The 56446-nt window shown below is 62.2% G+C and carries 52 protein-coding genes and 1 pseudogene (1 of these 53 only partly in view); 35 read left to right on the top strand and 18 right to left on the bottom strand.

The window, feature by feature from the left end:
* On the top strand, positions 1–1956 hold the 3' portion of the coding sequence (locus JANGC3_RS0119660) for a 2OG-Fe(II) oxygenase (protein WP_026133219.1). It extends 309 nt beyond the left edge of the window; only the last 1956 of its 2265 coding nucleotides appear in the window; the start codon falls outside the window, past its left edge; the stop codon is at positions 1954–1956.
* Complete coding sequence (locus JANGC3_RS0119655; RefSeq protein WP_017878203.1) at positions 1953–4859, top strand: ankyrin repeat domain-containing protein; 2907 nt, start codon at positions 1953–1955, stop codon at positions 4857–4859. Before JANGC3_RS0119660 ends, JANGC3_RS0119655 begins: the two co-directional genes overlap by 4 nt.
* Positions 4860–4945: 86 nt before the next feature.
* Here JANGC3_RS0119655 and JANGC3_RS0119650 read toward each other — a convergent pair whose 3' ends face one another.
* Positions 4946–5548, bottom strand: coding sequence for a DJ-1/PfpI family protein (locus JANGC3_RS0119650; protein WP_017878202.1), 603 nt, complete (start codon positions 5546–5548; stop codon positions 4946–4948).
* 85 nt (positions 5549–5633) lie between these two features.
* Here JANGC3_RS0119650 and JANGC3_RS0119645 point away from each other — a divergent pair, with 85 nt between their 5' ends.
* Positions 5634–6968 (top strand): aminotransferase-like domain-containing protein, encoded by a 1335-nt coding sequence (locus JANGC3_RS0119645; protein ID WP_017878201.1) that lies wholly within the window; start codon positions 5634–5636, stop codon positions 6966–6968.
* A 50-nt stretch (positions 6969–7018) separates the two neighbouring features.
* Here JANGC3_RS0119645 and JANGC3_RS29625 read toward each other — a convergent pair whose 3' ends face one another.
* From JANGC3_RS29625 to JANGC3_RS0119630, 3 genes are all read right to left on the bottom strand, one after another.
* A complete protein-coding gene (locus tag JANGC3_RS29625) occupies positions 7019–7267 on the bottom strand; it encodes a hypothetical protein (RefSeq protein WP_017878200.1) in 249 nt (82 codons plus the stop codon).
* Complete coding sequence (locus JANGC3_RS0119635; RefSeq protein ID WP_017878199.1) at positions 7258–7452, bottom strand: hypothetical protein; 195 nt, start codon at positions 7450–7452, stop codon at positions 7258–7260. The genes JANGC3_RS29625 and JANGC3_RS0119635 overlap by 10 nt, the downstream gene beginning before the upstream one ends.
* 243 nt (positions 7453–7695) lie before the next feature.
* Positions 7696–8352, bottom strand: coding sequence for a Crp/Fnr family transcriptional regulator (locus JANGC3_RS0119630; protein WP_017878198.1), 657 nt, complete (start codon positions 8350–8352; stop codon positions 7696–7698).
* A gap of 117 nt (positions 8353–8469) precedes the next feature.
* Between JANGC3_RS0119630 and JANGC3_RS32860 the strand changes: the two genes are divergently transcribed.
* Positions 8470–9072 carry a hypothetical protein gene (locus JANGC3_RS32860; protein ID WP_157406765.1) on the top strand — a complete coding sequence of 201 codons (603 nt, stop codon included), beginning with the start codon at positions 8470–8472 and terminating at the stop codon, positions 9070–9072.
* A gap of 344 nt (positions 9073–9416) precedes the next feature.
* On the opposite strand, the gene JANGC3_RS32855 is transcribed toward JANGC3_RS32860, so the two are convergent.
* Both JANGC3_RS32855 and glmS read right to left on the bottom strand, forming a co-directional pair.
* The gene (locus tag JANGC3_RS32855) at positions 9417–9632 is read right to left on the bottom strand and encodes a hypothetical protein (RefSeq protein ID WP_157406762.1); all 216 of its coding nucleotides are present in this window, start codon (positions 9630–9632) and stop codon (positions 9417–9419) included.
* Between the two features lie 300 nt (positions 9633–9932).
* Positions 9933–11762 (bottom strand): glutamine--fructose-6-phosphate transaminase (isomerizing), encoded by a 1830-nt coding sequence (glmS, locus tag JANGC3_RS0119620; protein ID WP_017878196.1) that lies wholly within the window; start codon positions 11760–11762, stop codon positions 9933–9935.
* A gap of 166 nt (positions 11763–11928) precedes the next feature.
* On the opposite strand from glmS, the gene JANGC3_RS0119615 reads away from it, so the two are divergent.
* Entirely contained in the window at positions 11929–12402 is a 474-nt protein-coding gene (locus JANGC3_RS0119615) for an Lrp/AsnC family transcriptional regulator (RefSeq protein WP_026133217.1), read from the top strand.
* Between the two features lie 824 nt (positions 12403–13226).
* Here JANGC3_RS0119615 and glmU read toward each other — a convergent pair.
* Positions 13227–14603 (bottom strand): bifunctional UDP-N-acetylglucosamine diphosphorylase/glucosamine-1-phosphate N-acetyltransferase GlmU, encoded by a 1377-nt coding sequence (gene glmU, locus JANGC3_RS0119610; RefSeq protein WP_026133216.1) that lies wholly within the window; start codon positions 14601–14603, stop codon positions 13227–13229.
* A 26-nt stretch (positions 14604–14629) separates the two neighbouring features.
* On the opposite strand from glmU, the gene JANGC3_RS0119605 reads away from it, so the two are divergent.
* The 5 genes from JANGC3_RS0119605 to JANGC3_RS0119585 all read left to right on the top strand — a co-directional run bounded on the left by JANGC3_RS0119605 (position 14630) and on the right by JANGC3_RS0119585 (position 18060).
* Positions 14630–15523: a DUF6279 family lipoprotein gene (locus tag JANGC3_RS0119605; RefSeq protein WP_017878193.1), complete on the top strand. Its 894-nt coding sequence runs from the start codon at positions 14630–14632 to the stop codon at positions 15521–15523.
* A 187-nt stretch (positions 15524–15710) separates the two neighbouring features.
* Positions 15711–16382 carry a 16S rRNA (guanine(966)-N(2))-methyltransferase RsmD gene (gene rsmD / locus JANGC3_RS0119600; RefSeq protein WP_017878192.1) on the top strand — a complete coding sequence of 224 codons (672 nt, stop codon included), beginning with the start codon at positions 15711–15713 and terminating at the stop codon, positions 16380–16382.
* 85 nt (positions 16383–16467) lie between these two features.
* Positions 16468–16965, top strand: coding sequence for a pantetheine-phosphate adenylyltransferase (gene coaD / locus JANGC3_RS0119595; protein WP_026133215.1), 498 nt, complete (start codon positions 16468–16470; stop codon positions 16963–16965).
* Between the two features lie 12 nt (positions 16966–16977).
* Positions 16978–17229 carry a YfhL family 4Fe-4S dicluster ferredoxin gene (locus JANGC3_RS0119590; protein ID WP_026133214.1) on the top strand — a complete coding sequence of 84 codons (252 nt, stop codon included), beginning with the start codon at positions 16978–16980 and terminating at the stop codon, positions 17227–17229.
* Positions 17230–17460: 231 nt separating this feature from the next.
* On the top strand, positions 17461–18060 hold the full coding sequence (locus tag JANGC3_RS0119585) for a chalcone isomerase family protein (protein WP_017878189.1): 600 nt from the start codon (positions 17461–17463) through the stop codon (positions 18058–18060).
* A 26-nt stretch (positions 18061–18086) separates the two neighbouring features.
* On the opposite strand, the gene JANGC3_RS0119580 is transcribed toward JANGC3_RS0119585, so the two are convergent.
* Complete coding sequence (locus JANGC3_RS0119580) at positions 18087–18392, bottom strand: hypothetical protein (RefSeq protein ID WP_026133213.1); 306 nt, start codon at positions 18390–18392, stop codon at positions 18087–18089.
* A gap of 188 nt (positions 18393–18580) precedes the next feature.
* Here JANGC3_RS0119580 and JANGC3_RS0119575 point away from each other — a divergent pair, with 188 nt between their 5' ends.
* Entirely contained in the window at positions 18581–19561 is a 981-nt protein-coding gene (locus JANGC3_RS0119575) for a LysR family transcriptional regulator (RefSeq protein ID WP_017878187.1), read from the top strand.
* A gap of 117 nt (positions 19562–19678) precedes the next feature.
* Here the strand turns inward: JANGC3_RS0119575 and JANGC3_RS0119570 are convergent, their stop codons facing one another.
* Positions 19679–20134 (bottom strand): Lrp/AsnC ligand binding domain-containing protein, encoded by a 456-nt coding sequence (locus JANGC3_RS0119570; RefSeq protein ID WP_010393827.1) that lies wholly within the window; start codon positions 20132–20134, stop codon positions 19679–19681.
* A 209-nt stretch (positions 20135–20343) separates the two neighbouring features.
* Between JANGC3_RS0119570 and putA the strand changes: the two genes are divergently transcribed.
* Positions 20344–24003, top strand: a complete 3660-nt coding sequence (putA, locus tag JANGC3_RS0119565; RefSeq protein WP_017878186.1) for a trifunctional transcriptional regulator/proline dehydrogenase/L-glutamate gamma-semialdehyde dehydrogenase — start codon at positions 20344–20346, stop codon at positions 24001–24003.
* A gap of 48 nt (positions 24004–24051) precedes the next feature.
* On the opposite strand, the gene JANGC3_RS0119560 is transcribed toward putA, so the two are convergent.
* Positions 24052–24834 (bottom strand): 5'-methylthioadenosine/adenosylhomocysteine nucleosidase, encoded by a 783-nt coding sequence (locus JANGC3_RS0119560; protein ID WP_026133212.1) that lies wholly within the window; start codon positions 24832–24834, stop codon positions 24052–24054.
* Between the two features lie 1285 nt (positions 24835–26119).
* Here JANGC3_RS0119560 and JANGC3_RS33330 point away from each other — a divergent pair.
* From JANGC3_RS33330 to JANGC3_RS0119520, 9 genes are all read left to right on the top strand, one after another.
* A complete protein-coding gene (locus JANGC3_RS33330) occupies positions 26120–26299 on the top strand; it encodes a hypothetical protein (RefSeq protein ID WP_198292045.1) in 180 nt (59 codons plus the stop codon).
* A 2-nt stretch (positions 26300–26301) separates the two neighbouring features.
* Positions 26302–27342 carry an NAD(P)H-dependent flavin oxidoreductase gene (locus tag JANGC3_RS0119555; RefSeq protein WP_017878184.1) on the top strand — a complete coding sequence of 347 codons (1041 nt, stop codon included), beginning with the start codon at positions 26302–26304 and terminating at the stop codon, positions 27340–27342.
* A 45-nt stretch (positions 27343–27387) separates the two neighbouring features.
* Positions 27388–29013, top strand: a complete 1626-nt coding sequence (locus tag JANGC3_RS0119550; protein ID WP_026133211.1) for a GMC family oxidoreductase — start codon at positions 27388–27390, stop codon at positions 29011–29013.
* Positions 29014–29168: 155 nt separating this feature from the next.
* On the top strand, positions 29169–29939 hold the full coding sequence (locus tag JANGC3_RS0119545; protein ID WP_026133210.1) for an ABC transporter ATP-binding protein: 771 nt from the start codon (positions 29169–29171) through the stop codon (positions 29937–29939).
* Positions 29939–30646, top strand: coding sequence for an ABC transporter ATP-binding protein (locus JANGC3_RS0119540; protein WP_026133209.1), 708 nt, complete (start codon positions 29939–29941; stop codon positions 30644–30646). Before JANGC3_RS0119545 ends, JANGC3_RS0119540 begins: the two co-directional genes overlap by 1 nt.
* Before the next feature lie 95 nt (positions 30647–30741).
* Positions 30742–31950, top strand: a complete 1209-nt coding sequence (locus JANGC3_RS0119535) for an ABC transporter substrate-binding protein (protein WP_017878180.1) — start codon at positions 30742–30744, stop codon at positions 31948–31950.
* A 161-nt stretch (positions 31951–32111) separates the two neighbouring features.
* Positions 32112–32996 (top strand): branched-chain amino acid ABC transporter permease, encoded by an 885-nt coding sequence (locus JANGC3_RS0119530; RefSeq protein WP_017878179.1) that lies wholly within the window; start codon positions 32112–32114, stop codon positions 32994–32996.
* Between the two features lie 34 nt (positions 32997–33030).
* On the top strand, positions 33031–34011 hold the full coding sequence (locus JANGC3_RS0119525; RefSeq protein WP_017878178.1) for a branched-chain amino acid ABC transporter permease: 981 nt from the start codon (positions 33031–33033) through the stop codon (positions 34009–34011).
* A 68-nt stretch (positions 34012–34079) separates the two neighbouring features.
* A complete protein-coding gene (locus JANGC3_RS0119520; RefSeq protein ID WP_017878177.1) occupies positions 34080–36137 on the top strand; it encodes a D-(-)-3-hydroxybutyrate oligomer hydrolase in 2058 nt (685 codons plus the stop codon).
* A 195-nt stretch (positions 36138–36332) separates the two neighbouring features.
* On the opposite strand, the gene JANGC3_RS0119515 is transcribed toward JANGC3_RS0119520, so the two are convergent.
* The gene (locus JANGC3_RS0119515; protein ID WP_232429737.1) at positions 36333–37688 is read right to left on the bottom strand and encodes an aminotransferase-like domain-containing protein; all 1356 of its coding nucleotides are present in this window, start codon (positions 37686–37688) and stop codon (positions 36333–36335) included.
* Positions 37689–37876: 188 nt separating this feature from the next.
* Between JANGC3_RS0119515 and JANGC3_RS0119510 the strand changes: the two genes are divergently transcribed.
* A complete protein-coding gene (locus JANGC3_RS0119510) occupies positions 37877–38869 on the top strand; it encodes a DMT family transporter (RefSeq protein WP_017878175.1) in 993 nt (330 codons plus the stop codon).
* A 300-nt stretch (positions 38870–39169) separates the two neighbouring features.
* Here the strand turns inward: JANGC3_RS0119510 and JANGC3_RS0119505 are convergent, their stop codons facing one another.
* Positions 39170–40336 carry an iron-containing alcohol dehydrogenase gene (locus JANGC3_RS0119505; RefSeq protein WP_017878174.1) on the bottom strand — a complete coding sequence of 389 codons (1167 nt, stop codon included), beginning with the start codon at positions 40334–40336 and terminating at the stop codon, positions 39170–39172.
* 244 nt (positions 40337–40580) lie between these two features.
* On the opposite strand from JANGC3_RS0119505, the gene mnmG reads away from it, so the two are divergent.
* From mnmG to JANGC3_RS0119440, 13 genes are all read left to right on the top strand, one after another.
* Positions 40581–42512 (top strand): tRNA uridine-5-carboxymethylaminomethyl(34) synthesis enzyme MnmG, encoded by a 1932-nt coding sequence (gene mnmG, locus JANGC3_RS0119500; protein WP_017878173.1) that lies wholly within the window; start codon positions 40581–40583, stop codon positions 42510–42512.
* The gene (gene rsmG, locus JANGC3_RS0119495) at positions 42509–43156 is read left to right on the top strand and encodes a 16S rRNA (guanine(527)-N(7))-methyltransferase RsmG (protein WP_017878172.1); all 648 of its coding nucleotides are present in this window, start codon (positions 42509–42511) and stop codon (positions 43154–43156) included. Before mnmG ends, rsmG begins: the two co-directional genes overlap by 4 nt.
* 110 nt (positions 43157–43266) lie before the next feature.
* On the top strand, positions 43267–44037 hold the full coding sequence (locus tag JANGC3_RS0119490; RefSeq protein WP_026133207.1) for a ParA family protein: 771 nt from the start codon (positions 43267–43269) through the stop codon (positions 44035–44037).
* 60 nt (positions 44038–44097) lie between these two features.
* The gene (locus JANGC3_RS0119485; protein ID WP_017878170.1) at positions 44098–44982 is read left to right on the top strand and encodes a ParB/RepB/Spo0J family partition protein; all 885 of its coding nucleotides are present in this window, start codon (positions 44098–44100) and stop codon (positions 44980–44982) included.
* Positions 44983–45306: 324 nt separating this feature from the next.
* Positions 45307–45675 (top strand): ATP synthase subunit I, encoded by a 369-nt coding sequence (locus JANGC3_RS0119480; protein ID WP_017878169.1) that lies wholly within the window; start codon positions 45307–45309, stop codon positions 45673–45675.
* A gap of 50 nt (positions 45676–45725) precedes the next feature.
* On the top strand, positions 45726–46532 hold the full coding sequence (gene atpB, locus JANGC3_RS0119475; protein WP_017878168.1) for a F0F1 ATP synthase subunit A: 807 nt from the start codon (positions 45726–45728) through the stop codon (positions 46530–46532).
* A 60-nt stretch (positions 46533–46592) separates the two neighbouring features.
* The gene (gene atpE, locus JANGC3_RS0119470; protein WP_017878167.1) at positions 46593–46874 is read left to right on the top strand and encodes a F0F1 ATP synthase subunit C; all 282 of its coding nucleotides are present in this window, start codon (positions 46593–46595) and stop codon (positions 46872–46874) included.
* A 43-nt stretch (positions 46875–46917) separates the two neighbouring features.
* A complete protein-coding gene (locus JANGC3_RS0119465; protein WP_017878166.1) occupies positions 46918–47388 on the top strand; it encodes a F0F1 ATP synthase subunit B in 471 nt (156 codons plus the stop codon).
* 2 nt (positions 47389–47390) lie between these two features.
* The gene (locus JANGC3_RS0119460) at positions 47391–47936 is read left to right on the top strand and encodes a F0F1 ATP synthase subunit delta (protein ID WP_026133205.1); all 546 of its coding nucleotides are present in this window, start codon (positions 47391–47393) and stop codon (positions 47934–47936) included.
* Between the two features lie 78 nt (positions 47937–48014).
* Positions 48015–49556 carry a F0F1 ATP synthase subunit alpha gene (gene atpA, locus JANGC3_RS0119455; RefSeq protein WP_017878164.1) on the top strand — a complete coding sequence of 514 codons (1542 nt, stop codon included), beginning with the start codon at positions 48015–48017 and terminating at the stop codon, positions 49554–49556.
* 62 nt (positions 49557–49618) lie between these two features.
* Positions 49619–50494, top strand: a complete 876-nt coding sequence (gene atpG, locus JANGC3_RS0119450; protein WP_017878163.1) for a F0F1 ATP synthase subunit gamma — start codon at positions 49619–49621, stop codon at positions 50492–50494.
* 30 nt (positions 50495–50524) lie between these two features.
* Positions 50525–51925, top strand: a complete 1401-nt coding sequence (gene atpD, locus JANGC3_RS0119445) for a F0F1 ATP synthase subunit beta (protein WP_026133204.1) — start codon at positions 50525–50527, stop codon at positions 51923–51925.
* 59 nt (positions 51926–51984) lie between these two features.
* Entirely contained in the window at positions 51985–52407 is a 423-nt protein-coding gene (locus tag JANGC3_RS0119440) for a F0F1 ATP synthase subunit epsilon (RefSeq protein ID WP_026133203.1), read from the top strand.
* Between the two features lie 267 nt (positions 52408–52674).
* On the opposite strand, the gene JANGC3_RS0119435 is transcribed toward JANGC3_RS0119440, so the two are convergent.
* The 6 genes and pseudogenes from JANGC3_RS0119435 to JANGC3_RS33905 form a co-directional block, all read right to left on the bottom strand.
* Positions 52675–53070 (bottom strand): type II toxin-antitoxin system death-on-curing family toxin, encoded by a 396-nt coding sequence (locus JANGC3_RS0119435; RefSeq protein WP_026133202.1) that lies wholly within the window; start codon positions 53068–53070, stop codon positions 52675–52677.
* On the bottom strand, positions 53067–53294 hold the full coding sequence (locus JANGC3_RS0119430) for a transcriptional regulator (RefSeq protein WP_026133201.1): 228 nt from the start codon (positions 53292–53294) through the stop codon (positions 53067–53069). The genes JANGC3_RS0119435 and JANGC3_RS0119430 overlap by 4 nt, the downstream gene beginning before the upstream one ends.
* A gap of 103 nt (positions 53295–53397) precedes the next feature.
* Positions 53398–53658 carry a hypothetical protein gene (locus tag JANGC3_RS0119425; RefSeq protein WP_017878158.1) on the bottom strand — a complete coding sequence of 87 codons (261 nt, stop codon included), beginning with the start codon at positions 53656–53658 and terminating at the stop codon, positions 53398–53400.
* Positions 53659–53661: 3 nt separating this feature from the next.
* Complete coding sequence (locus JANGC3_RS0119420; RefSeq protein ID WP_157406759.1) at positions 53662–54258, bottom strand: hypothetical protein; 597 nt, start codon at positions 54256–54258, stop codon at positions 53662–53664.
* A gap of 152 nt (positions 54259–54410) precedes the next feature.
* Positions 54411–56135, bottom strand: coding sequence for a gamma-glutamyltransferase (gene ggt, locus JANGC3_RS0119415; RefSeq protein ID WP_017878156.1), 1725 nt, complete (start codon positions 56133–56135; stop codon positions 54411–54413).
* 34 nt (positions 56136–56169) lie between these two features.
* A pseudogene (locus JANGC3_RS33905) lies at positions 56170–56397 on the bottom strand (aminotransferase class I/II-fold pyridoxal phosphate-dependent enzyme); the annotation flags it as partial.
* Positions 56398–56446: the final 49 nt, after the last annotated feature.

Below are 56446 nucleotides of genomic sequence, written 5' to 3'. Positions count from 1 at the left end.
GCGAGCGCCGGGCTGGGCGTAACAGAGCCCGTGGTGGCGCAGTTGTACAAACTGCTGGTGTACGACACGGGCAGCTTTTTCGTGCCGCACCGCGACACGGAAAAGGCGGACGGCATGTTCGCCACGCTGGTCGTGGTTTTGCCGTCGGTGTATACGGGCGGCGAGTTATCGATACGCCACCGCGAGCGCGCGGTGAACCTTGAACTGGCTCGCGCCGATCCGTCGGACGCCGCCTTCGTCGCCTTTTACGCCGATTGCCTGCACGAAGTGCGTCCGGTCAACTCCGGCACCCGCCTCACGCTGATCTATAACCTGGTCCGTAGCGGCCCGGCCGGCGCCGCCGCGCCGCCGCAATACTTGTCCGAGCAGGCGCAGGCGACCAGCCTGTTGAAACGCTGGCTGGCGCAGCGCGAGGCGAACGACGAGGACGCGCCGGAAAAGCTGGTGTATCCGCTCGAACACGCGTACTCGGCGGCGGAACTGGGGTTTTCTACCTTGAAGAGCGCCGACGCCGCCGTGGCGAAAGTGCTGCTGGCCGCGGCCGCGGCCAGCGCTTGCGATATCCACGTGGCGCAACTGGTGATCGAGGAAAGCGGCAGCGCCGAGTATGACGGCGGCGACGATTACTATTCGCGCCGGCGCGGCCGCTACCGGGACGACGACGACCCGGACAACTACAGCGTCGCCGAGATCATCGAGCGCAGCGCCAGCGTGTCGGGATGGCGCGACGTCGACGGCAACGCGCCGTCGTTCGGCGACTTGCCGCTGCAAGACATGGAATTATGCCCGCCGGACGTGCTCGACGAGGCCGATCCCGACGAGCAGCATTTTCGCGAAGCCACCGGCAACGAGGGCGCGAGCTTCGAGCGCAGCTATCGGCGCGCGGCGCTGGTACTGTGGCCGCGCGCGCGCCGGCTCGCCGTGCTTGCCCAGGGCGGGCTGGCCGGCACGCTGCCCTACCTCGACAAGCTGGTGCTGGCCGGCCATGCGGACGGCGCCGACGCCGCGGCCCTGGACGACGCCAAGTCGCTGGCCGGCATGATCGTGCGCGACTGGCCGAGCCGCGTTAGCCATCGGGGCGACGCGGCGGCGCGCTGCCTGGCCAGCCTGGCCCGGCTGGGCGAAACGGCGCTGATCGACCGCTTCCTCGCCGAGATACCGGCCAGCGGCCGCTACGACGGCGGCGAAAACGCCAGCCTGGCCGCCGCCGCTTTGCTGTTGCCGCCGGCGCGCGCGGCCGAGCTGATCGACCAGATCGTCGGCGCCAACGCCAACTACGCCCTGGGCGCGTGCGCCGATCTGCTCGCCAAGAGTTGCGCCGAACGGCCGGACGCGCCATCCCTGCTGGCGCCCGCGGCGCGCACGTTGGTCGACGCGCTGCTGGGCGTCCACGTCGGCGCGCCCGCTGCGCAGTCGTGGCGCTCCGCGGCGTGCGCGGACGCCGCGCTCGTCGTCAATATGCTCGGCGCGCTGCGGCGCATGGAGGCCGGCGAACTGGCCGGCGCGGCAATCGAGCACATGCTCGCCCACTACGACGCCGACGCCGTGCTGGTGGCGGCCGCGCTGGCGCTGGGCGAAGAGTGCGACCAGTTCGCGCCGGCGCGGCGGCTGCGCGCATGGGCGCGGGCCCATCTGCGCGCGCGCATTGCGCTGGACTTGAGCGCGCCGCAAGATTTTCGGCGTCCCAGCGCGCTCGCCTGCGACTGCGAATACTGCCGCCGGCTGGCCGCCTTCCTGGCCGACCCGGCAAGCGCCAGCTGGACCTTGAAGGCGGCCGAGGCGCAGCGGCGCCACGTCGAGCGATCCATCGCCGAAAGCCGCTGCGACGTCAACTGCGCCACGGTCAGGCAAGGCAGCCCCCACGGCCTCGCATGCACCAAGAACCAGGCCAGTTACACCAGGCGGGTGGCGCAGCGCGCGCAAGACCTGGCCCACCTCGCGCGGTTGACGCCATGAAAATCCTCGAATACACGGCGCTCGACACCACCGGCGTCAAGGCCGCCTACCGCAAGGTGGTCGAGGCCATCGCGCGCGGCGACTTCCGCGCCGCGCAAGTGAAAAAACTCAGCAATATCAGCCACGGAAAGTTTTACCGCGCCAAACTCGACGGCGCCGACAGGCTGTTGTTTTCCCTGGTCCGCCACGGCGACGAAGTGTGCGCGCTGATGCTGGAAGTCATCGCCAACCACGCCTACGAAAAGTCGCGGTTTTTGCGCGGCACCCCCGTCGACGAGGAAAAAATCGTCGACGTCGACGTCGACGAGGCCGCCAGGGAGGCGCAGCCGCTGCGCTATCTCCACCCCGACTCCGGCCGCATCCACATGCTCGACAAGCCCATCTCCTTCGACGACGCGCAGCAAGCCGTCTATCTGGAGCCGCCGCCGCTGATCGTGGTCGGCAGCGCCGGCAGCGGCAAGACCGCGCTGACGCTGGAAAAGCTCAAACTGGCCGACGGCGCGGTGCTGTACGTGACCCATTCCGCGTTTTTGGCCAAGAACGCGCGCGAACTCTACTATGCGAACGGCTTCGAGCGCGAGGGCCAGGAGGCGGCGTTCCTGTCTTACCGCGAGTTCGTCGAATCGCTGCGCGTGCCGGCCGGGCGCGAGGCGGGCTGGCGCGATTTTTCGGCCTGGTTCGAGCGCATGCGGCAAAGCCACAAGGGCTTCGACGGCCACCAGGTGTTTGAAGAAATCCGCGGCGTGATCGCCGCCAACGCCGGCGGGGTGCTGTCGCGCGACGCCTATCGGACGCTGGGCGTGCGGCAGTCGATCTTTGCGGCGCAGCTGCGCGATGAACTCTACGACCTGTTTGAAAAATACCGGGACTGGCTGGACGCGAGCGCGCTCTACGACCTGAACCTGGTGGCCCAGGCGTGGTTGCCGCTGGCGGCGCCGCGCTACGATTTCGTCGTCGTCGACGAGGTCCAAGACATCACCGGCGTCGAGCTGGCGCTGATACTGCGCACGCTCAAGCATCCGGGCAACTTCCTGCTCTGCGGCGACTCCAACCAGATCGTCCACCCGAATTTCTTTTCCTGGAGCCAGGTCAAGAGCTTGTTTTGGCGCGATCCGACAATGGCGGAGCGACAAGAGCTGCGCGTGCTCAGCGCCAATTTCCGCAACGGCGTGCAGGCGACCCGCGTCGCCAACGACCTGCTCAAGATCAAACACCGGCGCTTCGGCTCCATCGATCGCGAAAGCAACTTCCTGGTGCAAGCGGTCGGCGGCGAAAACGGCCAGGTGGCGCTGATCGCCGACAAGGACGCCACCAAGCGCGAACTCGACCAGAAAATCCGCCTATCCACCCAGTTCGCCGTACTGGTCATGCGCGACGAAGACAAGGCCGAGGCGCGCAAGCATTTCGCCACCCCGCTGCTGTTTTCGATCCACGAAGCGAAGGGATTGGAGTACGAGAATATCGTGCTCTACCGCTTCGTTTCCGACCACCGCGCCGAGTTCGCGGAAATCGTCGACGGCGTCGGCAAGACCGACCTCGCGGCCGACACGCTCGACTACCGGCGCGCCAAGGACAAGGGCGACAAGTCGCTGGAGGTATACAAGTTTTATGTCAACGCGCTCTACGTCGCGCTGACGCGCGCCGTCAAGAACCTGTATCTGATCGAATCGGACGTCGGCCATCCCCTGTTCGGGCTGCTCGAGCTGAACGCCGGCGACGTCAAGGTGGCGGTCGAGAAATCCTCGGCGGAGGAGTGGCAAAAGGAGGCGCGCAAGCTTGAGCTGCAAGGCAAGCAGGAGCAGGCCGACGCGATCCGCCGCGGCATCTTGAAACAGACGCCGGTGCCTTGGCCCATCCTCGACGCCGCCAAGGTCAACGGTTTGCTCGTCAAGGTGTTCCGCGAGCGGGCGCCGGGCAACAAACTCAAGCAGCAACTCTACGACTACGCCTGCTGCTTCGACGAGCCGATGCTGGGGCACACCTTGGCGCTGGAAGCCAAATTCGAACCTGCGCAACATTTCCCCCAACAGCGCGACGCGCTGCGGCGCAAAACCTTCGCCCCCTATTTCGCCAGCCGCTTCAAGGATATCCTGCGCCAGTGCGAGCAATTCGGCGTCGAGCACCGGCTGCCGATGAACCAGACGCCGCTGATGGCGGCGGCGGCGGCGGGCAATGTCGCGCTGGTGGAAGCGCTGCTGGAACGCGGCGCCGACCGCGAAGCGGCCGACCACTACGGCAGCAACGCCTTGCACTGGGCCATGCGCGAGGCCTTCCGCGACCCGGCCTTCGCCCAGGGCCCGTTTACCACCCTCTACGAATTGCTGGCGCCGCCCTGCGTCGACGTCCAGTCCGGCGAGCGCCTGGTGCGCATAGACCGCCACCTGTCCGAGTATTTCCTGTTCCAGACGCTGTGGGCGCTGTTCAAATCGCGCTTTACGCACACGCAACGGCGCGCCAATGGCGCCTTCGACGCGCAAACGATCTTGCAGGCGTGGCAGCACATGCCGGCCAACGCGCTGCGCCCCGAGCGCAACAAACGCACGCACCTGTCCAGCGTACTGTCGCGCAACGAAATCGAGCGCGACTACGCCTACAACCGGGCGCTGTTCATGCGCGTTGCGCAGGGCTGGTACCAATTCAATCCGCAATTGTCGGTGCGCATGCGCGTCAAAGTTGGCGAAGAGCAGCGCTGGACCCCGGTTTTCGAGGCGCTCAACCTGCCGCTGATCAATGAGTTTGCCTGGGACAACGACTGGACCAATACCCGCGAGCCCATCGCGCGCTACCTGAACCTTGGCGGTCTGCCCGAACGCACCGACGCCATTCTCGCCGAAGGCTTGATCGCGCGCGAAAAGGCCAGGGAGGCGGCGCGCCTGGCGCGGGCGGGGAATGTCCGTGGCTGAAGAAACGCAGGCCGGCCGTTATCGGCCGGCGGCGGTCGCGCGCGCGTCCGTCCACGCCGGGACGGTTGCAGGCAAACGACCGCCGGCTACGCTGGCAGGAACGGTGTGATATTGCGCATCGCGCGCGCAACGTAGTCTTCCTTTTCCCCCACCGGCGCGACGTAGTGAATGGCTTCGCGCGCCGACTCGACGCCGTCCAGACGGGCAATGAGCCAGGCGGCAAGATACTGCGAGGCCAGGCAGCCGCCCGCCGTGGCGACGTTGCCCTTGGCGACGAATGGCTGGTTCAGCACGGCGACGCCGGCTTCCTCGACCCAGGGCTTCGTCGTCAGGTCGGTACACGCCGGGACACCGTCGAGCAAACCGAGCTTGGCCAGCACCAGCGTGCCGGAACATTGCGCCCCCAACAACTGCCTTGACGGATCGAGTTGCAGCTGCGCCATCAAGGCCTCGTCGCGCACGACTTCCCGGGTCAGCATGCCGCTGCCCACGAGCACCGCATCGGCCGCGCATGCCTCGCGCAACGAGACCTGCGCTTCCATCAGCAGCCCGTTCATCGAGCGGACCTGCGTCGTGGGACTGGCGATCGAGACGCGCCAGCCCGGCTTCTTGACGCGCTTGAGGATACCCAGGGCAATCAGCGAATCGAGTTCGTTGAAACCTTCGAAGGTAAGAATGGCGATATGCATGGTGTCGTGGTCGAATGGGTTGCGGTGAAATATCGTATGCGAAGAATCCAGTACAATCAAATTATTGTATTGGATACATTTCCGCATGCCCCACGCCCGCTACAAACTCCTGGTCGACGCGTTGGCCGCCGATATCCGCTCCGGGCGCCTGCCGCCGGGCGCACGCCTGCCAACCCACCGCCAGCTTTCGGCCAAGGAGGGCATCGCCCTGGTCACCGCCACGCGGGTGTATGCCGAACTCGGCGCCATGGGACTGGTCAGCGGCGAGACCGGCCGCGGCACCTTTGTCCGGGAAACGTCGCTGCCGCGTGGCTTGGGCATCGACCAACAGGCGGCGACGGCGGGCATCGTCGATCTCAATTTCAACTATCCCTCGCTACCCGGCCAAGCGGATTTGCTGCGTGGCGCCTTGCGCCAGCTGGCGTCGTCCGGCGACCTGGATGCGCTGCTGCGCTACCAACCCCACGGCGGCCGCCGGCATGAGCGCGACAGCGTGGCCCGCCACCTCGCGTGCCGCGGGCTGGTAGTCGGCGGCGACCAGGTGTCGATCGTCAATGGCGCGCAGCAAGGGCTGGCGGTGACTGCCATGGCGCTGTTGCAGCCCGGTGACGTTGTCGCGACCGACGCGCTGACCTATTCGGGGTTCAAGGTGCTCGCCGAAGCGCAACGCCTGGAACTGGCGTCGATTCCAACGGCCGGCCAAGGCCCCGACCTGGACGCGCTGGAGCGCCTGTGCGCCAGCCGGCGGGTGCGCGCCGTGTACGCGATGCCGACGCTGCACAACCCCTTGGGCTGGGTGATGAGCGAGCGGCGGCGGCGGCAACTGGTAGCGATCGCCCGCAAACACGGGCTGCTCATCATCGAGGACGCGGCCTATGCCTTCCTGGCGGAGGATGCGCCGCCGCCGCTGGCGGCGCTGGCGCCGGAAACCACCGTGTACGTCTCGGGGTTGTCGAAGAGCGTGGCTACCGGGCTGCGGGTGGGATTCGTTGCTGCGCCCGCCGCATGGGTGCCGTCGATCGAGCGGGCGATCAGGGCCACCACATGGAACACGCCCGGCGTGATGACGGCGATCGCCTGCGGCTGGCTCGACGATGGCACCGTCGCCCGGCTGGAGGCGGAGAAGCGGCGGGATGCGATGCTGCGTCAATCGATCGCTGGCGAGGTCTTGGCCGGATTGCCATGCGTTGGCCATCCGGCGTCGTATTTCCTCTGGCTTCCCCTGCCGGAAGAGGTGCGCGCCGACCAGGTGGCGATGGCGCTGATGCGAAAGCGCATTTCGGTGTCGACCGCGGAACCCTACGCGACCTCGGTGCACCTGCCCCATGCGCTGCGCCTGGCGCTCGGGTCCGTGGAGTTGGACGCGCTCCGGCAGGCGTTGGAAACGGTCAGGCGGGTGATCGGCGCTTACGCGTATTGAGGGAATTGGTTGCTGCGGCCCGGTAAGGCTGGCACAGCTCAGCGGTCAGACTACGTGTTTCCGCGAATGGCGATGGCAATGTCGATGATCCGGCGGCTGACCTCGATGACCTCGAATTCAGCGAGGATGGCGTCCAAGACCGGTTTATCCTGCGGGCGTGGTATCTCGCCGGCGCGTAACTCCATGTAAGTGACGACGCTAATTGCCGGCCTGTCGTAACTTCCCAACTCAATAGTCGCTTGGTGGACACCATCCAGCATGTCGATGAAGATATTGGTATCGAAAAGAACTAGCGCCATTCAGCCCTCAGTTGCCCCTGGTATTCAACCCCGTCCTTTGGGATGTCCTTGCGGTCCTTCCAGAGTCCCTCGGCCGCCGTCAAAGCAGCATGCAGGCGCTGCCGGCCCGCGTCTTGCGGCGTTATGGCAGGTTCAGGCGACGCGGCGATATCCGCAGGTCCGTCGCAGTTTTTTAGAGTGTCCATACGGCCTCCCGTCCATTAAATTCAGGATCAGTGTATCCGATTCCGGAATTGGTGTCGTTGAGCGAATTCAGAAAGCTTCGACGAATTGATCGCTTCACTCTGGCGTTCCAACGGTAAGGCAGGGGCTGGAAAGCAACGTTCGTGTATAAGCAAATTATTCTATTCGATACGTTTCCGCGTGGCGGGTCGATTACGCTTTCCTGCATCCGACGCGCGTCCGCGCAAGCCGAACCGGAAAAACGCTTACACCAGTGGGCGCCGGGGTGGAAGGCCGTCGCCGAACAGGTCGGCCAGGCGCGCCAGCGCCTTGCCGTTATGCATATGCAAGCGCCCCTCGTCAATGTGATGCAGGCCGAGCAGTTCCAATTTGCGCAGCGTCTTATTCGTGTGAACCAGCGACAGGCCCAGGCTGTCGGCCACATGCTGCTGGGTAAGCGGAAACGGCACGCCCGAGGCGCCGCCGTCCTCTTGCAGCGCGGCGGCGCGTTTGAACAGCACAATCAACAGGGCGGCAATGCGCTCTTCGGCGTTGCGCCGGCCAACGGAGAGCAAGGTATCGTCGACCATCGATTCTTCGTGGGCGGTCAACCAGGTGACGTCGAAGCCCAATCTGGGCGAGCGCCGGTGCAACTCCCACAGCGAGTCGCGCCGGAAAACGCAGAATAAGGCGTCGGTCAGGGTGGCGACGCCATGGGCGGCCATGTCGGCCATCTTTTGCTGGACGCCAATGAAGTCGCCCGGCAGCAGAAAACCGAGGATCTGCCGGCGCCCGTCGCTCAGCGTCTTGAAACGGAAGGCCCAGCCTTGCCTCAACGTGAAGAGGCGGGCGTCGGTCTGGCCCTCAAAAATCAACATCTCGCCGGCGCGCAGCCTCAGTTCGCGCTCCTTCAACGACTGCACTACGTCGATATCCTCCGCGGTGTTTTCAAGAAAACTAGGCGATTGCCTCAGCGGGCACCGGCTACAACGTACTTCAGTCATTATTTTTCTCGATAAACGGTGGAGGGCGGACAAAACATGTCTTTTCACACAGGCACGAATAGACAAACCGGCTACACTTCGGTCGATTATCGAACTTACGTTAATGCAACATTAACGGGTCCACGCGATCCGGTCTGTTCGCTGCCGCATAGAACGAAAAACAGGATTCAACGCCGCCGCCATCCGCGCTTGCCGCCGATGGCAGCCGGGGCCGCATTCGACCGTCACCGCCAAGTTAATAATATTGCATTAATGATCAAGACTCCGCTACCGCCAATTTCCCCCCACCGCTGCGCGTCGTGCGGAGCAACCCTGCCGGAAAAAAATGCAGAGGGCTTGGGCGCGGCCAGGCAAACGCCGCCGCTGGTGGCGGACGATGCGGGCCAGCGCGCCGTAAAACTGGACTTGCGCGAAAAGGCTTTGCGGATACGCGAAGAGGCCATTGAGGAGCGCGAGAGCGACTTCCGCCGGCGCGAAGCCTTACTCGCCGTGCAGCAAGGAAAAACGTTCGCGCTCAGGGTCCAGGAAATTTCCGACGCGCAAATCGCCAAGGCGACCCAGGAATACCGCCACACGCAATCGAACGAGGCCGATGGCAAGCCGCGCGGCGCCCCCCCGGTGCGCGACGGCGAACAGTAGGGGCCAGCTGTTGCCGATGGCAGACATTGCGGCCAAACTCGCCGAGCTGGTTGCCCTCTAGCTTTATTGGCTACACAGAGGTTTAGCTTTTGTCCCCTTTATTCTGTTGATGATCGCTTTGGTTCGACAGCGGCCCTTCGCGCAGGCCGAGAAGGGGGCTTGCCGATATGGGCCGCCATTTGCAATTAGCGCGAGCACACCGCCATGGAATGCGCGCTGGCGCCGTCAATTGCAAGCTCATTTGCAGATAGCGTGAGCATGGACCTGCCTTCGTTTGCAGTTATTTCGAGCCGAAATCAGCGTCAAATGCGAGCACGGTAGGTTTCGAATGCGAGCCGCTACACCTAAACACCGCTGCATTCTGGAACCCGGAGAAAATCGCGGAAGCACGCAGCGCGCGCGACGACCTCGCCAAGGTCAACCGGCAGATCGCGAGTAAAGCTGTTGAGGTGGCCAACCTGCTTTTGCAACGGGAATATCTCCACAACACCTCCGGCTTTAGTTGCAATACCCATTACCACGTTTGCAACCTGATCAAGGCGGCTGGCAGAAACAACCACGGGTTCACTTCTCGCGCTCGCCTCTCTGGTGAACTGCGCGCTGGACCTTGACGCGGAGAAGTTGTCGGACGGGACGTACTTGAAACGGCTGCGTCAGCGAGAACGCGAGGGATCCCAGTAGCCTGGTTCGAAGCGGCGATTCCGGCATGCTGGTCAATCCAGAGCGCATGCGAAAAAATGGCGCAGTCCGTGAGGGGCTGCGCCACTTGTGTCAAACTTAATTGGTTTGTGTCAAACTTAATTGTTTTGTGTCGAACTTAATTGTTTGTCCACAGCTCTCGTCATGCTTCAACTCGTTGCTTACTCGACCGTCACCGACTTGGCCAAGTTGCGCGGCTTGTCGACGTCGGTGCCGCGGGCCAGCGCGGTGTGGTAGGCCAGTAATTGCAGCGCGACCACGTGCAGGATCGGCGACAGCAGGCCGTAGTGTTCCGGCAGGCGGATCACGTGCAGGCCTTCGCCCGAGGTGATGCGCGAGTCGACGTCGGCGAAGACGAACAGCTGGCCGCCGCGGGCGCGCACTTCCTGCATATTCGATTTCAGCTTTTCAATCAGCGCGTCGTTCGGCGCGATCGTGACAACCGGCATTTCCTCGGTCACCAGCGCCAGCGGGCCGTGTTTCAGCTCGCCGGCCGGATAGGCTTCGGCGTGGATGTAGGAAATTTCCTTGAGCTTCAGCGCGCCTTCCAGCGCGATCGGGTAGTGCATGCCGCGGCCGAGGAACAGCGCGTTTTCCTTGCGCGCGAAGTCTTCCGACCAGGCCATGATTTGCGGCTCCAGCGCCAGCACGGCGGCAATCGCCACCGGCAGGTGGCGCATCGCCTTCAGGTGCGCCGCTTCTTCCTCTTCCGTCAGATGGCCGTTGACTTGCGCCAGCGTCAATGTCAGCAGGAACAGCGCCGCCAGTTGCGTGGTGAAGGCCTTGGTCGAGGCCACGCCGACTTCGACGCCGGCGCGGGTGATGTACGACAACGCGCATTCGCGCACCATCGCGCTGGTGGCGACGTTGCAAATGGTCAGCGTGTGCAGCATGCCCAGGCTGCGCGCGTGCTTCAGCGCGGCCAGGGTGTCGGCCGTTTCGCCGCTTTGCGAGATCGTCACGACCAGGGTGTTCGGGTGCGGCACGCTGTCGCGGTAGCGGTATTCGCTGGCGATTTCCACGCTGACCGGCACTTTGGCGACCGATTCGATCCAGTATTTGGCGGTCAGGCCGGCGTAGTAGCTGGTGCCGCAGGCCAGGATCAGTACGCGGTCGATCTGTTTGAAGACCTTGTAGGCGCCGTCGCCGAACAGTTCCGGCATGATGCCGGTGACGCCTTCGAGGGTGTCGCCGATCACGCGCGGTTGTTCGAAGATTTCCTTCTGCATATAGTGGCGGTACGGACCCAGTTCGGCCGCGCCGGTGTGGGCGTGCACGGTTTTGACCTCGCGCTCGACCGGTTTGCCGTCGGCGTCGACGATCCAGACGCGCGACAGTTGCAAGTCGACGACGTCGCCTTCTTCCAAGTAGATGATCTGGTCGGTGGTGCCGGCCAGCGCCATGGCGTCCGAGGCGACGAAGTTCTCGCCCTCGCCCAGGCCGACGATCAGCGGCGAGCCTTGGCGGGCGGCAACCACGCGGTGCGGTTCCTCGCGACAGAACACGGCGATGGCGTAGGCGCCGTGCAGGCGCTTGACGGCGTGCTGGACGGTATCGAACAGGTCGCCGTTGTACATGTGTTCGACCAGGTGGGCGATCACCTCGGTGTCGGTCTGGCTCTGGAACACGTAGCCGAGGGCAGTCAGTTCGGCGCGCAACTCGTCGTGGTTTTCGATGATGCCGTTGTGCACCAGCGCGACGCGGGCGTTCTCGTCGCTCGGCGAGAAGTGCGGGTGGGCATTGTGCGACACCGGCGCGCCGTGCGTGGCCCAGCGGGTGTGCGCGATGCCGGTGAAGCCGCCCAGGGTCGCGCTGTCGATCTGTTTTTCCAGGTCGGTCACGCGCGAGGTGCTGCGCGAACGGCGTAGTTGGCCGTCCACGTGCAAGGCCACGCCGCAGGAATCATAGCCGCGGTATTCCAGGCGCTTCAGGCCTTCGAGCAGGACAGGGGTGATATTGCGTTGCGCTACTGCGCCGACGATGCCGCACATGGGAGCCTCTTGAATGGAAAATAGTGAATGGACGCATCGTAATGCAGAGACTATGAAATATGCTTTCTAATTCAATTGAAATATGAAAGAATATTTCACCGATATTTTTCAATGAAATATAATTTCATTTTCATTGAACATTTTTTCCATATTGATGAAAGCGTTCATGGCAGACTCCACCTTGCATCTCGACGAAGTCGATCGTCGCATCCTGAATGCGCTGCAGCTTGACTCTTCACAAAGCAACAGCGAGCTGGCGCTGGAGGTCCACGTGTCGGCGCCCACTTGTCTGCGCCGCGTCAAGCATCTGACCGAGAGCGGCGTCATCGAGCGCCAGGTCGCCATCGTCGCGCCGCAGATGGTGGGCGCGCGCCTGAGCGCCATCGTCGAAATCACGCTCGACGTCCAGGCCGCCGAGCGGATGCTGGAGTTCGAGCGCCATGTCGCCGCCGAGGCCGCCGTGCTGCAGTGTTACCGGGTCTCGCCCGGACCCGACTTCGTGCTGATCGTCCAGGTTGCCGATATGCCAGCCTACCACGCGCTGGCGCACCGGCTGTTCGCCGCGCACGCCAATGTGCGCAACGTAAAGACGTATTTTTCTACCTTCCGCAGCAAGTTTGAGACTCGCATTGCTGTTTGATGGGCTGGAGCGAACGTTGTACACCGCTTATGCACAACCTGTCCAGCGTTTGCACACATGCTTATACCGTGCTTGCCAAAGCCTTATACCGGTGTTTTTCACAGGCTTATACACAGGCTCACTAAGTACGTCATAGCGAGAACTTGGTCGATGCCTTGAATATAGGCAAAGCCAACGGCAATTGCCGGAGACGCCGGTATCCAGGTGTAACGGCGGCTTTGTTTTGCCGCCTCAGCAAACACGACATGACGTTGCGTAGTTCTCCCCAGCCTGCCAACAGGCTACCCACAGGCTTATCCACAGACAGCGTCGACGCCGTCGTTTGCTAGTGTTCTTACCGGCGTTTTCCCATGCGGCGTTGGGGATGGGCTAGCGGCGAATGAAGCGAATACTTATCCTCTGCTTTTGTGCATGCTTTTCCACAGACTTACCCACAATAGCAATCTGCACGTATTGGCGATCAAGACACTTATCCCGGCTTATGCAATGCTTATCCAACGCTTATTTGCAGGCTTATACACAAAGTTATCCACAAAGCGAGCGAAGGCGGGTAATGGCGCACAGTTGCGTGGACGGCGAGGCACGAACACCCCGCAGCGCCATAGCCGGTGCCGTTTCGCTAGTAAACTGCCAAGTTATTCAGTGCTTATTCCTGGCTTGCGCACAGACTTATCCCATGTGTATTGACAGGTTTTCCCACAGAGTTATCCACAGAAATACGCGGAGGAGGGTGTGCCGCTGCCAGCTGGCAACGGCGGCAAGAACAGGCAAGCCGGGCGGCTTGCCTGCGCAGCGGCGCTTGCTGCGGGATCGTAATCGAGCGATTACTTTTTGATCTTGACCGGACGCAGCCAGCCGTCGATCGTCACCTGGCGGGTGCGCGAGATCGTCAGCTTGCCCGCCGGCGCGTCCTTCGACAGCGTGGTGCCGGCGCCCAGCGTCGCGCCCTTGCCCACGGTGACAGGGGCGACCAGCTGGCTGTCGCTGCCGATGAAGGCGTCGTCCTCGATGACGGTGCGGAACTTGTTGGCGCCGTCGTAATTGCAGGTGATGGTGCCGGCGCCGATGTTGACGCGCGAACCAACTGTGGCGTCGCCGATGTAAGCCAAGTGGTTGGCCTTGCTGTGGGCGTCGATCTGGCTGTTTTTGATTTCCACGAAATTGCCGACGTGGACGTCCTCGGCCAACACCGTGCCGGGGCGCAGGCGCGCGTACGGCCCGATCACCGAGGCGGCGCCAACGACGGCGTCCTCGATGTGGCAGAACGGCTTGATCTGGGCGCCGGCGGCGATGCTGGCGTTGACGATCACGTTGTGCGCGCCGACCGTGACGCCGTCGGCCAGTACGACGCGGCCCTCGAACACGCAGCCGACGTCGATGCTGACGTCGCGTCCGCAGATCAGCTCGCCGCGCACGTCAATGCGGGCCGGGTCCAGCAGCGTCACGCCCTGTTCCAGCAGCGCGCGGGCGATGTTGCCCTGGTGGATGCGTTCCAGCTGGGCCAGTTGCACCTTGCTGTTCACGCCCGCCACTTCCCACTCCGCCGCCGGCTGCGCCGACACCACCGCCACGCCGTCGGCCACGGCCTGGGCCACGATGTCGGTCAGGTAATACTCGCCCTGCGCGTTCTGGTTCGACAGGCCGGCCAGCCAGCGCTTCAGGTGCGCGGTCGGCGCGACCATGATGCCGCTGTTGATTTCGCCGATCGCCCGCTCGGCGTCGGTGGCGTCTTTTTCCTCGACGATGCGAACGATCGCGTCGTTTTCGCGGACGATGCGGCCCAGGCCGAACGGGTCGGCCTGCACCACGGTCAGGATCGCCAGCTTGTCGGCGCCGGCCGCGTCGACCAGGCGTTGCAGCGAGGCGGCGCTGGTCAGCGGCACGTCGCCGTACAGGATCAGGGTGGCGGCGTTGTCGTCCAGCGCGGGCAGCGCCTGCATGACGGCGTGGCCGGTGCCAAGTTGCTGCTCTTGCAAGGCGGCGCCGATGGGCGTGGCCTGGCCCTCGCTTTGCTTTTCAAGCAAGTTCAGCACGGCTGCGCCGCCATGTCCGTAAATAACGCATAATCGGGAAGGCGCCAGGCTGCGCGCCGTGTCGATCACGTGCGACAGCAGTGGCTTGCCAGCCAGAGGATGTAATACTTTGGGCAGCGCCGATTGCATACGCTTTCCCATGCCGGCGGCGAGGATGACAACATTCATAGGCGTGGAATTAATAAGTTAAGAATATGAAAAATTTTAACACGCCCTTCCGCGGCGGCCGGCTGCAACAGTGCCTGCTGGTTTTGCTACTCGTGTTGTTGGCCGGCTGCAGCTCTCTGCGGCTCAGCTACAACAACGGCGACACCCTCCTTTACTGGTGGCTCAACGCCTACGTCGACCTCGAATCCGACCAAAAGGGCTGGGTCCAGAAGGACATCGACAAGATGTTCCATTGGCATCGCCAGACCCAGCTGAAGGATTACGTCCAGGTATTGACGAACGCCCAGCGCCAATTGCAGAGCAATCCGACCCAGGCCGATTTGCTGGCCACTTACGCCGACATCAAGACCCGCGCCCAGGCAGTGATCGTCAAGGCCGAACCCGACCTGGCCGACTTGGCGCGCTCGCTGCGCCCCGAGCAAATCGCCCAAATGGAAAAGAAGTTTACCAAGAACAACGAAGACTACCGCAAGAAGTATCTGCGCGGCGACGCCGCGAAGCGGCAGAAGTTCCGCTATCAAAAGTCGATGGAGCAGTTCGAGCTGTGGTTTGGCAGCTTCAGCCGGGAACAGGAGGAGTTGATACGCCAGGCCTCCGACGCGCGCCCGCTCAACAACGAACTGTGGTTCGAGGAGCGTTTGCGGCGCCAGCGCAGCATTATCGGCTTGGCGCAAAAGGTGCAGCGCGAAAAATTGGGCAAGGAAGCGACGGTGGCGCTGATCCACAAGTTGATCGTGGAAAGCTTCGAGCGCATGGAGCATTCCGAGCAGAAAGCGTTTTTCGACGCCTACAACGAAGGCACGGCGCGGCTGGTGCTGACGGTGATCAAGACAGCGACGCCAACCCAGAAAGCCCACGCCGTCAAGCGCATGCAGGGCTGGATCGACGACTTCAACTCACTGGCGGCGGAAGCGCGCTGAACGCTGCAAGCCGCCGGCGGGCGTCGTTTGCCGGTGGCGGCGCTTGTCGGCTTACGCTCCGCTAACCCGATCTGCGGTCGCCGCCGCTTGTGCTGGTGCCGCCGGCGGCGCCGGCCCGGCCGCCCACGCCCGGGCCGGCCACCCCCATATGCTATAGTGGCCGACACTGAATCACTCCCGCCGCCCCATGCAAAAGCCAAAAAAACCCGCCAAAGTCCCGGTCCACCGGCCGCCACACTCGAACCAGGTCCGCATCATCGGCGGCACCTGGAAACGCTCGGTGCTGCCGGTGCTGGACGCGCTGGGCCTGCGGCCGACCCCGGACCGGGTGCGCGAGACGGTGTTCAACTGGATTAACCACCTGCGCGACGGCAACTGGGCCGGCGCCCAGTGCCTCGACCTGTTCGCCGGCAGCGGCGCGCTCGGCTTCGAGGCGGCCAGCCGCGGCGCCCAGTCGGTGACGATGGTCGACGCCCACAGCCCGGTGATCCGCCAGCTCGACGACATCAAAACCAAGCTGCGCGCCGACCAGGTGCAACTGCTGCGCGGCGACGCCTTGCTGACGGCCCAAAGCATGGCCGCGCGCGGCCAGCGCTTCGACCTGATCTTCCTCGACCCGCCGTACCAGCAGGATTTCCTAGCCCGCACGCTGCCACTGTGCGCCGCGCTGCTCAAGGACGGCGGCCTGGTCTACGCCGAGTCCGGCCTGCCGCTGAGCTTCGACGATCCGGCCGGGCCGGCGCGACCGGACTGGATGGCCTGCTGGAATGTCATCCGCGCCGATAAAGCCGGCACCGTCTTCTATCATTTGCTAACTTACAACAAACCGGCGCCAACCGGCGAAAACGCCGCGGAATAGCCAGGTGGCGGCCCCGGTATCAAGGGGCCGCCTGTTTTTCAGGCATAATGCGCGTTCTATATAGGTGCATCTCTAGGGAGCCGCAATGGTTGTAGCCGTATATCCGGGAACGTTCGATCCGCTCACCCGCGGCCATGAAGATTTGGTGCGCCGCGCATCCGGTCTGTTCGACAAGCTGATCGTCGGCGTCGCCGACAGCAAGAACAAGAGCCCCTTCTTCTCGCTCGACGAGCGCCTGCGGATCGCCAACGAAGTGCTGGGCCACTACCCGAACGTGCAGGTGGAAAGTTTTTCCGGCCTGCTGAAGGACTTCGTGCGCAAGCACGACGCCCGCGTCATCGTGCGCGGCCTGCGCGCCGTATCCGACTTCGAGTACGAGTTTCAAATGGCCGGCATGAACCGCTATCTGCTGCCGGACGTCGAAACCATGTTCCTGACCCCGTCCGACCAATACCAGTTCATCTCGGGCACCATCGTGCGCGAGATCGCGGTGCTGGGCGGCGACGTTTCCAAATTTGTTTTCCCCTCGGTGGATCGCTGGCTGCAACAGAAAATTGCAGCAAACGCGGCGGCGTCCGAATAAGCGAGTAAAGCCATGGCACTACTCATCACCGACGACTGTATCAACTGCGACGTATGCGAGCCCGAGTGCCCGAACGAAGCGATTTACATGGGCGCCGAAATTTACGAAATCGACCCGGACAAATGCACCGAGTGCGTTGGCCATTTCAGCGAGCCGCAATGCCAGCAGGTGTGCCCGGTCAGCTGCATCCCGTTCAACCCGGCCTGGCGCGAAACCGAAACCGAGCTGCGCGCCAAGTACGAACGCCTGCAAGCCGGACAATAAAACCAGAGCAAGGGCGTCGTTGGAGTAATCAAAACCAGCGGCGTAACCCCGGGGTCGGACTTGAAGGTCTGGCCCCGGCTCTGCGCCTGCGTTTTTTTCCCGCTTCCCCGGCATACAAAATGTCCCCTCCCGTCCCCGCGGCCCGCATCAAATAAGCGGCGACGGCGCACGCCAACTGTTTTACACTGCTTGCCGATACGCCGTGCAAACCCGATCCCCCGTGGAGACCTAATGATTGTCAGAAATAAGAACAGCGTCAAGCGCCTGCTGGCCGCCGCCTGCCTGGCCGCCGCGTTCAGCCAAGGCGCGCGGGCGTTCGAGGTCGGCGGCGTCAAGCTGGACGACACCGTCATCATTGCGAACAGGGAATTAAAGCTGAACGGCGCGGGCGTGCGCTACAAGGCGATCTTCAAGGTCTATGCGGCCGGCCTTTATCTGCCGGAAAAGAAAAACACCGTCGCCGAAATCCTCGCCCTGTCCGGCCCGCGCCGGGTGCAGCTGGTGATGATGCGCGATGTCAGCTCGGACGAGCTTGGGCAGGCCTTCATGAAGGGGCTGAACAACAACTCCGACAAGGTCGACAAAAGCAAAATCCTGACCCAGACCATGCAGTTCGGACAAATGTTCGCTTTGCTGCCGGGCCTGAAAAAGGGCGATGTGCTGGCGCTGGACTGGATTCCCAGCATCGGCACGCAATGCCAGTTGAACGGCAGGAAGATCGGGGAAGTGATGCTGGACCAGGCGTTTTATAACGCGGTATTGAAGATCTGGATCGGCGAGAAGCCGGTGGACTTCTTGCTCAAGCCCGAATTGCTGGGCGCGCCGCGCTGAGACGCGCAGCGGCGGCGCTGCCAGGCTTAGGCGCGCGACGCCAGCGCGCGCAGTTCGGCGGCGTGGCTGGGGGCCGAACCGTCCATCGCGTTGAGCATGCGGTTGAGCATCATCGCGTCGCGCATCTGGCGCGCGGCCAGGCGTTGCTCCTTGCTCATCTTGGGTTTCACCACCAGCAGCAGCGCGCGCGCCACGCCCAGCAGCAGCGGTTTGAACAACGCCAGCAGGGCGGCCGCGGCAACCGCGCTCAAGACGATGTGCAGTGCGCTCAACAGCGAAATATCCAGGACCGCGGCGAGGGCGGTTGGGACGGCGGAGAGGACGGTAGACATGATGTTCCAGTGCATTATAGAAATTGATGAGTTACTATAGTGCAGTGCAACATATACAGCCAATTTCATTTTCTGATACCAATTATATGTATCATGAATGTAGAGCGCCATATTTCCATCGCTGGCAGCGCGCCATGAATATCTCATTACCAATTAACTCATATTTTTAAGAAAACAATTAGGCCACCATGAGCTTTCTGACGCTGGATTTGAACTTGCTGCGCGTCTTCGACGCCGTCATGACAGAACAAAACCTGACGCGCGCCGCTGGCCACCTGGCGATGACGCAACCGGCCGTATCGAACGCCATCAAACGCCTGCGCGAAAGCCTGGGCGACGAATTGCTGATCCGCACCGCCTACGGCGTCAAGCCGACGCCGCGGGCCGAAGCGCTGTGGCCGGCGGTGCGCTCGGCGCTGGCCAGCCTGGAGGCGGCGGTGACGCCGGAAACCTTCGACGTCTCGAAAACCCATGCCACGTTCCGCATGGCGATGGCCGACGCCACTGCGGCGTTCTGGCTACCGTCGCTGATGCGCTCGATCGAGAGCGAGGCGCCGGGCGTCAACGTGCGCATGGTGCCGTTGACCACGCGCGAGCCGCGGCCGATGCTGCTGCGCGGCGACATCGACCTGGCGGTCGGCTTCTTCCCGGGCGTGGCGGCGCAGCTGTCGAGCGAAACCGGCTCGCCGATCCGCCACGAGCGGCTGTACTCCGGCCACTACGTCTGCGTGATGCGGCGCCAGCACCCGCTGGCCAAAGTCGAACTGACTTTGGACAACTACTGCACGGCCAACCACCTGCTGGTGAGCTTTTCGGGGCGCGCGCACGGCCTGGTCGACGAGGCGCTGGCGCAAATCCACCGCGAGCGGCGCATCCTGCTGACCGTCAACCAATTCTTTACCGCCGGCAGGGTGGTGGCGAACTCCGACCTGCTGACGGTGCTGCCGCGCCACCTGATCGCCTCGACCGGCATGACCGAGGCGCTGATCTACAAGGAACTGCCGTTCCCGCTGCCGGCGGTCCACCTCGACATGCTCTGGCATGAGCGCGACGCCCGCAGCCCGGCGCACAAATGGCTGCGCAGCCACCTCGAAGGCATGAACACCGTGACCTTGCGCAGCGCCACGGCGTCCGGCGGCGGCATCGCCGCCAAAAACGACATCGACTGAACCCGACGACTCCGGGCGATCCACGTGCCGCCGAGTTAAGTGTCGACCGCGTCGTCGCCCGTCAGTGGCTGTGAAAATTTCTTGTTGTGGGTGGGAAAATCCCGGCGGCGCGCCGCCTTACTTAATAGGCAGCTTGGTGGTGTTCTTGACTTCTTCCATCACCGCGTAGGTGTGGGTTTCGCGCACCCCCTTCTGCAGCAGCGTTTTGCCCAGGAATTCGCGGTAGGCGGCCATGTCCTTCACGCGCGCCTTGACTAAATAGTCGAAACCGCCGGCAACCATGTGGCATTCCAGCACTTCCGGGATGATTTGTACGCTATGCTTGAAGGCGTCGAACACTTCCGGCGTGGTGCGGTCCAGCACCACTTCGATGAACACCAGCAGGGACACGTCCAGCAACTGCGGGTTGAGCTGGGCGGTGTAACCCATGATGTAGCCCGACTCGTGCAACTTGCGTACGCGCTCCAGGCAAGCGGCCGGCGACAGGTTCACCCGAGCCGCCAATTCGACGTTGCTGATACGGCCGTCGCTCTGCAATTCCATCAGTATTTTCTTACTAATCTTGTCCAACATAAGCCACAGTCCCCAAATAAATATTATTTGGTTTAATTGTCGCATTAAAAACAATCTATGGCTAGTACTGTGTATTACCAGAATTAATCCATGAGAATTCGCCTTACAATCGCATCATCTTCCGGTCAGCCAAATTCGCCTCCAGTCCGCCGTCGACCAGCGTGTTTTGCTGCGTGTTTCATAGTGATTATTTTCTAAAAGAGCCTTCCATGCATCCTTCCACCATCCCGGCATCGTCCGCCCCCCCGTTCGCCGCGCTCCAGGCCGAAATCCTGCGTGACCCGACCCCTTTGCGCGCCGCCGTCACCGCCGCCTACCGGCGCGACGAGGTCGACGCGGTCCAGTGGCTGCTCGGCCAACTGCAACAGGAAGGCGCCGGCGCCAACCAGGAAGCCCAGATGCTGGCCCACAAGCTGGTTGCCGCCGTGCGCGAAAAACGCACCCGCTCGTCCGGCGTGGACGCGCTGATGCACGAATTCTCGCTGTCCTCCGAAGAGGGCGTGGCGCTGATGTGCCTGGCCGAAGCCCTGTTGCGCATTCCCGACAGCGCCACCGCCGACCGCCTAATCGCCGACAAGATCAGCAAGGGCGACTGGCGCAAACATCTGGGCGAATCGCCTTCGCTGTTCGTCAACGCCGCCACCTGGGGCTTGCTGATCACCGGCAAGCTGGTTAGCACCAGCAGCGAAAACCGCCTCAGCTCGGCCCTGTCGAAACTCATCACCAAGGGCGGCGAACCGCTGATCCGCAAAGGCGTCGACATGGCTATGCGCATGCTCGGCAACCAGTTCGTCACCGGCCAGACCATCGAAGAAGCCATCAAAAACAGCCGCGACAACGAATCGCGCGGCTACCGCTATTCCTACGACATGCTGGGCGAGGCCGCCCTCACCGAAGCGGACGCGGCCAATTACTACGCCTCGTATGAAAGCGCGATCCACGCCATCGGCCGCGCCTCGAACGGCCGCGGCATCAAACAAGGCCCCGGCATTTCCGTCAAACTGTCGGCCTTGCACGCGCGCTACAGCCGAGCCCAGCGCGCACGCGTACTGGAAGAACTGCTGCCGCGCGTCAAAACGCTGGTCTTGCTGGCCAAAAAATACAACATCGGCCTGAACATCGACGCCGAAGAAGCCGACCGCCTCGAATTGTCGCTCGACCTGATGGAGGCGATGGCCTTCGACCCCGAGCTGGCCGGTTTCGAGGGCATCGGCTTCGTCGTACAAGCGTATCAAAAGCGCTGCCCGTTCGCCATCGATTTCCTGATCGACCTGGCCAAGCGCAGCGGCCGCAAGTTCATGGTGCGCCTGGTCAAGGGCGCGTATTGGGACGCCGAAATCAAGCGCGCCCAGGTCGACGGCATGATCGACTATCCAGTCTACACCCGCAAAGTGTACACCGACGTGTCGTATTTGGTTTGCGCCAAGAAACTGCTGGGCGCCAACGGCCTACTGTATCCGCAGTTTGCCACTCACAACGCGCAAACGCTGGCCGTCATCTACACCTGGGCGCAACAGGACGGCGTCACCGACTACGAGTTCCAGTGCCTGCACGGCATGGGCGAAACGCTGTACGACCAAGTCGTCGGCGCCGCCAATCTGGACAAGCCTTGCCGCATCTACGCCCCGGTCGGCTCGCATGAAACGCTGCTGGCCTACCTGGTGCGGCGCCTGCTGGAAAACGGCGCCAACTCCTCGTTCGTCAACCAGATCGTCGACGAAAAGATCGCCATCGAGTCGCTTATCACCGACCCGTTCGCCGCCGCGCGCGCGCAGGGCGGCGTGCCGCATCCCGGCATCGTGCTGCCGACCGACATGTTCGGCGGCGAGCGCAAGAACTCGGCCGGCCTCGACCTGGCCAATGAAGACGTGCTGCGCGAGGTCTCCGCCGCGCTGGCCGCGCCGCGCAACTGGAACGCCGCTCCGCTGATCGACGCGCCATTGAGCATCGGCACCGACGTGGCGGCGCAAAGCCTGCGCAACCCGGCCCGCCACGACGACGTTGTCGGCAGCGTGGTCGAAGCCAACGCCGCCGACGTCGACGCCGCGCTGGCCAGCGCCAGCGCCTTCGCCATGGATTGGCAAACCACCGAGCCGGCGCTGCGCGCCGCCGCGCTGAACCGCGCCGCCGACCTGTTTGAAACGCACCGCCTGGAATTGATGGCGCTGGCGATCCGCGAAGCCGGCAAATCGCTGCCGAACGCCATCGCCGAAGTGCGCGAAGCAGTCGACTTCCTGCGCTACTACGCGGCGCAAGTGCACGACGTGCCGAACACGCTGGCGCTGGGTCCGGTCACCTGCATCAGCCCGTGGAATTTCCCGCTGGCGATTTTCACCGGCCAGATTGGCGCCGCCCTGGCCGCCGGGAACGTGGTGCTGGCCAAACCGGCCGAGCAGACCCCGCTGATCGCCCACCGCGCCGTCGAACTGCTGCACCAGGCCGGCGTGCCGCGCGGCGCGCTGCAATTCCTGCCCGGCCGCGGCGAAGTGGTCGGCGCCGGCCTGTGCGCCGACGCCCGCGTCAAAGGCGTGATCTTCACCGGCTCGACCGAAGTGGCGCAGTTGATCAACCGCACTCTAGCGAAGCGATCGGTCGCCGAAAACTGCGACATTCCGCTGATCGCCGAAACCGGCGGCCAAAACGCGCTGATCGTCGATTCGTCGGCCCTGCCGGAGCAAGTGGTGCAAGACGCCATCTCGTCCGCCTTCGACAGCGCCGGCCAACGCTGCTCGGCCCTGCGCGTGCTGTTCCTGCAGGAGGAAATTGCCGACAAGACCGTCAAAATGCTCAAAGGCGCGATGCGCGAACTGCGCGTTGGCAACCCGGACCGCCTGGCCACCGATATCGGCCCGGTCATCGACACCGAAGCGCAGCGCAACCTTCTGGCCCATATCAACAAAATTAAGGCCACCGCCATCGACCACTTTTCGCTCGATCTGCCGGCGGTGAACGGCACCTTCGTCGCGCCAACCGTGCTGGAAATCAAGTCGCTGTCGGAACTGACGCATGAAGTGTTCGGCCCGGTTCTGCACGTGATCCGCTACAAGCGCGCGGCAATGCCGCAATTGATTGAAGAAATCAACAACAGCGGTTTCGGACTGACGCTGGGCATCCATTCGCGCATCGACGAGACCATCGACTTCATCTCCAGCCGCGCGCATGTTGGCAACATCTACGTCAACCGCAACATCGTCGGCGCCGTCGTTGGCGTGCAGCCGTTCGGCGGCGAAGGCAAATCGGGCACCGGGCCAAAAGCCGGCGGGCCGCTCTACTTGAAACGTCTGCAACGCGGCACGCCGGCCCCCGCCCAGCACCAGCGCCAGGCAACGCCGGCGCTGGACGCCTTGACGGTATGGGCCACAAGCCACGGCCATCAACAAGTCGCGGACTTGGCCAACGAATACGCTCGCACCACCTTGCATGGCAGCACCACGGTCTTGCCAGGCCCAACCGGCGAGCGCAACACGCTCAGCTTCGTCGAGCGCGGACAAGTGGTGTGCATGGCGGAAACGCTCGGCGTGCTGCTGAACCAGTTGGCAGCGGCGCTGGCAACCGGCAACAAGGCGCTGATATTGTCGTCGTCGCCTTCGCTGGTGCCGGTCGACTTGCCGGCGGCGGTCAAGGATCGCATCCAGTGGGTAGGCTCGATAGCAACCTGCGGCGATCATTTCCAGATCGTAATGGTCGAGCCTGCCCTGGCAAACGAGGTCAAACCCATGTTGGCGGGCCGCTCAGGGGCCCTGGTGGGCACGATCGAGACCACCCAGGAGGGGGCCATCCCATTGTGGCGCCTGGTCGCTGAACGGGCGCTGTGCGTGAATACGACGGCAGCCGGCGGTAACGCCAGCCTGATGACGTTGGGCGCATAAGCTTTTTTCACGGTAAAAAAAACCAGAGGCGTAAAGCCTCTGGTTTTTTTACGTCCGTCCCACCAGCCGCTCGCACAGCCGTTTTACGACGTGAAACGCATAACGCGACGCGACTGTCCCCACGAACCGCATAAAGTCGACTGCGGCGTCTTCGTTGGCGTTGTCCGACACCGTCCGTATCACCGCGTACGGAATGCCAAGCTCAAAACACACCTGCGCCACTGCGGCGCCTTCCATTTCCACCGCCAACAAGTCGGGCAAAGCCTCCTTGAGCTGGCCCAACTGCGTGCGGCTGTGGATAAACTGGTCGCCGCTGCCGATCAAGCCACGGTGCAAGCGCGGTTCGTCGAGACCGAATTCCTTCGCCTCAACCTCATTGAAGACGCTTTTCAGCTCGTCCGACAGGAAATCCTGCGCTGAGGACGCCAAGTGGTCGCTCAACGCCAGATCCGACGGAAAACGCGAGAGGCCAGTCAACGGCACCTCAAAGCGCGGAAACAGGGGACGGGCGTCCATATCGTGCTGAACTAGTGATTCTGCGACAACTATATCCCCAACTTTGACGAAAATATCCCCGCTTCCGGCGACTCCCGTGAAAACAATGTGGGTAACTTCGAACTTTTCCACAAGGATAGCGGCAGTCATGGCCGCCGCAGCCTTGCCAATACGCGACAGAACGCACACAGCGTCGATTCCCCACAAGTTACCCTGCGTGTAGTCACGCATGGCGTGCGTGAGCTTGTGGGGGCCTTTCATGGCTTCTACCAGCCCTTCTTGCTCTTCTGCAAGGGCGCTGATGACTCCTAAACGTAATTTTTTGTTCGAATTCATGGTTCTGATCTCTGTTTTTGCGGTTTTCTGGCTGCTTTGAAGGAAATATCCACTGAACTGCGCTGTGTAGCTGTTTTATATAAGCTTTGTATATATAAAAATAGTAGTGATAGTAAACGACCATATTTTTGTGGATAAGTAGGTTTACGCCATAGAAATCATCAACTTACAGTCCACAAAACGGCTTGCATAAGCATTGTATCCAGACAGGACTAATTTGGGATAAAAATGCGCCTGTGGACAAAGGGTGAGTTTTCCCACAACTCATCCTGTGGATATGCAGGCACTTATCCACAGACAGCTTGAAGAAAGCGGGTTTTCAATGCAAAACCAGCAATTTTCCAATGTTCCCGACCTTCTTTAGCACCCCGGTCGGCCAGCGTACGGACAGCAGGCGGACCACAGGCATCGGACCGGTGTTTTCAGCGTTTGGACGCCGGGGTTCCTGAAGACGGTTTTTCAATATATTTTTCAAGCACGTTTTTGCTTTTTTTTTTTTTTGAGCCATTCGCAGGCTTCGCCTTTTAGTTGTTTACAAAGGGTTTATATAAAAATAGTAGTAGTAGTAAACGCGGATATTTCTGTGGATAAGTCACTATTTTCCTTAAAAATCATCGGTTTAGCTCAAAAATAAAGCCTGCATAATCGCTGTATCTCTTCAGGAGCAATTCTGTATAAAATAACGGCCCTTGGATAAGTTCGGGCTTACCCACAAGCAGTCCTGTGGATATCCATTGACTTATCCACAGCCCCTGTCGAAAAGGGTCTTTTTGACACGTTTTTAGGCTCCCAAAGGCAGTAAACGAAATTTTTTTTTCTTCAAGGCAAGCTGTAGGAGCCGCAAGGGGGTTTTTCCAGCCCCTCAACGCCCCCGGCGATTGAAAATTCGCTGAGAGATTGCTCCCAAAACGGCGAACAAGCCCTCTAGAACGCCGCTGAAAGGAAAATTTGAGATGCCGGCTGGCATACCCCGTTGGAAAAACGGCCGACAGAGCTGAGCCATGGCAGCGTTCGTCGTTGGAGCTTGCGAGCAGCGTGTCGAGGAGGTCGCCTTGGTTTTTGCGATCTAGCAGTCCATGTCCTGTGTTTGCAGCAAGATTGGAGGTTGTGCTTGTGAAGGGGTTGGGGTGGTTTTCTTTTTTCGAGCCGTTGCTTGTTTACTTTAAAAAGGTTTGAATATAAGAATAGTAGTAGTTGTTAACGTAGTCACTTTTCTGTGGATAAGTGTGTATTTTGGATTAAAATCAAGTGCTTGAAGCGTTTACAACTGCTGTGTATACCTTGTATGTCCGATGAACTCTTTCTGAACAAAAAAAAAAGGAAGAAATTTTTTTTTCCTTACCCACAAACCGTGCCTGTGGATATCCATAGACTTGTCCACAAGGCGGGCGCCTCAAAAATAGCTGCTTTAACGCTTTTTCCTTACCAATCTGGTAACCTTGCAGTTCGTGATTTGGGAGATTGAAGATGAAATTCCACGAGCTTTTTGACTATCCGATCATCCAGGGACCGATGGCGGGCGGCGCCTCCGTCCCCGCTCTGGTTGTTGCCGCCTCGAACGCCGGCGCTCTCGGTTCGTTGGCGGCGTCTTTGCTGACGCCCGAAACCATGTTGGCCCAGGTCGAGCAAATACGGGCGCTTACCACGCGTCCATTCGCGGTGAATTTGTTCGTCCAGAAGACCCCCCAACCAACTCCCGACGAGGTGGAGCAGGGCGTTCAATTGCTGAAACCCGTTTGGTCGACGCTGGGTTGGCAGGAATTGCCCGCGCCGGCCAAGTGGTGTGAGGATTTCGAAGCACAATTCGACGCCTTGATCGTGGCCGCGCCTGCCGTTGCCAGCTTTACTTTTGATATTCTGAGTGTCGCGCATGTGCAACGCCTGCACGCCGCCGGCGTTTTTGTGATCGGCACCGTCACGACTGCGACCGAAGGTCTGGCCTGGCAAGCGGCGGGCGCCGACGCCGTGGTCGCTTCCGGTGTCCAGTCCGGCGGACATCGTGGAACCTTTCTGGTTCCCCAGACAGACGCCACCCTGGGCACTGCCGAGTTGCTGGCAGAGCTGGTCGGGGTGCTTGAGATTCCCATTATTTCAGCGGGCGGCATCATGAACGGCGCCGATATTGCCCGATTGCTGGCGCTGGGCGCCTCCGCCGTGCAAATGGGCACGGCCTTCTTGGTCAGCGACGAATCCGGCATCCATCCCGAATACAAGAAACGCTTGCTTAGCGCCGGCAATCATCCGACCAGGTTGACGCGCGCGTTTTCAGGACGCTACGCGCGAGGACTGGAGAACCGTTTTATGCAGATGATGGAATCGGTCGAAACTCTGGTGCCTGCATATCCGGTGCAAAACGCCCTCACCGGCAGTATCCGCGCGGCCGCCGCCAAGGCTGGCGACACTGAATTAATGTCGCTCTGGGCTGGCACTGGTGTTAATCTTGCTCGCGGCATGCCCGCGGCACAGTTGGTTCAGACTCTGGTGGCGGAAATGAAGGCGGCACAGTAAAAACCGCGTTTGACCGCTCTATCGTGTACGTTGAAGGAGCAGTCATTGGAATCAGCAGGACAGTACGACTATATTATTGTTGGCGGCGGCACCGCTGGTTGCGTTCTGGCGAACCGCCTGACACGCGATAAGAACGCGACGGTCTTGCTGATCGAAGCCGGCGGCAAGGACGATTATGTCTGGATCCATATTCCGGTCGGTTATCTGCACTGCATCGGCAATCCGCGCACCGACTGGCTGTATAAAACCGAACCGGACGCCGGTTTGGGCGGTCGCAGCCTGATTTACCCGCGCGGCAAGGTACTTGGCGGCAGCTCCTCGATCAACGGCATGATTTACATGCGCGGCCAATCCGGCGATTACGATCGCTGGGCCGATGCGACCGGTGATGCGTCCTGGCGCTGGGACCAGGTGCTGCCGCTGTTTAGACAAAGCGAGGATTATTACGGCGGCGCGTCGGCCAGCCACGGCGCCGGCGGCGAATGGCGCGTCGAAAAGCAACGCCTGTCCTGGGAAATACTGGATGCCTTCCGCGACGCCGCCAGCCAGGTCGGCATTCCAAACAGCGCCGACTTCAACGGCGGCGATAACAGCGGCTGCGGCTATTTCGACGTCAATCAAAAGCGCGGCATCCGCTGGAACACCTCGAAAGCCTTTTTGAAGCCGGCCTCCAGCCGTCCGAACCTGACGATTATGACCGGCAGCCATGTCGAGCGCCTGATTATTGAGCAGGGCGAGGGCGGCCCGGTCTGCCGCGGCGTGGCGTTCACCGGCGGCGGCACCGCCTGGACCGCCGCGGCCAGGCGCGAAGTCTTGTTGACCGCCGGCGCGATCGGCTCGCCGCAAATTTTGCAGTTGTCCGGCATCGGCCCGGCCGCGCTGCTGCGGCAGCACGGTATCACGCCCGTGGTCGACGCGCCCGGCGTCGGCGAAAACCTGCAAGACCATTTGCAGCTGCGCATGGTCTTCAAAGTGCGCGACGCGAAAACGCTGAATACGATGGCCGCCAGTTGGTACGGCAAGATGAAAATAGGCCTGGAATATGCGATGTTCCAGAGCGGCCCGATGTCGATGGCGCCGTCGCAATTGGGCGCGTTCGCCAAATCTAATCCCGGCATGGCCACGCCGGACCTGCAATATCACGTGCAGCCGCTGTCGCTGGAAAAGTTCGGCCAGCCGCTGCACAGTTTCCCCGCGTTTACCGCCAGCGTGTGCAATTTGCGCCCGAGCGCGCGCGGGCATGTGCGTATCGCCAGCGGCGATTCCTACGCGGCGCCGAAAATAAGCCCGAATTATTTGAGTACGGCGGACGACCGCAAAACCGCGGCGGCGGCGCTGGCGTTGACGCGCACTATCGTCGCGGCGCCGGCGCTGAGCCGTTTCGCGCCCGAGGAGTTTAAGCCCGGTCCGCAGTACCGCAGCGAGGGGGAGTTGGCCGAAGCGGCCGGTCTCATCGGCACCACGATTTTCCATCCGGTCGGCACCTGCAAAATGGGCCGCGCCGGCGATGCGTTGGCGGTGGTCGACAGCGCGCTGCGGGTGGTCGGGGTGGCGGGTTTGCGGGTGGTCGACGCCTCCATTATGCCGTTTATCACCTCCGGAAACACCAACTCGCCGAGCGTGATGATCGCCGAAAAGGCCGCGCAAATGATTGACGCAAGCTGGAAATAGGGGCTTTCTCTGTCGAAATTTCGACAAAGCTTGACGCTTGTCTGATAGTCGGCGATCAATACTTTATGGTAGTTATACTGTATTGTTTGTAAAATTTAAACTGTGTATTATCTAAAAAAATGATGTAGAACGAAAAAGAACAATGAGGAGACACGATGTCAAACGTCATCTTGGAAACAAGGAATTTGACTAAGGAATTCAAGGGTTTCACGGCCGTTAACGACGTGAACTTGAAGGTTGAGCGTGGTCATATCCACGCGCTGATCGGTCCCAACGGGGCCGGCAAAACCACTTGCTTCAATTTGCTGACCAAATTCTTGGTCCCCACCTCCGGCACCATCCTCTTCAACGGCAACGACATCACGGCGGCCAAGCCGGCGCAGATCGCGCGCATGGGGGTGATCCGCTCGTTCCAGATTTCAGCCGTGTTTCCGCACCTGTCGGTGCTGCAAAACGTGCGCATAGGACTGCAGCGCCAGCTCGGCACCTCCTTCCATTTCTGGCAGAGCGAACGTTCCCTGTCGAAACTGAACGAGCGGGCGATGGCCCTGCTGGCCGAAGTCGACTTGACCGAATTCGCCGACACCATCACCGTCGACATGCCCTACGGCCGCAAACGCGCGCTGGAAATCGCCACCACGCTGGCAATGGAGCCGGAAATGATGTTGCTCGACGAGCCGACCCAGGGCATGGGCCACGAAGACGTACACCGTGTCACGGAACTGATCAAGAAGGTCTCGAAGGGCCGCACCATCTTAATGGTGGAACACAATATGAGCGTGGTCTCTGGCATCTGCGACAAGATTTCTGTGTTGCAGCGCGGCGCCATGCTGGCCGAGGGCAGTTACGCCGAGGTATCGCGCAATCCGCAGGTGATGGAAGCCTATATGGGCACCACCAGCGCCGAGCTGGAAGGAGCCCATTGATGACGACGGCATTGAAAATAAGCAACCTGCACACCTGGTACGGCGAATCGCACATTTTGCACGACGTTAATTTGACGGTGCAGCAGGGTGAAGTCGTTACTTTGCTGGGCCGCAACGGCGCCGGCCGCACCACCACCTTGCGCGCGATCATGGGCCTGACCGGCGCGCGCAAAGGGTCGATCCAAGTCAACGGCGTCGAGGCAATTGGTTTGGCGACCCACAAAATCGCCCACCTCGGGGTCGGCTACTGTCCCGAAGAGCGCGGCATTTTCTCGTCGCTGTCGACAGAGGAAAACCTGATGCTGCCGCCGGCGCTCGACACCGGCCACGAAGGCATGTCGATCGCCGAAATCTATTCGATGTTCCCGAACCTGGAGGAACGCAAGCACAGCCAGGGCACCCGCCTGTCGGGCGGCGAACAGCAAATGCTGGCGGTGGCGCGGATTCTGCGCACCGGCGCGCGCCTGCTGTTGCTCGATGAAATTTCCGAGGGCTTGGCGCCGGTCATCGTGCAGGGCCTGGCGCGGATGATCACCATGCTCAAGGCCAAGGGCTACACGATCGTCATGGTCGAGCAAAATTTCCGCTTCGCGGCGCCGCTGGCGGACCGGTTTTATGTGATGGAGCATGGTCAGATTGTCGAAACTTTTGCTGCGTCGCAATTGGAAGCGAAGATGCCCGTCCTGACCGAGCTTCTGGGCGTATAACGCCCGCGTTGAACGCTTGTAGTAAGGCCACACAGTAAGGCCGCACAGTAAGGCCACACAGCCACACCCTAACAAATCAAATAAACGGAGACAATATGAAACGTAACGCAATCGCCATCGCCGCCACCGCCCTCTGCGCCATGGGTTTTTCAGTGGCCGCACAAGCCCAGGTATCGGGCGACACCATCAAAATTGGCTTCATCACCGACATGTCCGGCGTCTATTCGGACGTCGACGGGCAGGGCGGCGCGGAAGCGATCAAAATGGCGATTGCCGACGCCGGCGTGGTGCTGGCCGGTAAAAAAGTCGAGTTCATTTCCGCCGATCACCAGAACAAGGCCGACATCGCCGCCTCGAAGGCGCGCGAATGGTTCGACCAGCAGGGCGTCGACCTGCTGATCGGCGGCACCAACTCCGGCGCCAACCTGGCGATGGCGAAAGTGGCGGCGGAAAAGAAAAAGGTCTTCGTCTCGATCGGCGCCGGTTCCTCGCGCCTGACCAACGAGGAATGCACCCCGTACACCGTGCATTACGCCTACGACACCGTGGCGCTGGCGCGCGGCACCGGCGGCACCATCGTCAAGCAGGGCGGCAAGAACTGGTATTTCCTGACCGCCGACTATGCCTTCGGCGCCTCGCTGGAGAAGGACACCGCCGAGGTCGTGAAAACGGCCGGCGGCAAGGTGTTGGGCAGCGTCAAGCACCCGCTGTCGGCGTCGGACTTCTCGTCCTTCCTGTTGCAAGCGCAGGCGTCGAAGGCGCAGATCCTCGGCCTGGCCAACGCCGGCGGCGACGCGATCAACAGTATTAAGGCGGCCAATGAATTCGGCGTCACGAAAACCATGAAGCTGGCCGGCCTGTTGATGTTCATCAACGACATCCATTCGCTGGGTCTGCCGATGACGCAGGGCATGTACCTGACCGACGGCTGGTACTGGGATTTGAATCCGGAAACCCGCGCCTGGTCGAAGCGCTACTTCGACAAGATGAAGAAAGAGCCGTCGATGCTGCAGGCGGCCGACTACTCGGCCGCGGCGACCTACCTGAAGGCGGTCAAGGCGCTGGGCACCGACGATTCCGACAAGGTCATGGCGCACCTGAAATCGACCAAGATCAACGACATGTTCACCAAGGGCGGCGAAATTCGCCCGGACGGGCGCATGGTCCACGACATGTATCTGATGGAAGTGAAAAAGCCGTCGGAATCGAAATATCCATGGGACTACTACAAAGTGGTGGCGACGGTACCGGGCGCCCAGGCCTACGTGACCAAGGCGGAAACCAAGTGCGCGCTCTGGAAATAAGTTAGCGGCACCGCCGGTCCGGCGCCTTTGCGCGCCAGGCCGGCAAAGTCGGCCCGCCGCTGCGGCCGGCCGACGCACCACCTCGCGCGGGCGCCAGCGGCGCCGCGCCTTTTCCTCTGATCCCCCGCCGGCCGGTCCGGCGACTTTTATACTGCGATGCCATGGAAATTTTCGGCGTTCCTTTACAAGCGATGATGAGCCAGCTGCTGCTGGGCCTCGTCAACGGCTCGTTCTACGCGATGTTGTCGCTCGGCCTGGCCGTCATTTTCGGCCTGCTCAACGTGATTAACTTTTCCCACGGCGCCATGTACATGATCGGCGCCTTCCTGGCCTGGATGGGTTTAACGTATTTCAACATCAACTACTGGGTGATGCTGGTGGCCGCGCCGTTGATGGTGGGCGCGCTGGGCATCGTCATTGAAAAAACCATGCTGCGCTGGCTCTACAAGCTGGACCACTTGTACGGTTTGTTGCTGACTTTCGGCATCACCTTGATCGCCGAGGGCGTGTTCCGCTCCTTCTATGGCGTCTCCGGGCAACCGTTCCAAGTGCCGGAACTGCTGTCCGGCGCAACCGACCTGGGCTTCATGATCCTGCCCAACTACCGCGCCTGGGTGGTGCTGGCCTCGCTGGCGATCTGCCTGGCGACCTGGTACGTGATTGAAAAAACCAAGCTCGGCTCCTACCTGCGCGCCGGCACCGAAAACCCGAAACTGGTCGAGGCCTTCGGCATCAACGTGCCGCTGATGGTCACCTTGACCTACGGCTTCGGCGTGGCGCTGGCCGGTTTCGCCGGCGTGCTGGCGGCGCCGATCATCCAGGTGTCGCCGCTGATGGGCTCGAACCTGATCATCGTCGTCTTCGCCGTGGTCGTCATCGGCGGCATGGGTTCCATCATGGGGTCGATCCTGACCGGCCTGGGGCTGGGCGTGATCGAAGGCCTGACCCGGGTGTTCTATCCGGAGGGCTCGGCCACGGTGGTGTTCGTCGTGATGGTCGTCGTGCTGCTGCTGCGCCCGGCCGGACTGTTCGGCAAAGAGAAGTAATCTACCAGCCACACTCAGTATTGGAGCAATCAAGATGAATAAAAACATCGGCTACGCCATCGCGCTGGCCCTGGCCCTGGCGGCGCCTTACTTCGGCTACCCGGTTTTCCTGATGAAGCTGTTGTGCTTCGCCCTGTTCGCCTGCGCCTTCAACCTGTTGATCGGTTTCACCGGCCTGCTCTCGTTCGGCCATGCCGCCTTCTTCGGCGGCGCCGGCTACGTCGCCGGCCACGCGCTCAAAGTGTTCGGCCTGCCGGTCGAGCTGAGCCTGTTGCTGGGCGTCGGCGCGGCGGCGCTGATCGGCCTGGTCATGGGCGGCCTGGCGATCCGCCGCCAGGGCATCTATTTCTCGATGATCACGCTGGCGCTGGCGCAGATGGTCTACTTCCTGGCGCTGCGCATGGGCTTCACCGGCGGCGAGGACGGCTTGCAGGGTGTGCCACGTGGAAAGCTGCTGGGCGTGATTGACCTGAGCAACGACACCACGCTGTACTTCGTCGTGTTGGCGATCGCCGTGGCCGGCTTCGCGCTGATCATGCGCACCGTGCATTCGCCGTTCGGCCAGGTCTTGAAGGCGATCAAGGAAAACGAGCCGCGCGCGATCTCGCTGGGCTACGACGTCGACAAGTACAAGCTGCTGGCCTTCGTGCTGTCGGCGGCGCTGGCCGGCTTGGCCGGCGCCACCAAGACCCTGGTGCTGGGCTTTGAAACCTTGACCGACGTGCACTGGACCATGTCCGGCCTGGTGATCCTGATGACCCTGGTCGGCGGCATGGGCACGCTGGCCGGTCCGATCCTCGGCGCGGTCATCATCATCGTGCTGGAAAACAAGCTGGGCGACCTCGGCACCTTCCTGGCGACCAGGACCGGCGTGGAATGGTTCAACACACTGGGCGAATCGGTGAGCATGATCACCGGCCTGATTTTCGTTGCCTGCGTGCTCTTGTTCCGGCGCGGCATAGTGGGCGAAATGATCGCCCGGTTCGCCCCGGGCGGCCACAAAAAAGCCGCCTGATTGGCAAAGCAACGCCGGACTCCAAGTCCGGCGTTTTTCATTGGAGCATCGTTTTTTGGAAGGATGACATGAAAAATATCAAGAGCGCATTTCACACCGGCAGCCTGGCCATCGCCACGACCGCGCTGGTCGCCTGCGGCAGCAACCAGGACCCGGAAAGCCTGAACGTCCTGCCGGCCTATCTGGGGCCGATTACCAGCGCCAGTTATGACGGCGTGTCGAACGACCTATTGACCGCAGGCTTGGGCAAGACCGGCCTGGGCGGTGTCACGCCCGACTACGCCGATCCGGCCAATCCCAGCGCCGTCGAGTTGCGCCGCAACGCCATCCACGCCAATTACCGGGCCGTGCTCGACATCAACGCCAACAGCGGCTACGGCACGCTGTACGGCCCCAACGTCGACGCCAGCGGCGCCGTCACGGCCGGCGAAGGCAAGGTTGCCGGCAGCGAATACCTGGCCTACGCTGACGACGGCAGCGGCAAGCTGAACGTGACGCTGATGGTGCAAGTGCCGGCCAGCTTCGACCCGGCCAACGCTTGCATCGTCACCGGCACCTCGAGCGGCTCGCGCGGCATTTACGGCGCCATCGGCAGCTCCGGCGAATGGGGCTTGAAAAAGGGTTGCGCGGTCGCCTATTCCGACAAAGGCAGCGGCACCGGCCTGTACACCTTCGACGACGACGCCGTCAATCTGCAAAGCGGCGTGCGCGCCACCCGCGCGGCGGCGGGGAAGAACGCGCTGTTCGCCCCGGTGCTGAGCGACGCCGAGCGGCTCGCCTTCGCCCTCGCGTATCCGAACCGCGTGGCGATGAAGCACGCGCACTCGCAGCAGAACCCGGAGCAGGACTGGGGCAAGTCGACCTTGCAGGCAATTGAATTCGCCTACTATGTGCTCAACGAGAAGTACGGCGTGCTGGCCAGCGACGGCAAGCGCCACCTGCTGCGCCTGACGCCGAAAAATACCATCACCATCGCCTCGAGCATTTCAAACGGCGGCGGTTCGGCCTTGCGCGCCGCCGAGCAGGACACCCTTGGCTTGATCGGCGGCGTCGCCGTGACCGAGCCGCAAGTACAAGCGAAGGCCACGCCCGCCTACACGGTGCGGCAGGGCGGGGCGCCGGTGAGCGCGCAGGCCAAGCCGCTGCTCGATTATGCGAGCTACGCGGCGCTGTTCCAGCCCTGCATCGCCGGCAGCAGCGGGCGCTGCACCGCACTGGTCGGCAAAGGCTTGCTGACCGGCGCCGACCTGGCCACGCAACAAAGCAACGCGAAAGCCAAGTTGAAGGCCTACGGCTGGCTGAGCGACTCCGATCCCTTGCAGGCCGGGCACGCCGTCGCCAACGTCCTGGTCGCGGTCAGCTATGCCAATGCCTACGGAAAATTCTCGGTCACCGACAAGGTATGCGGTTTCAGCTTCGCGGCCACCGACTCCACCGGCAACCCGATCGCCTACACGCCGGTGCAAAAGGCCGGCAGCTACGCGCTGCAGAGCAGCGGCATCGGCAACGTCGTGTACGAAGATTCGGTGGGCGGCGCCAAGGCCTACGCGTTTGGAGTGTCGCAATCGACGGGTCTGGCAGACCAGTCGCTCGATGGCTTCCTGTGCCTGCGGGCGCTGGCGACCGGCGTTGACCCGATCAACGGCGGCGCGCTGGCGCCGGCCTTGGCGGCGCGAAGCCAGCGCGTGCGCGACGGCATCGCGCAAGTACAGGCGACCGGCAATTTGCGCGGCAAGCCGGCGATCATCGTGCATGGCCGCGCCGACACCCTGATCCCGGTGAACCACGCGTCGCGCGCCTACGTGGGTCTGAACGCCGCGGCGGAGGGCAGTGCCAGCAAGCTGCGCTACATCGAGGTGAGCAACGCCAACCACTTCGACTCTTTCACCAACGCCTTGCCGACGGTCATCGTGCCCTTGCACGTCTACCTGAACCGCGCGCTCGACGCCATGTACGCCAACTTGAAAACGGCGCAGGCCCTGCCGCCTTCGCAAGTGGTGCGCACTGTCACGCGGGCCGACGCGACAACGCCGATCACCGCCGCCAACGTGCCGCCGATCGCCGCGGCGCCGGCGGCGGCCAACGTTATCTCGGTGAGCGGCACGGTGGTCGACGTGCCGAACTGATCTGACTTGTTCGAGGCTGCTGCGTTAAAATCATCAAAACCTAGGGGGGTAACCCCGGGGTCGGACCTTCAGGTCTGGCCCCGGCATCCGCCTCCGGTTTGTGTTCCACGTGGAACACAAACCCGCCTTCAATCGCTCCACTTGGTCAAGATGCCGACAATGCATTAGGCCGTACGGAGGCTACGGGAAAGGCGCTTAGTTGTGCAGCGCGGCGCGCAAAAAATCAAAGATGCGCGGATCGGACGATTGCGCCACGTTGAAGCGCAGGTAGTTGCCGGCCGTGCGCGCCGGGCTGAACACATCGCCGGGCGCCAGCAGTATGCCTTGCTCCAAAGCATCGCGGGCAATCCCGGCGCAGTCGGTGCCCTCGCTTGCCTTCGCCCATAGAAACAATCCTTCCTCGGCCTCGTGCCACAGCGTCAAGCCGCAGTCCTTGATGCGCCGGCGCGCCTGCACCGACGCGCCGCGCAGATGCGCGCGCACCGCATCCATATGCTTGCGATAACTGCCGTCGACCAGCAACTGATGGATCAGGCGCGCGCACGCCTCGTTGTTGCCGAACGAGGTGGCCAGCTTCAGTTCGACCAGGCGCTCCAGCCATTCTTGGCAGCAGCTCAGATAGCCGCAGCGGGCCGCGCCCGACAGCGTCTTTGAAAAGCTGCCGATGTGGATCACGCGCTGTAACTGGTCCAACGCGGCCAGCCGCGTCGACGGCCGCTCTTCGAAGTCGGCGAAGGTATCGTCCTCGACGATCGCGAAATCGAATTGCTCCGCCAGGCTCAGCAACTGGTGCGCGACCGCCGGCGCGACCGTGACGCCGGTGGGATTGTGCAAACTGCCATTGGTCAGATACAGGCGCGGCCGGTGCAGCGCCGCCGCCGCCGCGAAGGCCGCCATGTTCGGGCCGTTGGCGAGCAGGGGAACGCTGACGACCTTGGCCCCGTGCACCGCCAGCACGGCCTGGAAATTGAAATAGCAGGGATCGTCGACCAGCACCGTGTCGCCCGGCCGCAGCAGCAGCCGCAGCGCCAGGTCGATGGCTTGGCTGCCGCTGTCGGTGAGCATGATTTGTCCGGTGCCGGCATCGATGCCGCGTAGTGCGAGCAGGCGCTGCAGGTGGCGCCGCAAGGGCTCGAAACCGAGTGGTTCGCCGTAGCCGGACAGCGCTTGCGCGCCGGCGCGCGAGACGGCGCGCAAGCCCCGGGCGATGCCCTCGGAGTGGAGCAGGGGCGCCGGCAGCCAGCCGCATCCGGGTTTCAGCATCGCCGGATCGAGTTGCAGGGAATTGCGCAACATCCAGATGGGATCGATGGCGCGCTGCGCCGAAAGGTCTATGGCGCTGCGCAATTCGACCGGACCGCGCAGCGTCGCCACGTAGAAGCCGGCCTTGGGACGCGAGGTTAGCAAACCCTGCGCAACCAAGCGGTCATACGCTTCCACCGCCGTTGATTTGGAGATGCCGTTGACGGCGGCGAACTCGCGAATCGACGGCAGCTTGCGGCCGGCGCCCAGGGAACGGGCGAGTATCAGCCCCGACAGTTGATCGACCACTTGTGCCACCAAGGGCACATTGCGTTGCGGGGAAATATCCAGTTTCAATCTGTGCCCTTTTTTGATCAGTACAGTTGACTTGATTATATGCCGTCTGTCCCTGTCGGCACGCCGGTCGCCTTTCTATACTGGAGCACCACAACAAGCGCGGACCGACCCCCCGGTGACGGCCGCATGCAAAGGATTCTATGCAGAAAGACTATGCCCGCGGCGCGCTGTGCTGCTTCGTTGCCACCGTTGCCTGGGGCGGCATGTTCCCGGTCATGGACGACGCGCTGACAAGGATCGACGCGTTCCAGTTCACGGCGATCCGCTACAGCGTCGCCGGGCTGGCTTTCCTGGCCCTGCTGCTGATGCGGGAAGGGCCGGGCGCGTTGTCGCTGAAAGGCGAGCGCTACTGGCTGGCCTGGCTGCTCGGTAGCGCAGGATTCGCCGGCTTCGGTTTCGTGGTATTCCTGGGACAGCAATTGGCCGGCAGGGAAGGAACGCTGAACGCGGCCGTGATCATGGCGACGATGCCGATGCTGGCGCTGCTCGTCAACTGGAGCGTGCGGCGCACCCGACCGCCGCTGGTCTCGTTTGCCTTTATCGGACTATCGTTTCTTGGCGTGGTGCTGGTCATTACCGACGGCCAACCCCAGCGCTTGCTACGGGAGTACGCCAACTACCGGTCGAACGCCTTGCTCCTGCTGGGCGCCCTGTGCTGGGTCGTCTACACCGTCGGGGCATCGCTGTTCGCGCATTGGAGCCCGTACCGTTACACGACGATGACGACCTTGCTCGGCTTGAGCACCGTGTTCACGGTCGTGATCGCGCTGCGGGCGGCCGGCCTGATTCATCCCGTGTCCGCCAGCGTCGTGGTCTCCATCGCTCCCCACCTGGGCTACATGATTTTCCTGGCGGGATTTGTGGCCGTGCTGGCCTGGAATATCGGCAACAGCATCATCACGCCGATGAACGGCGTGTTGTTCATGGATGTCGTTCCGTTGACGGCTTTCATCGTGTCGGCCGCCGGTGGCACGCCGCCGCGGGGCGGGCAGATGGTCGGCGCGGCGCTGACCGCCAGCGCGCTGGTCCTCAACAATATATTCCAGCGGCGCCGCATGGCCGCGCAAGACGCGCGGGCAGCGTTGCGCAAGCTGGTACCGCTGGCGTTGAACGACAAGCCGCTCCCTTCATGACGAAGGGCTATAGCCGTGACCTATCGATTTAATAACAACAATCAAATGTTTTTCTGCCGGATTTTTTCGTATAGTGGCTTTCGTGGGCTTTCCAGCTTGCGCCGCCATCGGCCAGAACCGTTCAGGAGTAAAGCATGACAACGAAAAATCGCGTGTTACGACCCATCGCCGCCGCCGTCTTGGAAACCTTCGCAGTGCTGGTGCTGATAGCCGCTTCGGCGACAAGCGCCTAAACTCCATCGTCGCCGCGAACATGTCAGCTGCGCGGCTGTTCCACGTGGAACAGCCGTTACCGACGCCTTACCAAGCCGCGGCGTAAATTGCGCGGGCGTCGTCCCGGCCGACTTCGCGCGGATTGTTTCCCAGCAGCCGGGTCTGCAGCATCGCCTCGTCGGCTAGCCGGTCCAGGTCGACGGCGCCGACGCCAACCTGCCGCAACCGCGTTTCGATGCCGCTGTCGACGGCGATCCGCTGCATCGCCAATGCCAGCGCGTCGGCCCGCGCCTCGTCGCTGCCGGTGGCGCGCGGCGCCACAATCGTGGCCAGTTCCGCGTAGAGCGTGGCGGCCGCCGGCGCGTTGAAGCGCAACATATGCGGCAACACCAGCGCATTCGACAAACCATGCGGCACGTGGAACACGCCGCCGACGGGGTAGGCCAGCGCGTGGACTGCCGCCACCGGCGCGTTTGAGAACGCCTGCCCGGCCAGCATCGCCCCGAGCAGCATCGCCTGGCGCGCCGCCAGATCGCGGCCATCCCTGCACGCCGCGATCAGGCTACCGTGCAGCAACTGCAAGGCCTGGCGCGCCAGCGCGTCGGACAAGGGGTTCTTTTTGTGGCGGCTGGTATAGGCTTCGATCGCATGCACCATCGCGTCGATACCGGTGGCGGCGGTAACGTGCGGCGGCAGACCCAGTGTCAGCTCGGCGTCGAGCAGCGCGACGTCGGCGTACAGTTGCGGCGCGACGACGCCCATCTTGGTGGCTGCGCCGGTCGTGACGATGGCGATATTGGTGACCTCGGAACCGGTGCCGGCGGTGGTGGGCAGCAGCAGCAGCGGCAGGCGCGCCCCCGTCACCTTGCCGATACCGTAAATCGACGGCAGATCCTGCGCGCCGCCGGCCAGCACGGCGGCCAGCTTGGCGACATCCATCGAACTGCCGCCGCCGAGGCCGACGACGGCGTCGGCGCCAAAGGCGCGCGCCGCCTGCACGGCCGCCATGACGACGGACTCGGGCGGATCGGCCACGACTTCTGAAAAAACCTGCACCGCGACATTCGCCGCCTCCAAACTGTGCAGCGGCGCGGCGACCAGACCGGTCGCTAGAAAGCCGGCGTCGGTTACCAGCAGCGCGCGGCGCACGGCGGGGAAGCGCGAGGCGAGATGCATGCCCAGCTGCCTGGCGGCGCCGAGTTCCGACACGATGTGGGCGACGGTACTGAAAGCGAAAGCGGGAAAGCGATTCATCGCGACTCCTGTCATCAGTGGCTTGGGACTGCCTGTGGAACCTAGCTTACACCGAACCGTGGCGGTGTGCCCGCCGGGTTTTCCGCTGTTCCACGTGGAACAAAGCGGTCCGCGGGGGGGCGCTTGGCGTCCTGTTCCACGTGGAACAGTGGAGGGCGGCGATGAAAATTTAAGCAGTTAGGGGCCTCGTCCGTAAAAAGACTCTATAATCTGGGCTTATCCCCTCGCATTTACCCATTCCACCATGCTATTTCCTACTGAATTCGACGTCATCGTTGTCGGCGGCGGTCACGCCGGCACCGAAGCGGCCCTCGCTTCCGCCCGTATGGGGCAGAAGACGCTGCTGCTCACGCATAACATTGAGACCCTGGGCCAGATGTCGTGCAACCCCTCCATCGGCGGCATCGGCAAGGGCCACCTGGTCAAGGAGGTCGACGCCATGGGCGGCGCGATGGCCATCGCCACCGACGAGGCCGGAATTCAATTCCGTATCCTGAATTCGTCCAAGGGTCCGGCCGTGCGCGCCACCCGCGCCCAGGCCGACCGCATTTTGTACAAGGCGGCGATCCGCTCGCGCCTGGAAAACCAGCCGAACCTGTGGCTGTTCCAGCAGGCGGTCGACGACCTGATGGTAGAGGGCGACCGCGTGGTCGGCGCCGTCACCCAGATCGGTATCAAATTCCTGGCGCGCGCCGTGGTGCTGACCGCCGGCACTTTCCTCGACGGCAAAATCCATGTCGGCCTGAACAACTACTCGGCCGGCCGCGCCGGCGACCCGCCGGCCATTTCCTTGTCGGCGCGCCTGAAGGAATTGAAGCTGCCGCAGGGCCGCTTGAAGACCGGCACGCCGCCGCGTATCGACGGGCGCAGCATCGACTTTTCGGTGATGCAGGAACAGCCGGGCGACCTCGACCCGGTGCCGGTGTTTTCCGTCATGGGCAACGCCGCCATGCATCCGAGGCAGGTGCCGTGCTGGGTCACGCACACCAATTCGCAGACGCACGACATCATCCGCGCCGGCCTCGACCGTAGCCCGATGTACACCGGCGTCATCGAAGGCGTCGGCCCGCGCTACTGCCCCTCGATCGAGGACAAGATCCATCGCTTCGCCGGCAAGGAATCGCACCAGATCTTCCTCGAGCCGGAAGGCTTGACGACCAATGAATTCTATCCGAACGGCATCTCGACGAGCCTGCCCTTCGACGTCCAGGTGGCCCTGGTGCAGTCGATGAAGGGCATGGAAAACGCCCACATTTTGCGCCCCGGCTACGCCATCGAATACGACTATTTCGACCCGCGCGGCCTGAAAGCGTCGCTGGAAACCAAGGTCGTCGCCGGCCTGTTCTTCGCCGGCCAGATCAACGGCACCACCGGCTACGAAGAGGCGGCGGCGCAGGGCATGCTGGCCGGGCTCAACGCCGCGCTGCTGACGCAGGGCCGCGACGCCTGGGTACCGGGCCGCTCCGAGGCGTATCTGGGCGTGCTGGTCGACGACCTGATCACCCAGGGCGTGCAAGAACCGTACCGCATGTTCACCAGCCGCGCCGAGTACCGCCTCAGCCTGCGCGAGGACAACGCCGACATGCGCCTGACCGAAATCGGCCGCAAATTGGGCTGCGTCAGCGACTTGCAGTGGCAAACCTTCGAGAAAAAACGCGAGTCGGTCGCCGTCGAACTGGAACGCCTGCGTTCGACCTGGGTCAACCCGCGCATCCTTGCGGCGGCCGAATCGCAGCGTATAGTGGGGCAGGCCATCGAGCGCGAATATTCGCTGGCCGACCTGCTGTGCCGGCCGAACGTGCAATACGACACCCTGATGAGCATGACCGGCGTCGACGGCCAAGCCTTGGCCGGCCCCGGCGTCGACGACGCCGCAGTGCGCGAACAGGTCGAAATCCAGCTCAAATACGCCGGTTACATCGAGCGCCAGAGCAAGGAGATCGAGCGCCACGAGCACTATGAAAACTTGAAATTGCCCGAGGCTTTCAACTACCTCGACATCGGCGCGCTGTCGATCGAGGTGCGCCAGAAGCTCGACAAGCAGCGTCCCGAAACGCTGGGCCAGGCTTCGCGCATTTCCGGCGTGACCCCGGCGGCGATTTCGCTGCTGCTGGTGCATCTGAAAAAGCGCGGTTTCGGCGGCGCCGCCACATTGAAAGACGAGGTTGCGCAATGAAGCCGTTTGACCGCGCCGCGCTGGCGCAAGTGCTGGAGCGGGGCGTCGCCGAGCTCCAGCTCGACCTGGACGAGGCGCAGATCGCCAAGTTGCTGGACTACCTGGCCTTGCTGGCGAAGTGGAACGCCGTCTACAACCTGACGTCGGTGCGCGATCCGATGCAGATGCTGACCTTGCATGTGCTCGATTCGCTGGCCGCGGTGTCGGCCTTCGCCGGCGCGGCCAACGTGCTCGACGTCGGCGCCGGGGGGGGACTGCCGGGCATGGTGCTGGCGATCTCCCGGCCGGACATGAAAGTGTCGATGATCGACACGGTGCACAAGAAAACCGCCTTCCTGACCCAGGTGAAGGCGGAACTGGCCCTGACCAACGTCAGCATCCACACGATGCGCGTCGAGCAGTTGCAGGTCAAGCAGCCTTTCGACGTCATCACCTCGCGCGCCTTCGCCGACCTGTCCGATTTCGTCAACTGGTCGGGCCATCTGCTGGCCGACGGCGGCCAATTCATCGCCTTGAAGGGGGTGGCGCCGCCGGACGAGCGCGAGCGGCTGCCGCAAGCGTGGAAAGTGACGGAATTGAGGGCTATACGGGTACCGGGGCTGGACGCCGAGCGCCACCTGGTATTTATAGCAAGAGCGCAATAAACGTAGTAAACCGTTTATTTCGTTTATACGATATATACAATATAAACGAAATAAACGATTTATACAAAATAAACGATATAAACGATATATACACTTTAAAATAAGAATACATGGCCAAAATATTTTGCGTTGCAAATCAAAAGGGCGGAGTGGGCAAGACCACCACCAGCGTCAACCTCTCCGCCGGACTGGCCAAGCTGAACCAGCGGGTACTGCTGGTCGACCTCGACCCGCAGGGCAACGCCACCATGGGCGCCGGCATCAACAAGGCCGGCCTGACCGCGTCGACCTACGAGGTGATGCTGGGCGAGTGCGACGTCAAGACGGCGCGCCAGCGTTCCGAGGCGGGGCGCTTCGACGTGCTGCCGTCGAACCGCGAGCTGGCCGGCGCCGAGGTCGAGATGGTGGCGCTGGAAAACCGCGAGCGCCGCCTGAAGGACGCGCTGGCCGAAGTCGACGCCGACTACGACTTCATCCTGGTCGATTGCCCGCCGGCGCTGTCGATGCTGACCTTGAACGGCCTGTGCGCCGCGCATGGCGTGATCATTCCGATGCAGTGCGAGTACTACGCGCTGGAAGGCCTGTCCGACCTGGTCAACACCATCAAGAAGGTGCACGCCAACCTGAACCCGGACTTGAAGATCATCGGCCTGCTGCGGGTGATGTTCGATCCGCGCATGACCTTGTCGCAACAGGTCTCGGCCCAGCTCGAGCAGCATTTCGGCGACAAGGTGTTCCAGACCATCATCCCGCGCAACGTCCGGCTGGCCGAAGCGCCGTCCTACGGTTTGCCGGGCGTGACCTTCGACCCCAGCTCGAAGGGGGCGCAGGCCTACATCGCCTTCGGCGCCGAAATGGTCGAACGTATCAAACATATGTAATTCGCAGTAATTCGACGGCGCCGCCCCCGGGCGCGGCGCCGCCCACACTATTAGGACAGCATGGCAACTAAAAAACTTAAAGGACTGGGACGCGGACTCGACGCGCTGCTCGGCGGCGGCGGCGACTTCGGCAACGCCGAAGCGGGCGCGCCGTCGACGCTGGCGGTCAGGCAGATGCAAGCCGGCAAATACCAGCCGCGCACCCGCATGGACGAGGGCGCGCTGAACGAGTTGGCGGCGTCGATCAAGGCCCAGGGGCTGATGCAGCCCATTCTGGTGCGGCCGATCGGCCAGGACACGCTGAGCGGTCTTGTTAAATATGAAATCATCGCCGGCGAGCGGCGTTTCCGCGCCGCCCAGATCGCCGGCCTCGACGAGGTACCGGTGCTGGTGCGCGACGTCGACGACATGGCCGCCGCCGCGATGGCCCTGATCGAGAACATCCAGCGCGAAGACTTGAACCCGCTGGAAGAGGCGCAGGGGATCCACCGCCTGATCACCGATTTCAGTTTCACCCACGAACAGGCGGCCAACGCGGTCGGCCGTTCGCGCAGCGCGGTGTCGAACCTGTTGCGCCTGATGAACCTGGCCGGCCCGGTGCAAACCATGCTGATGGCCGGCGATATCGACATGGGCCACGCCCGCGCCTTGCTGGCGGTGGACGGCGCCACCCAGATCACGCTGGCCAACCTGGTGGTGGCCAAGCGCCTGTCGGTGCGCGAGACCGAAAAGCTGGTCAACCAGACCCTGGAGCAACAGGCCAACCCGAGCGAGCCGCGGCAGAAGGAGAAATCCGGCGACATCGCGCGCCTGGAGGAGGAGCTGTCCGATTCCCTGGCGACCCCGGTGGTGTTCAAGATGGGTAACAAGGGCCGCGGCCAGATGGTCATCGACTTCGCCGACCTGGACGTGCTCGACGGTTTGCTGGCGCGCCTGCGCGGTTGACGCGGGCGACGGTGTCGTCCAGCCCCGTTTGCCGCCGGGGGCTTGTTTTTGCGGCGCCAGTCCATATATATATCGTTATATCTCACATAGCGGCTGGAACATGCCGCGCCCGGCCCCGTCAACGACGGCGCAGGGGCGTCGTTCCAGCCCGCAGCCTCCTCGCGCCTTCCCGGCCTTGGTGCAATCTGTCGTCAAATAGCCTGCAAAACGGCTGTTTCGCGCAGAAAGTGCCCTGCTGCGGTGCAGCAACGTTTGACTCGTAACATCAAAGCCAACTATAATCCTGTGTCTTTGCGTGTACGGATTCTTCTGGGAACTTGGTAAGTGAGAAATTCGAAGCAAAATATTGCCAAGCCAGTCTACAAAGTCGTCGCCCTTCAGCTAGCAATCGTCGTCATATTTGCAGTTTTGGTGAGCGTGTTGGCTGACGCGCATAGTGCTTGGTCGGCCGCCTATGGCGGCGGCATCGCGGTCGCCGGCAGCCTGGTGTACGCGCTGTTTGTCGCAGGTGGTTTCGTCGATGCCAACAAGGCATTCCGGGCGCACTTGAAGGCCGAGCTGGTAAAAATATTTATCACAGTGGTGCTGTTTGTTTTGGCACTGGTGTTGTTTCAGTCGGCCGCCTGGTTATGGCTGATCTTGGGTTTCGCGGTGGCAACCTTGGCTTACTGGTTTTCATTGCTCGCTGTTTAATCATTGGTTTCGGGGCATTTTGTGTCCTGGAACGACAAATCTAAATTCATATGACCACAGAACACGCTATTGAAGCGGGCCACCATGCCCCGGCAAACTCGACCGAATACATTTCGCACCATCTGTCCCATCTGAAAAATGAGGCCGGCACCATCAATCTGGACACGTTCTGGATCTCGGCCATTCTGGGCCTGGTGTTCCTGGGTGTGTTCTACATGGCGTCGCGCAAGGCCACGGCCGGCGTGCCGGGCCGCCTGCAAAACTTCGTCGAAATGGTGATGGAAATCGTCAACGACACGATTAAAGGCGCCTTCCACGCCAAAAGCGCCGTCATCGCGCCGCTGGCCATCACGATTTTCGTCTGGGTCTGGTTGCTGAACGCAATGGACTTCCTGCCGGTTGACTTGCTGCCTAAGCTGCTGACCTACGTCGGCGTCTACAACCTGCGCGTGGTCCCGACCGCCGACGTCAACCACACCTTCGGCATGTCGCTGTCGGTCGTGCTGTGCGTCATCGCCTTCTCGATCAAGGCCAAGGGCCTGGGCGGTTGGATTAAAGAACTGTTCACCGCGCCCTTCCACGGCCACGGCTTCGCCGTGATCCTGCTGGCGCCGGTCAATTTCCTGCTGCAAATGGTCGAGCTGGTCGCTAAGTTGATCTCCTTGTCCTTGCGACTGTTCGGCAATATGTACGCCGGCGAACTGATTTTCATCTTGATCGCGTTGTTGCCTTGGTGGGCGCAGTGGATGCTGGGTGGTCCATGGGCAATTTTCCATATCTTGATTGTAACTTTGCAAGCTTTTGTGTTTATGGCGTTGACAGTTGTGTACCTCAGCCTCGCGGTCGAGAAACACTAACCGGCAACTTTATATTTTGTTTTTTTTAGTATCTTTCGTTTTTAAATTTAGGAGAATTTTATGCAAGCTCTGATCGCACAAGTACAAAGCATGACCGTTCTGGCAGCAGCCATCATCATCGGCCTGGCCGCAATCGGCACCGCACTCGGTTTCGCAATCTTGGGCGGCAAATTCCTGGAAGCGTCGGCACGTCAACCTGAACTGATGCCACAACTGCAAACCAAGCTGTTCGTTATCGCTGGTCTGCTGGATGCTATTTCGATGATCGGCGTCGGTGTTGCTCTGCTGTACACGTTCGCGAACCCGTTCCTGACCGCTGTTATCGCCGCCGCTGGTAAGTAATACTGCTCCAACCCTAGGAGAAACTTTTAGTTAGGAGCAAGGTATGGACATCAATATGTCGCTCGTCGGCCAGATGATCACCTTCGCGGTGTTGGTCTGGTTTTCGATGAAGTTCGTATTTCCAGCGCTGAACACGGCGTTGGATGAGCGTGCCAAGAGAATCGCGGATGGATTGGCTGCGGCCGATCAGGGTCAGGCTTCGATGGCAGTCGCTGAGAAGCGCGCTCAAGCCGAATTGGCTGGTGCACGCGTAGAAGCTCAATCGCGGGTTGCGGACGCTGAAAAGCGCGCCCAACTGGTCGCGGAAGAGATCAAAGCCAACGCACAAGCCGAAGCGGACCGCATTATTGCGCAAGCTAAAGCAGACGCTGATCAGCAACTGTCGAAAGCACGCGAACAATTGCGCGCTCAGGTGGCTGACCTGGCTGTCAAGGGCGCCGAGCAAATCCTGAAGCGCGAAGTGACGGCATCGGCACACGCCGAGCTGTTGGCGCGCCTCGCTGTCGAGCTGTAATCATGGCAGAACTCGCAACCGTCGCCCGTCCCTACGCGGAAGCTTTGTTCCGCGTAGCCCAAGCTGGTAAGGAATCGACAAGCCTCGCGGCGTGGGCCGAACTGGTGTCAGAATTGGCACAGATCGGCACCCACCCCGAGGTGCAGGCGTTTGCCCGCAATCCGAAAGCATCGGATAGCGACGTGGCCGCCACCATTTCGTCCCTGGTGAAATCGCCGCTGAATCAGGAAGCCAAAAACTTCCTCTCGATGTTGGTTGAAAACGGCCGCATCAGTCTGCTGCCGGAAATCGGCGCGCAATTCCAGCTGTTGAAAAACAGCGTGGAAGGCGCGGCCGACGCCGACATCACGAGCGCATTCGAGCTGAGCGCAGCCCAGGTGGCCGATTTGGTCGCAACGCTGGAAAAGAAATTCAATCGTAAGCTCAACCCCGTCGTGACAGTGGATGCATCGCTGATCGGCGGCGTGCGCGTGGTTGTTGGTGACGAAGTGCTCGACACCTCGGTGCGCGCCAAGTTGCAACAAATGCGTGTTGCACTGGTGTCGTGACCGACGGCTTACGCCGACCAGCGTTAGACAGAACCTTACCCCTCGCGCAAGCTGAGAGAAACACTTTTAGGAGTTAGTATGCAACTCAACCCATCTGAAATCAGCGAGTTGATCAAGAGCCGGATCCAAGGTCTTGACGGCGGCGCTGAAGTGCGTAACCAAGGCACGGTCATCTCCGTAGCCGACGGTATCTGCCGCATCCACGGTTTGTCGGACGTGATGCAAGGCGAGATGCTGGAATTCCCGGGCAACACCTTCGGCCTGGCGATGAACCTGGAGCGCGACTCCGTTGGTTCCGTCATCCTGGGCGACTACGAGCACATCTCCGAAGGCGACACGGTCAAGTGCACCGGCCGCATCCTGGAAGTGCCGACCGGTCCCGAGCTGCTTGGCCGCGTGGTCAACGCGCTGGGCCAGCCGATCGACGGCAAGGGCCCGATCGACGCCAAAATGTCGGCGCCGATCGAAAAGATCGCACCGGGCGTGATCGCCCGTCAGTCCGTTTCCGAGCCAATGCAGACCGGCTTGAAGTCGATCGACGCGATGGTGCCGATCGGCCGCGGTCAACGCGAACTGATCATTGGCGACCGTCAAACCGGTAAGTCGGCAGTGGCGATTGATGCGATCATCAATCAAAAAGGCCAGGGCATGAAATGTATCTACGTCGCGATCGGCCAAAAGGCCTCGTCGATCAAGAACATCGTGCGCTCGCTGGAACTGCATGGCGCCATGGAATACACCATCGTCGTGGCCGCGTCGGCCGCCGAATCGGCCGCGATGCAATACATCTCGCCGTACTCCGGTTGCGCCATGGGCGAATACTTCCGCGACCGCGGCGAAGACGCGCTGATCGTCTACGATGACCTGTCCAAGCAAGCCGTTGCCTACCGCCAGATCTCGCTGCTGCTGCGCCGTCCACCAGGGCGCGAAGCCTACCCTGGCGACGTGTTCTACCTGCACAGCCGCCTGCTGGAACGCGCGGCACGCGTGAACCCCGACTACGTCGAAGCGTTCACCAAGGGCGCCGTCAAAGGCAAGACCGGTTCGCTGACGGCGCTGCCGATCATTGAAACGCAAGCCGGCGACGTCTCCGCTTTCGTGCCGACGAACGTGATTTCGATCACCGACGGCCAGATCTTCCTGGAAACCTCGCTGTTCAACGCCGGTGTCCGGCCCGCGATTAACGCCGGTATTTCGGTGTCGCGCGTCGGTGGCGCCGCCCAGACCAAGGTCATCAAAAACCTGTCCGGCGGTATCCGTACCGACTTGGCGCAGTACCGCGAATTGGCTGCGTTCGCGCAGTTCGCTTCGGACCTGGACGAGTCGACCCGCAAGCAGCTGGACCGCGGCGCGCGCGTTACTGAATTGCTCAAGCAAGCCCAGTACTCGCCACTGCCGATCTCGCTGATGGCCGTGTCGTTGTTCTCGGTGAACAAGGGCTTCCTGGACAATGTGCCAGTTAAGCAAGTGTTGGCTTTCGAAGCCGGCGTTCACGCTTACATGAAGACCAAGCAAGCTGCTCTCCTGGCCAAGATCGAAGAAACCAAGCAACTGGACAAAGACGCCGAAGCTGCGCTGTCGGCCGCTGTTGCTGATTTCAAAAAATCCGGCGCATATTAAGCGACCAGGCGGCGCGCCATTCAGTTGGCGCGCCGCCCAACGCGCACAAGGAGTAAGGACTCATGGCAGTAGGCAAAGAGATACGTGGCAAGATCAAAAGCGTAGAAAATACGAAGAAGATCACCAAGGCGATGGAAATGGTCGCCGCGTCCAAAATGCGCAAGGCGCAGGAACGGATGCGGGCCGCCCGTCCCTACAGTGACAAGATTCGCAATATCGCCGCCAATCTGGCGGGCGCCAATCCGGAATACACGCACCCGTTCCTGGCCCTGGCCAAGGGCACGGACGCCAAGGCGGTCGGTTTCATCATCGTCACCACCGACAAGGGTCTGTGCGGCGGCTTGAACACCAACGTGCTGCGTTTGGTGACGAGCAAGTCGCGCGAACTGGAAGCGGCCGGCAACACGATTCAAGCGGTAGCCATCGGCAACAAGGGTTTGGGTTTCCTGAACCGCGTTGGCGTCAAGGTGATCGCGCAAGTGACACAGATCGGCGACGCGCCGCATTTGGACAAGCTGATCGGACCGGTCAAAGCCATGCTCGACGAGTACGAGGCTGGCAAGCTGGACGCGGTGTACCTGTGCTACACCAAGTTCATCAACACGATGAAGCAAGAGCCGGTGATGGAGCAGTTGCTGCCACTGGCCGCTGAAAAAATGCAGGCCGACAAAGGTAATCACACTTGGGATTACATTTACGAGCCGGATGCACAAAGCGTGATTGACGAACTGCTGGAGCGCTATGTTGAAGCGCTGGTGTACCAGTCGGTAGCGGAAAACCTGGCGTCCGAGCAATCGGCGCGCATGGTTGCGATGAAGTCGGCGAGCGACAACGCCGGTAGCGTGATTGGCGAGTTGAAGTTGATCTACAACAAAACCCGTCAAGCAGCGATTACCAAAGAACTCTCCGAAATCGTCGCCGGTGCGGCTGCGGTTTAAACGAATTTAACTATATTTGAAGGAACGAACATGGCTGATGGCAAAATCGTTCAGTGTATCGGCGCTGTGGTGGACGTTGAGTTTCCACGCAATGCGATGCCTAAGGTATACGATGCCTTGAAGATGGCAGGCTCGGACCTGACCCTGGAAGTACAACAGCAATTGGGCGACGGCATTGTCCGTACCATTGCGCTGGGTACCTCGGACGGTCTGCGTCGCGGCATGATGATTCAAAACACCGGCAAACCAATCATGGTGCCGGTCGGTAAGGCGACCCTGGGTCGCATTATGGACGTGCTGGGCAATCCAATCGACGAATGCGGTCCTGTCTCGCAAGAGCACACCATGTCGATCCACCGCAAGCCGCCTGCGTACGACGAACTGTCGCCATCGCAAGACTTGCTGGAAACCGGCATCAAGGTGATTGACTTGGTTTGCCCGTTCGCCAAGGGCGGTAAAGTCGGCTTGTTCGGCGGCGCCGGCGTCGGCAAGACCGTCAACATGATGGAACTGATCAACAACATCGCCAAGGCGCACAGCGGCTTGTCCGTGTTCGCCGGCGTGGGCGAGCGTACCCGCGAGGGTAACGACTTCTACCACGAGATGGCCGACGCCAAAGTGGTCGATCTGGAAAATCCAGAGAACTCCAAAGTGGCGATGGTCTACGGCCAGATGAATGAACCGCCGGGTAACCGTCTGCGCGTCGCGCTGACCGGCCTGACGATCGCTGAATCGTTCCGTGATGAAGGCAAAGACGTTCTGTTCTTCGTCGACAACATCTACCGCTTCACGCTGGCCGGTACCGAAGTGTCGGCGCTGCTGGGTCGTATGCCGTCGGCGGTGGGTTACCAGCCAACGCTGGCCGAAGAGATGGGCCGCCTGCAAGAGCGCATCACCTCGACCAAGACCGGTTCGATCACCTCGATCCAAGCCGTCTACGTCCCTGCGGATGACTTGACCGATCCGTCGCCTGCCACCACCTTCGCCCATTTGGACTCGACCGTCGTTCTGTCGCGTGACATCGCCTCGCTGGGTATCTACCCCGCCGTCGATCCACTCGATTCGACCTCCCGTCAATTGGATCCGCTGGTCGTTGGCCAGGAACACTACGACACCGCCCGCGCTGTCCAGGGTATCCTGCAGCGCTACAAGGAATTGCGCGACATTATCGCGATTCTGGGTATGGACGAATTGGCGCCGGAAGACAAACTGCTGGTATCGCGCGCACGTAAAATGCAGCGTTTCCTGTCGCAGCCGTTCCACGTCGCCGAAGTGTTTACCGGCGCGCCTGGTAAATACGTTTCGCTGAAAGACACGATCAAGGGCTTCAAAATGATCGCGTCGGGCGAACTCGATCACCTGCCAGAGCAAGCGTTCTACATGGTCGGCACGATCGAAGAAGCAATCGAAAAAGCCAAAAAACTTAACTAATATTAAGTTTCGGCTGAACCCCGCCTGCGGGCGGGGTTCTTCAACCCGATAGGACACACATGGCAAACACAATTCACGTTGACGTGGTTTCCGCTGAAGAACTGATTTTTTCAGGCGAGGCGGAATTCGTCGCGTTGCCGGGCGAAGCGGGCGAGCTGGGGATCTACCCCAAGCACACGCCGTTGATCACCCGCATCCGTCCGGGCGCGGTCCGCATCAAGGTAGTCGGCCAAGCTGAAGAAGAGTTCGTCTTCGTCGCCGGCGGCCTGCTGGAAGTGCAGCCGAACGCCGTGACCGTACTGGCCGACACCGCGATCCGCGGCAAGGACTTGGACGAAGCGAAAGCAAGCGAAGCCAAGAAACGCGCGGAAGAGATGCTGCTGAACAAAGATTCGGGCATCGACTACGCCAAGGCGCAAGCCGAACTGGCAGCGGCGATCGGCCAACTGGCGGCGATCGCCAAACTGCGCGCGAAACACTAAGCGCAGCGGCAAGCAGCACGAAAAAAGGGCAGCCTCGGCTGCCTTTTTTTACGCCTGCCGAACAAGTGGCGCTGCCAACACCGCGTTTAGTGAGCGGGCCGGCAACGCTGCAAATCAAGCCAAGGCGAAGGGCCGGAGTCAGACCCCGAGGGTCTGACCCCAGGGTTACACCGTTGGTTTTGATTATTTTCAACGACGAAGCCGCTTAACTGAACTGCATTAGGGGGCTGACCCCGCCCTTGCGTGCCGGCTGCCTTCAACCAAGCGCTACTTGGCAAGGCATAGCCTTTCACGCAACCATTGCGCCATCTGCTCTTCGTTTACCGTTCCGGTGGCAAGGCCTTCCATAATGCGAATGGCGTCCATGGCGGAAAACACCAGTCGAAAACCATTGTCGGCTAAAAAAAGCCGAGCGACCACCCAAGCTGTCCGCTTGTTGCCATCGTTAAAGCAATGGGTGCGCGTTAGCCCAAATGCATACGCCGCGGCTAAGGCGCCGGCATCGGGCGGCGGTATGCCGTAGATGTTAAGTTGTTCGGGGCGCGCAAGCGCCGCCCGCACTGCGTTTTCGTCGCTGACCCCGTCCAGCCCGCCATGCTGCGCCAATTGCACATCATGTACGGCGAAGACAACGTCACGCCGAACCCAGCGCCAAGTGTTCACTCGGCCATGGCCCGTAGCACTTCACGGTCGTCGCGCATCAATTGTTCGGCAAGTTCCATCTGGCGGGCGAAATCGGGATTGTAAGGGGTGATGCGCAAGCCGCCGCCCGGTGCTTCCGTCAGATAGACGGTGTCGCCGGTTTTTACTCCGAGTTTGAGCTTGGTCTCCCTGTCGAGGATGAATCCTTCCGACGTCCCCACGGTTGTTACTTTGAGAGTAATCATCGCGCGCTCCACATAATAAAACGTATATAGGAAGAGTATCGCCACTGGCTGCGGATGTTGCCGCGCTGCTGAAGTCAAATCAAGCAGAGGCCTAAGGCCGGGGTCAGACCTCGAGGGTCAGACCCCGCCGCTGGTGCGCGTGTTCTTGCTCCAGTTCGGCGACGACGCGCGGGTCGTCCGGCTCCAGCACGTCGCGCAGGTCGCCGTCGAAGAAGGTCAGGCCTTCGCTGCCGTCGAGGTCCGCGCGGCGCTTCCAGTACACCAGCTTACCGGCGCCAACGATGACGTCGTTGGCGTGTCCCTCCGGCGCGCTCGAGCGCGCCAAGATTTCCTCAAGAGTCGGCATGGCCGTATCGATCATCATGTTCTACGATGCCTCCCGAATATAGTTCAAGCCCAGCCTGGTGGACGCCCGTTCCCACGCGCGATGGTGGATTTCGGCGGTGGCGTATTGAACCGACAGCTCGCCGCGGTTCACCATGTCCGCCACATCGCCATACGCCAGCCTTAATTCCTCATCATACACGCCTTGGATGGTCGATTCCTTCGGCCACGCGCGCATAGCCGTCATGACGTGCCGGTAGGCGGGGGATACCGCGCGCAGCTCCGACAGGCCGAGGCCGATGGCGTTCCCCACGTCGGCGCACGAAAACGACAGACCCGACGGGTGGTTGTGGGTGAACAGCGCGCCGGCCGTGCCGGCGAGATCGCGGGGAAGAAACCTGGCATGATCGACCAGGCCCGATCGCTTCGATAGCATGGTTCCGTCCCAGCTGAAAAACGCGCCGGTTTCGATGCTGTCGCGCCGGACCGTCTCTTCGAACCGGACCGCCGCGGCGCGCGCCGGCGTCGACAGCTCCGGCGCGACGCGGTGGTAGCCGGGGTCGTAGATTGTAAACATGCCCTGCGATTGATTGAAGGTGCGCATTTTTTCCATTGAGCGCCGCCGCTGCGCGTCAAGCATAGTCGGATGTGCTTGCTTGTCGACAAGGCCGCCCGTCCTGTATCGCATGGATTGCGCGCCCGCGCGCTGCGCGCGCTCAAGTAAAGGCGTGCATGCGCGAGCGCGCCGCGCCGGCTTGGCCCCTTGGGGCGCCAGCCGGCGCGGCGGACGCCCTAGTACCCCAGCGCCTGGCCGGTGTTGCGGCGCGGGTCGTTGGCGCCGTAATAGCGGTTGGCGCCGCGCGGCTTGCCGCCCAGCGCGGGCGCGCCGACGATGATGGCGGCGACGTGGTTGGCCGGCTGCGCCGCGCCCAGGTTGTGGCCCATGCCGCCGAGGAGCTTGGCGGTGTCCGGGCTCAGGCCGAACGGTTCGACGTTGGTGACGTCCGGCAGCCATTGCTGGTGGAAGCGCGGCGCGTCGACGGCTTCCTGGATGTTCATGCCGTAGTCGATGACGTTGAGCAGCGTGTGCACCACGGCGGTAATGATGCGGCTGCCGCCCGGCGTGCCGACGATCAGCACCGGCTTGCCGTCCTTCGTGACGATGGTCGGGCTCATCGAGCTGAGCGGCCGCTTGCCGGGGGCGATGGCGTTGGCCTCGCCCTGCACCAAGCCGTACATGTTCGGCACGCCGACTTTGACGGTGAAGTCGTCCATCTCGTTGTTGAGCAGCACGCCGGTCTTGGCCGCCGTCACCTTCGCGCCGAACCAGTCGTTCAGCGTATAGGTGACCGAGACCGCGTTGCCGTCCTTGTCGATGATCGAATAGTGCGTGGTGTTACTGCCCTCGTGGGGTTCGACGCCCGGCTTGATGTCCTTCGACACGCCGGCCTTGAGCGGGTCGATCGCCGCGCGCACCTTGGCCGCGTAGGCCTTGTCGGTCAGCCGCTCGATCGGATTCTTGACGAAGTCCGGGTCGCCCAGGTAGCTGTTGCGGTCGACGTAGGCGTGGCGCATCGCCTCGATCTGCAGGTGCACCGCGCTGGCCGAGCGGTAACCCATTTCCTTCAAGGGATAGGCTTCGACGATGTTCAGGATCTCGCAAATGACCACGCCGCCCGAGCTTGGCGGCGGCGCCGACACCACGCGGTAGCCGCGGTAGTCGCATTCGACCGGCGCCATCTCGCGCACCTTGTACTGGTCCAGGTCGGCCTGCGTCAGGATGCCCTTGCCGGCGGCGCTGGAGGCCACCAGCGCGGCGCCGACCGGACCCTTGTAGAAACCGGCCGCGCCGTTGCGGCTGATCAGCGCCAGCGTCTTGGCCAGGTCGCGTTGCACCAGCTTCTGCCCCTGTTCGAACGCGGCGCCGCGGTGGAGGAAAATCGCCGCCGACGGCGCGTCCTTGCGGAAGTCGTCGGTGGCCGTTTGCAGCAGGTCGACGTCGCCCTCGCCCAGCACGAAGCCGCGCCCGGCCAGCGCGATCGCCGGCGCCAGCAGCGCGGCGCGCTTCATCGTGCCGTATTTCTCCAGCGCGTACTGCATCCCCGCCACCGTGCCGGGCACGCCGACGGCCAGGTGGCCGCGCGAGCTGAGGCCCTTGACGACGTTGCCGTCGGCGTCCAGGTACATATTCGCGGTCGCCGCCAGCGGCGCCTTCTCGCGGAAGTCGAGGAAGGTCTTGCGCCCGTCGGCCAGCTGGATCGTCATGAAGCCGCCGCCGCCGAGGTTGCCGGCGGCCGGGTAGACCACCGCCAGCGCGTAGCCGACCGCGACGGCGGCGTCGACCGCGTTGCCGCCCTTTTTCAAGACGTCGACGCCGATTTGCGAGGCCAGGTGCTGGGCCGATACGACCATGCCGTGCTGCGCCGCCACCGGCGCCAGCGAGGCCGCCTGCGCGCAGTAGCAGCAGAGGGCGGCGGCGGCGGCGATCAGGGTGCGGCCGAATACGGGGTTGTTCATATGCTTGGTACTCCTCGGGTGGGTGGCTGGGTGTCTATGCCGGACGGCCGGCGGCGCCGGCCTCCGCGGAAAATAGTTGGTGCAGCGCCTGCACCAGCGCCTGGCATGGCGCGTCGGTGCCGATGGAAATGCGCGGGAACTGCTCGATGCGCGGCTTGCGGAAGTGGCGCACCAGGATCTTGCGCTCGCGCAGCGCCGCTTGCGGCCGCGCCGCGTCGTGCCGGCCGTGGCGGGCGAAGACGAAGTTGGCGGCCGACGGCAGCCCCTCGCTCGACCAGGCCGGCGACGGCCGGCTGCTCCCCCGGCACGTA

Source organism: Janthinobacterium sp. CG3 (assembly GCF_000344615.1).
GTDB lineage: Bacteria > Pseudomonadota > Gammaproteobacteria > Burkholderiales > Burkholderiaceae_D > Janthinobacterium.
This window is presented reverse-complemented; position numbering and strand designations above follow the sequence as displayed.

What these genes read in the sequence shown, in the direction of transcription:
- JANGC3_RS33330 (WP_198292045.1), top strand. Translation starts at nt 26,120, where the DNA reads ATGTCCGATGAACTCTTTCTGAACAAAAAAAAAAGGAAGAAATTTTTT.
- JANGC3_RS0119570 (WP_010393827.1), bottom strand. Translation starts at nt 20,134, where the DNA reads ATGTTGGACAAGATTAGTAAGAAAATACTGATGGAATTGCAGAGCGAC.
- JANGC3_RS0119585 (WP_017878189.1), top strand. Translation starts at nt 17,461, where the DNA reads ATGATTGTCAGAAATAAGAACAGCGTCAAGCGCCTGCTGGCCGCCGCC.
- JANGC3_RS0119520 (WP_017878177.1), top strand. Translation starts at nt 34,080, where the DNA reads ATGAAAAATATCAAGAGCGCATTTCACACCGGCAGCCTGGCCATCGCC.
- putA (WP_017878186.1), top strand. Translation starts at nt 20,344, where the DNA reads ATGCATCCTTCCACCATCCCGGCATCGTCCGCCCCCCCGTTCGCCGCG.
- atpA (WP_017878164.1), top strand. Translation starts at nt 48,015, where the DNA reads ATGCAACTCAACCCATCTGAAATCAGCGAGTTGATCAAGAGCCGGATC.
- JANGC3_RS0119650 (WP_017878202.1), bottom strand. Translation starts at nt 5,548, where the DNA reads ATGCATATCGCCATTCTTACCTTCGAAGGTTTCAACGAACTCGATTCG.
- JANGC3_RS0119545 (WP_026133210.1), top strand. Translation starts at nt 29,169, where the DNA reads ATGTCAAACGTCATCTTGGAAACAAGGAATTTGACTAAGGAATTCAAG.
- JANGC3_RS0119440 (WP_026133203.1), top strand. Translation starts at nt 51,985, where the DNA reads ATGGCAAACACAATTCACGTTGACGTGGTTTCCGCTGAAGAACTGATT.
- atpD (WP_026133204.1), top strand. Translation starts at nt 50,525, where the DNA reads ATGGCTGATGGCAAAATCGTTCAGTGTATCGGCGCTGTGGTGGACGTT.
- atpE (WP_017878167.1), top strand. Translation starts at nt 46,593, where the DNA reads ATGCAAGCTCTGATCGCACAAGTACAAAGCATGACCGTTCTGGCAGCA.
- atpG (WP_017878163.1), top strand. Translation starts at nt 49,619, where the DNA reads ATGGCAGTAGGCAAAGAGATACGTGGCAAGATCAAAAGCGTAGAAAAT.
- JANGC3_RS0119605 (WP_017878193.1), top strand. Translation starts at nt 14,630, where the DNA reads ATGAAAAATTTTAACACGCCCTTCCGCGGCGGCCGGCTGCAACAGTGC.
- JANGC3_RS0119525 (WP_017878178.1), top strand. Translation starts at nt 33,031, where the DNA reads ATGAATAAAAACATCGGCTACGCCATCGCGCTGGCCCTGGCCCTGGCG.
- JANGC3_RS0119535 (WP_017878180.1), top strand. Translation starts at nt 30,742, where the DNA reads ATGAAACGTAACGCAATCGCCATCGCCGCCACCGCCCTCTGCGCCATG.
- JANGC3_RS0119505 (WP_017878174.1), bottom strand. Translation starts at nt 40,336, where the DNA reads ATGAATCGCTTTCCCGCTTTCGCTTTCAGTACCGTCGCCCACATCGTG.
- JANGC3_RS0119420 (WP_157406759.1), bottom strand. Translation starts at nt 54,258, where the DNA reads ATGCTTGACGCGCAGCGGCGGCGCTCAATGGAAAAAATGCGCACCTTC.
- JANGC3_RS0119560 (WP_026133212.1), bottom strand. Translation starts at nt 24,834, where the DNA reads ATGAATTCGAACAAAAAATTACGTTTAGGAGTCATCAGCGCCCTTGCA.
- rsmG (WP_017878172.1), top strand. Translation starts at nt 42,509, where the DNA reads ATGAAGCCGTTTGACCGCGCCGCGCTGGCGCAAGTGCTGGAGCGGGGC.
- JANGC3_RS0119425 (WP_017878158.1), bottom strand. Translation starts at nt 53,658, where the DNA reads ATGATGATCGATACGGCCATGCCGACTCTTGAGGAAATCTTGGCGCGC.
- JANGC3_RS0119590 (WP_026133214.1), top strand. Translation starts at nt 16,978, where the DNA reads ATGGCACTACTCATCACCGACGACTGTATCAACTGCGACGTATGCGAG.
- JANGC3_RS0119540 (WP_026133209.1), top strand. Translation starts at nt 29,939, where the DNA reads ATGACGACGGCATTGAAAATAAGCAACCTGCACACCTGGTACGGCGAA.
- coaD (WP_026133215.1), top strand. Translation starts at nt 16,468, where the DNA reads ATGGTTGTAGCCGTATATCCGGGAACGTTCGATCCGCTCACCCGCGGC.
- JANGC3_RS29625 (WP_017878200.1), bottom strand. Translation starts at nt 7,267, where the DNA reads ATGGCGCTAGTTCTTTTCGATACCAATATCTTCATCGACATGCTGGAT.
- rsmD (WP_017878192.1), top strand. Translation starts at nt 15,711, where the DNA reads ATGCAAAAGCCAAAAAAACCCGCCAAAGTCCCGGTCCACCGGCCGCCA.
- JANGC3_RS0119530 (WP_017878179.1), top strand. Translation starts at nt 32,112, where the DNA reads ATGGAAATTTTCGGCGTTCCTTTACAAGCGATGATGAGCCAGCTGCTG.
- JANGC3_RS32860 (WP_157406765.1), top strand. Translation starts at nt 8,470, where the DNA reads ATGTCTTTTCACACAGGCACGAATAGACAAACCGGCTACACTTCGGTC.
- JANGC3_RS0119465 (WP_017878166.1), top strand. Translation starts at nt 46,918, where the DNA reads ATGGACATCAATATGTCGCTCGTCGGCCAGATGATCACCTTCGCGGTG.
- JANGC3_RS0119510 (WP_017878175.1), top strand. Translation starts at nt 37,877, where the DNA reads ATGCAGAAAGACTATGCCCGCGGCGCGCTGTGCTGCTTCGTTGCCACC.
- glmS (WP_017878196.1), bottom strand. Translation starts at nt 11,762, where the DNA reads ATGTGCGGCATCGTCGGCGCAGTAGCGCAACGCAATATCACCCCTGTC.
- JANGC3_RS0119430 (WP_026133201.1), bottom strand. Translation starts at nt 53,294, where the DNA reads ATGATTACTCTCAAAGTAACAACCGTGGGGACGTCGGAAGGATTCATC.
- JANGC3_RS0119655 (WP_017878203.1), top strand. Translation starts at nt 1,953, where the DNA reads ATGAAAATCCTCGAATACACGGCGCTCGACACCACCGGCGTCAAGGCC.
- JANGC3_RS0119580 (WP_026133213.1), bottom strand. Translation starts at nt 18,392, where the DNA reads ATGTCTACCGTCCTCTCCGCCGTCCCAACCGCCCTCGCCGCGGTCCTG.
- JANGC3_RS0119615 (WP_026133217.1), top strand. Translation starts at nt 11,929, where the DNA reads ATGGCAGACTCCACCTTGCATCTCGACGAAGTCGATCGTCGCATCCTG.
- glmU (WP_026133216.1), bottom strand. Translation starts at nt 14,603, where the DNA reads ATGAATGTTGTCATCCTCGCCGCCGGCATGGGAAAGCGTATGCAATCG.
- mnmG (WP_017878173.1), top strand. Translation starts at nt 40,581, where the DNA reads ATGCTATTTCCTACTGAATTCGACGTCATCGTTGTCGGCGGCGGTCAC.
- atpB (WP_017878168.1), top strand. Translation starts at nt 45,726, where the DNA reads ATGACCACAGAACACGCTATTGAAGCGGGCCACCATGCCCCGGCAAAC.
- ggt (WP_017878156.1), bottom strand. Translation starts at nt 56,135, where the DNA reads ATGAACAACCCCGTATTCGGCCGCACCCTGATCGCCGCCGCCGCCGCC.
- JANGC3_RS0119490 (WP_026133207.1), top strand. Translation starts at nt 43,267, where the DNA reads ATGGCCAAAATATTTTGCGTTGCAAATCAAAAGGGCGGAGTGGGCAAG.
- JANGC3_RS0119645 (WP_017878201.1), top strand. Translation starts at nt 5,634, where the DNA reads ATGCCCCACGCCCGCTACAAACTCCTGGTCGACGCGTTGGCCGCCGAT.
- JANGC3_RS0119485 (WP_017878170.1), top strand. Translation starts at nt 44,098, where the DNA reads ATGGCAACTAAAAAACTTAAAGGACTGGGACGCGGACTCGACGCGCTG.
- JANGC3_RS0119575 (WP_017878187.1), top strand. Translation starts at nt 18,581, where the DNA reads ATGAGCTTTCTGACGCTGGATTTGAACTTGCTGCGCGTCTTCGACGCC.
- JANGC3_RS0119460 (WP_026133205.1), top strand. Translation starts at nt 47,391, where the DNA reads ATGGCAGAACTCGCAACCGTCGCCCGTCCCTACGCGGAAGCTTTGTTC.
- JANGC3_RS0119635 (WP_017878199.1), bottom strand. Translation starts at nt 7,452, where the DNA reads ATGGACACTCTAAAAAACTGCGACGGACCTGCGGATATCGCCGCGTCG.
- JANGC3_RS0119555 (WP_017878184.1), top strand. Translation starts at nt 26,302, where the DNA reads ATGAAATTCCACGAGCTTTTTGACTATCCGATCATCCAGGGACCGATG.